At 56.3% G+C, this 57671-nt stretch carries 53 protein-coding genes and 1 tRNA gene (2 of these 54 only partly in view); 26 read left to right on the plus strand and 28 right to left on the minus strand.

Annotation, left to right across the window (positions count from 1 at the left end):
* Window positions 1-144 carry the 5' end (the start) of a 2-oxoglutarate and iron-dependent oxygenase domain-containing protein gene (locus R8G34_03295; protein ID MDW3221902.1) on the minus strand. The gene continues 762 nt to the left of window position 1, outside the view, so 144 of the gene's 906 nt are visible here — the first part of the coding sequence; its start codon is at window positions 142-144; the stop codon falls past the left edge of the window.
* A gap of 125 nt (window positions 145-269) precedes the next feature.
* Between R8G34_03295 and tpiA the strand changes: the two genes are divergently transcribed.
* Complete coding sequence (gene tpiA / locus R8G34_03300; GenBank protein MDW3221903.1) at window positions 270-1022, plus strand: triose-phosphate isomerase; 753 nt, start codon at window positions 270-272, stop codon at window positions 1020-1022.
* A gap of 69 nt (window positions 1023-1091) precedes the next feature.
* On the opposite strand, the gene R8G34_03305 is transcribed toward tpiA, so the two are convergent.
* The 5 genes from R8G34_03305 to R8G34_03325 all read right to left on the minus strand — a co-directional run bounded on the left by R8G34_03305 (window position 1092) and on the right by R8G34_03325 (window position 7454).
* On the minus strand, window positions 1092-2471 hold the full coding sequence (locus R8G34_03305) for a TRAP transporter large permease (protein MDW3221904.1): 1380 nt from the start codon (window positions 2469-2471) through the stop codon (window positions 1092-1094).
* 3 nt (window positions 2472-2474) lie between these two features.
* On the minus strand, window positions 2475-3155 hold the full coding sequence (locus R8G34_03310) for a TRAP transporter small permease (protein ID MDW3221905.1): 681 nt from the start codon (window positions 3153-3155) through the stop codon (window positions 2475-2477).
* 69 nt (window positions 3156-3224) lie between these two features.
* Window positions 3225-4226, minus strand: coding sequence for a DctP family TRAP transporter solute-binding subunit (locus R8G34_03315; protein ID MDW3221906.1), 1002 nt, complete (start codon window positions 4224-4226; stop codon window positions 3225-3227).
* Between the two features lie 250 nt (window positions 4227-4476).
* Window positions 4477-5709, minus strand: a complete 1233-nt coding sequence (locus R8G34_03320; protein ID MDW3221907.1) for a sigma-54 dependent transcriptional regulator — start codon at window positions 5707-5709, stop codon at window positions 4477-4479.
* Complete coding sequence (locus R8G34_03325) at window positions 5706-7454, minus strand: ATP-binding protein (GenBank protein ID MDW3221908.1); 1749 nt, start codon at window positions 7452-7454, stop codon at window positions 5706-5708. The genes R8G34_03320 and R8G34_03325 overlap by 4 nt, the downstream gene beginning before the upstream one ends.
* A gap of 60 nt (window positions 7455-7514) precedes the next feature.
* Here R8G34_03325 and R8G34_03330 point away from each other — a divergent pair, with 60 nt between their 5' ends.
* Entirely contained in the window at window positions 7515-8696 is a 1182-nt protein-coding gene (locus tag R8G34_03330) for a cytochrome P450 (GenBank protein MDW3221909.1), read from the plus strand.
* Here R8G34_03330 and R8G34_03335 read toward each other — a convergent pair.
* Complete coding sequence (locus R8G34_03335; protein ID MDW3221910.1) at window positions 8691-9152, minus strand: Lrp/AsnC family transcriptional regulator; 462 nt, start codon at window positions 9150-9152, stop codon at window positions 8691-8693. The two genes, R8G34_03330 and R8G34_03335, sit on opposite strands and share 6 nt — an antisense overlap.
* A 140-nt stretch (window positions 9153-9292) precedes the next feature.
* Here R8G34_03335 and cysG point away from each other — a divergent pair, with 140 nt between their 5' ends.
* From cysG to R8G34_03365, 6 genes are all read left to right on the plus strand, one after another.
* Entirely contained in the window at window positions 9293-10711 is a 1419-nt protein-coding gene (gene cysG, locus R8G34_03340) for a siroheme synthase CysG (protein MDW3221911.1), read from the plus strand.
* Window positions 10711-11016 (plus strand): DUF2849 domain-containing protein, encoded by a 306-nt coding sequence (locus R8G34_03345; protein MDW3221912.1) that lies wholly within the window; start codon window positions 10711-10713, stop codon window positions 11014-11016. The genes cysG and R8G34_03345 overlap by 1 nt, the downstream gene beginning before the upstream one ends.
* Window positions 11009-12673 (plus strand): nitrite/sulfite reductase, encoded by a 1665-nt coding sequence (locus R8G34_03350; GenBank protein ID MDW3221913.1) that lies wholly within the window; start codon window positions 11009-11011, stop codon window positions 12671-12673. Before R8G34_03345 ends, R8G34_03350 begins: the two co-directional genes overlap by 8 nt.
* Window positions 12663-13400: a phosphoadenylyl-sulfate reductase gene (locus tag R8G34_03355; GenBank protein ID MDW3221914.1), complete on the plus strand. Its 738-nt coding sequence runs from the start codon at window positions 12663-12665 to the stop codon at window positions 13398-13400. The genes R8G34_03350 and R8G34_03355 overlap by 11 nt, the downstream gene beginning before the upstream one ends.
* A complete protein-coding gene (locus R8G34_03360; GenBank protein ID MDW3221915.1) occupies window positions 13397-13798 on the plus strand; it encodes a DUF934 domain-containing protein in 402 nt (133 codons plus the stop codon). The genes R8G34_03355 and R8G34_03360 overlap by 4 nt, the downstream gene beginning before the upstream one ends.
* Window positions 13799-13869: 71 nt before the next feature.
* On the plus strand, window positions 13870-14718 hold the full coding sequence (locus R8G34_03365; GenBank protein MDW3221916.1) for a ferredoxin--NADP reductase: 849 nt from the start codon (window positions 13870-13872) through the stop codon (window positions 14716-14718).
* Between the two features lie 56 nt (window positions 14719-14774).
* Here the strand turns inward: R8G34_03365 and R8G34_03370 are convergent, their stop codons facing one another.
* Window positions 14775-15560 carry a translation initiation factor 3 gene (locus tag R8G34_03370; protein MDW3221917.1) on the minus strand — a complete coding sequence of 262 codons (786 nt, stop codon included), beginning with the start codon at window positions 15558-15560 and terminating at the stop codon, window positions 14775-14777.
* A gap of 292 nt (window positions 15561-15852) precedes the next feature.
* Between R8G34_03370 and infC the strand changes: the two genes are divergently transcribed.
* The 6 genes from infC to R8G34_03400 all read left to right on the plus strand — a co-directional run bounded on the left by infC (window position 15853) and on the right by R8G34_03400 (window position 21148).
* Window positions 15853-16311 carry a translation initiation factor IF-3 gene (gene infC / locus R8G34_03375; GenBank protein ID MDW3221918.1) on the plus strand — a complete coding sequence of 153 codons (459 nt, stop codon included), beginning with the start codon at window positions 15853-15855 and terminating at the stop codon, window positions 16309-16311.
* Between the two features lie 131 nt (window positions 16312-16442).
* Window positions 16443-17321, plus strand: coding sequence for a LysR family transcriptional regulator (locus R8G34_03380; protein MDW3221919.1), 879 nt, complete (start codon window positions 16443-16445; stop codon window positions 17319-17321).
* Window positions 17322-17415: 94 nt separating this feature from the next.
* The gene (locus R8G34_03385) at window positions 17416-18240 is read left to right on the plus strand and encodes a putative hydro-lyase (protein ID MDW3221920.1); all 825 of its coding nucleotides are present in this window, start codon (window positions 17416-17418) and stop codon (window positions 18238-18240) included.
* Between the two features lie 19 nt (window positions 18241-18259).
* Window positions 18260-19291, plus strand: a complete 1032-nt coding sequence (locus tag R8G34_03390; GenBank protein MDW3221921.1) for a TRAP transporter substrate-binding protein — start codon at window positions 18260-18262, stop codon at window positions 19289-19291.
* Window positions 19292-19319: 28 nt separating this feature from the next.
* The gene (locus R8G34_03395) at window positions 19320-19868 is read left to right on the plus strand and encodes a TRAP transporter small permease (GenBank protein ID MDW3221922.1); all 549 of its coding nucleotides are present in this window, start codon (window positions 19320-19322) and stop codon (window positions 19866-19868) included.
* Window positions 19865-21148 carry a TRAP transporter large permease gene (locus tag R8G34_03400; protein MDW3221923.1) on the plus strand — a complete coding sequence of 428 codons (1284 nt, stop codon included), beginning with the start codon at window positions 19865-19867 and terminating at the stop codon, window positions 21146-21148. Before R8G34_03395 ends, R8G34_03400 begins: the two co-directional genes overlap by 4 nt.
* 56 nt (window positions 21149-21204) lie before the next feature.
* On the opposite strand, the gene R8G34_03405 is transcribed toward R8G34_03400, so the two are convergent.
* The 5 genes from R8G34_03405 to R8G34_03425 all read right to left on the minus strand — a co-directional run bounded on the left by R8G34_03405 (window position 21205) and on the right by R8G34_03425 (window position 27130).
* Window positions 21205-21996: a xanthine dehydrogenase family protein subunit M gene (locus R8G34_03405; protein ID MDW3221924.1), complete on the minus strand. Its 792-nt coding sequence runs from the start codon at window positions 21994-21996 to the stop codon at window positions 21205-21207.
* A 99-nt stretch (window positions 21997-22095) separates the two neighbouring features.
* Window positions 22096-24456, minus strand: a complete 2361-nt coding sequence (locus R8G34_03410; GenBank protein MDW3221925.1) for a xanthine dehydrogenase family protein molybdopterin-binding subunit — start codon at window positions 24454-24456, stop codon at window positions 22096-22098.
* Between the two features lie 94 nt (window positions 24457-24550).
* A complete protein-coding gene (locus tag R8G34_03415) occupies window positions 24551-25036 on the minus strand; it encodes a (2Fe-2S)-binding protein (protein MDW3221926.1) in 486 nt (161 codons plus the stop codon).
* A 115-nt stretch (window positions 25037-25151) separates the two neighbouring features.
* Window positions 25152-26165 carry a molybdopterin-binding protein gene (locus tag R8G34_03420; GenBank protein ID MDW3221927.1) on the minus strand — a complete coding sequence of 338 codons (1014 nt, stop codon included), beginning with the start codon at window positions 26163-26165 and terminating at the stop codon, window positions 25152-25154.
* A complete protein-coding gene (locus R8G34_03425; protein ID MDW3221928.1) occupies window positions 26162-27130 on the minus strand; it encodes an XdhC family protein in 969 nt (322 codons plus the stop codon). Before R8G34_03425 ends, R8G34_03420 begins: the two co-directional genes overlap by 4 nt.
* A 165-nt stretch (window positions 27131-27295) precedes the next feature.
* On the opposite strand from R8G34_03425, the gene R8G34_03430 reads away from it, so the two are divergent.
* Window positions 27296-27532, plus strand: a complete 237-nt coding sequence (locus R8G34_03430) for a BolA/IbaG family iron-sulfur metabolism protein (protein MDW3221929.1) — start codon at window positions 27296-27298, stop codon at window positions 27530-27532.
* Between the two features lie 58 nt (window positions 27533-27590).
* Window positions 27591-27953: a Grx4 family monothiol glutaredoxin gene (gene grxD, locus R8G34_03435; GenBank protein ID MDW3221930.1), complete on the plus strand. Its 363-nt coding sequence runs from the start codon at window positions 27591-27593 to the stop codon at window positions 27951-27953.
* Window positions 27954-28020: 67 nt separating this feature from the next.
* Here the strand turns inward: grxD and R8G34_03440 are convergent, their stop codons facing one another.
* Genes R8G34_03440 through R8G34_03450 form a run of 3 tightly spaced genes read right to left on the minus strand, consistent with a single transcriptional unit; the run spans window position 28021 to window position 29245 of the window.
* A complete protein-coding gene (locus R8G34_03440; GenBank protein MDW3221931.1) occupies window positions 28021-28368 on the minus strand; it encodes an MliC family protein in 348 nt (115 codons plus the stop codon).
* A complete protein-coding gene (locus tag R8G34_03445) occupies window positions 28368-28760 on the minus strand; it encodes a cell division protein ZapA (protein ID MDW3221932.1) in 393 nt (130 codons plus the stop codon). Before R8G34_03445 ends, R8G34_03440 begins: the two co-directional genes overlap by 1 nt.
* A complete protein-coding gene (locus R8G34_03450) occupies window positions 28760-29245 on the minus strand; it encodes a hypothetical protein (GenBank protein MDW3221933.1) in 486 nt (161 codons plus the stop codon). The genes R8G34_03445 and R8G34_03450 overlap by 1 nt, the downstream gene beginning before the upstream one ends.
* Window positions 29246-29536: 291 nt before the next feature.
* Here R8G34_03450 and tkt point away from each other — a divergent pair, with 291 nt between their 5' ends.
* Both tkt and R8G34_03460 read left to right on the plus strand, forming a co-directional pair.
* Entirely contained in the window at window positions 29537-31555 is a 2019-nt protein-coding gene (gene tkt, locus R8G34_03455) for a transketolase (protein MDW3221934.1), read from the plus strand.
* A gap of 183 nt (window positions 31556-31738) precedes the next feature.
* Window positions 31739-32026: a hypothetical protein gene (locus R8G34_03460; protein ID MDW3221935.1), complete on the plus strand. Its 288-nt coding sequence runs from the start codon at window positions 31739-31741 to the stop codon at window positions 32024-32026.
* 5 nt (window positions 32027-32031) lie between these two features.
* On the opposite strand, the gene R8G34_03465 is transcribed toward R8G34_03460, so the two are convergent.
* The gene (locus tag R8G34_03465) at window positions 32032-32997 is read right to left on the minus strand and encodes a DUF808 domain-containing protein (GenBank protein MDW3221936.1); all 966 of its coding nucleotides are present in this window, start codon (window positions 32995-32997) and stop codon (window positions 32032-32034) included.
* A 213-nt stretch (window positions 32998-33210) separates the two neighbouring features.
* Between R8G34_03465 and gap the strand changes: the two genes are divergently transcribed.
* Window positions 33211-34212, plus strand: a complete 1002-nt coding sequence (gene gap, locus R8G34_03470; protein ID MDW3221937.1) for a type I glyceraldehyde-3-phosphate dehydrogenase — start codon at window positions 33211-33213, stop codon at window positions 34210-34212.
* A 102-nt stretch (window positions 34213-34314) separates the two neighbouring features.
* Here the strand turns inward: gap and coaD are convergent, their stop codons facing one another.
* From coaD to R8G34_03485, 3 genes are all read right to left on the minus strand, one after another.
* A complete protein-coding gene (gene coaD / locus R8G34_03475; GenBank protein MDW3221938.1) occupies window positions 34315-34812 on the minus strand; it encodes a pantetheine-phosphate adenylyltransferase in 498 nt (165 codons plus the stop codon).
* Window positions 34813-34908: 96 nt separating this feature from the next.
* Window positions 34909-35343, minus strand: coding sequence for a CBS domain-containing protein (locus R8G34_03480; GenBank protein MDW3221939.1), 435 nt, complete (start codon window positions 35341-35343; stop codon window positions 34909-34911).
* A gap of 60 nt (window positions 35344-35403) precedes the next feature.
* Complete coding sequence (locus R8G34_03485) at window positions 35404-36300, minus strand: LysR family transcriptional regulator (GenBank protein ID MDW3221940.1); 897 nt, start codon at window positions 36298-36300, stop codon at window positions 35404-35406.
* Window positions 36301-36524: 224 nt separating this feature from the next.
* Between R8G34_03485 and R8G34_03490 the strand changes: the two genes are divergently transcribed.
* The 3 genes from R8G34_03490 (at window position 36525) to R8G34_03500 (ending at window position 42015) form a co-directional block, all read left to right on the plus strand.
* Window positions 36525-38024 carry a CoA-acylating methylmalonate-semialdehyde dehydrogenase gene (locus R8G34_03490; GenBank protein MDW3221941.1) on the plus strand — a complete coding sequence of 500 codons (1500 nt, stop codon included), beginning with the start codon at window positions 36525-36527 and terminating at the stop codon, window positions 38022-38024.
* Window positions 38025-38680: 656 nt separating this feature from the next.
* Entirely contained in the window at window positions 38681-40606 is a 1926-nt protein-coding gene (gene mmsB, locus R8G34_03495) for a 3-hydroxyisobutyrate dehydrogenase (GenBank protein ID MDW3221942.1), read from the plus strand.
* 65 nt (window positions 40607-40671) lie between these two features.
* Window positions 40672-42015, plus strand: coding sequence for an MmgE/PrpD family protein (locus R8G34_03500; GenBank protein MDW3221943.1), 1344 nt, complete (start codon window positions 40672-40674; stop codon window positions 42013-42015).
* 25 nt (window positions 42016-42040) lie between these two features.
* Here R8G34_03500 and uvrA read toward each other — a convergent pair whose 3' ends face one another.
* The 8 genes from uvrA to R8G34_03540 form a co-directional block, all read right to left on the minus strand.
* Window positions 42041-44902, minus strand: a complete 2862-nt coding sequence (gene uvrA, locus R8G34_03505) for an excinuclease ABC subunit UvrA (GenBank protein ID MDW3221944.1) — start codon at window positions 44900-44902, stop codon at window positions 42041-42043.
* Between the two features lie 80 nt (window positions 44903-44982).
* Window positions 44983-46146 (minus strand): MFS transporter, encoded by a 1164-nt coding sequence (locus R8G34_03510; protein MDW3221945.1) that lies wholly within the window; start codon window positions 46144-46146, stop codon window positions 44983-44985.
* Window positions 46136-46438 carry a hypothetical protein gene (locus R8G34_03515; protein MDW3221946.1) on the minus strand — a complete coding sequence of 101 codons (303 nt, stop codon included), beginning with the start codon at window positions 46436-46438 and terminating at the stop codon, window positions 46136-46138. Before R8G34_03515 ends, R8G34_03510 begins: the two co-directional genes overlap by 11 nt.
* Before the next feature lie 70 nt (window positions 46439-46508).
* Window positions 46509-47918, minus strand: coding sequence for a dihydrolipoyl dehydrogenase (gene lpdA / locus R8G34_03520; protein MDW3221947.1), 1410 nt, complete (start codon window positions 47916-47918; stop codon window positions 46509-46511).
* A gap of 134 nt (window positions 47919-48052) precedes the next feature.
* Window positions 48053-48637: a DUF924 family protein gene (locus tag R8G34_03525; GenBank protein MDW3221948.1), complete on the minus strand. Its 585-nt coding sequence runs from the start codon at window positions 48635-48637 to the stop codon at window positions 48053-48055.
* Window positions 48638-48729: 92 nt separating this feature from the next.
* Window positions 48730-49989, minus strand: coding sequence for an MFS transporter (locus R8G34_03530; protein ID MDW3221949.1), 1260 nt, complete (start codon window positions 49987-49989; stop codon window positions 48730-48732).
* 110 nt (window positions 49990-50099) lie between these two features.
* Entirely contained in the window at window positions 50100-51149 is a 1050-nt protein-coding gene (queA, locus tag R8G34_03535; GenBank protein ID MDW3221950.1) for a tRNA preQ1(34) S-adenosylmethionine ribosyltransferase-isomerase QueA, read from the minus strand.
* A 9-nt stretch (window positions 51150-51158) separates the two neighbouring features.
* The gene (locus R8G34_03540) at window positions 51159-54497 is read right to left on the minus strand and encodes an AsmA-like C-terminal region-containing protein (GenBank protein ID MDW3221951.1); all 3339 of its coding nucleotides are present in this window, start codon (window positions 54495-54497) and stop codon (window positions 51159-51161) included.
* A 123-nt stretch (window positions 54498-54620) separates the two neighbouring features.
* Here R8G34_03540 and R8G34_03545 point away from each other — a divergent pair, with 123 nt between their 5' ends.
* The 4 genes from R8G34_03545 to R8G34_03560 all read left to right on the plus strand — a co-directional run.
* On the plus strand, window positions 54621-55082 hold the full coding sequence (locus R8G34_03545; protein ID MDW3221952.1) for a peroxiredoxin: 462 nt from the start codon (window positions 54621-54623) through the stop codon (window positions 55080-55082).
* A gap of 822 nt (window positions 55083-55904) precedes the next feature.
* Window positions 55905-55994 (plus strand) — tRNA-Ser (locus R8G34_03550).
* 179 nt (window positions 55995-56173) lie between these two features.
* On the plus strand, window positions 56174-57322 hold the full coding sequence (locus R8G34_03555) for a tyrosine-type recombinase/integrase (protein MDW3221953.1): 1149 nt from the start codon (window positions 56174-56176) through the stop codon (window positions 57320-57322).
* Window positions 57315-57671 carry the 5' portion of a hypothetical protein gene (locus tag R8G34_03560; protein MDW3221954.1) on the plus strand. 348 nt of this gene lie beyond the right edge of the window, so the window shows 357 of its 705 coding nt (coding positions 1-357); the start codon lies at window positions 57315-57317; the stop codon falls past the right edge of the window. The genes R8G34_03555 and R8G34_03560 overlap by 8 nt, the downstream gene beginning before the upstream one ends.

Raw genomic sequence — 57671 nt, forward strand, 5'->3', positions numbered from 1 at the left:
CGCCAAGACGTCCTGCATGCGGGCGGGCGTCAAAGCGGTATTGAACACTGTGAAAAATCCGATGCCAGTGGCAGCCTCACGCAATTGCGCAAGTGTTTGCGCATCACCCGCAGCCAGTAGTGCCGCATCTAATCTGGGGATCATAGCTGTCTCCAACGTCCTCGTTTGTGCCAGTGCCATAGCGCGCCAGCCTGTGCAAGCGATGCGCGCTGATTGCCGCCAGCCAGTCTGGCTGTTACCACAGGGGCAAATCAACACAGGAGCGTTTCATGCGGCGGAAAATGGCAGCGGGCAATTGGAAAATGAACGGTACTCAGGATAGCCTTGGCGTGCTGGATAGCCTTAGCACGGCGCATGGTGATCACCCCTGTGACATCGTGATCTGCCCCCCGCATCCGCTGCTGATTCCTGCCGCGACACGCTGCAGCGATGGGCCCGTTTCAATTGGGGCGCAAGATTGCCACGCAGCAGCCAAAGGTGCGTTCACAGGCGATATCAGCGCCGGAATGATTGCTGATACCGGCGCGGGCCATGTGATTGTGGGGCATTCCGAACGGCGTGAGGCCTACGGCGACACCGACGCACAGGTGCGATCCAAGGCCGAAGCAATACAAGCAGCTGGTTTGATCGCGATTGTCTGCATCGGGGAAAGCCTGGCACAACGCGAGGCCGGCGCGGCACTGCCCGTGCTCAAGGCACAACTCGCAGGCTCCGTGCCCGCAGGCAGCAAGGGTGCCAATCTGGTGGTGGCCTATGAGCCGATCTGGGCCATTGGCACCGGCAAGATCCCGACGCTTGAGCAGATCGGCGAGGTTCATGGCGTCTTGCGCGCTGAACTCGTCGCACGCTTTGGAGCGCAAGGTGATGCGATCCGCTTGCTTTATGGCGGGTCGGTCAAACCTGGCAATGCAGCCGAGATATTTGGTACCCCGAATGTGGATGGTGCCCTGGTTGGTGGCGCCAGCCTCAAAGCAGAGGATTTCTCACCAATCATCGACGCGCTGGCTCAAAGCCAAGAGTAAGTTCTTTTGGCCGCAAATACTCCGGGGGAGGCCGCACGGCCGGGGGCAGCGCCCCCAACCACGCGATGCTTACTTGATGATGATTTCAGGCCCCATCACCAGCGTTGGCAACCATGTCGAAATGATCGGGATGTAGGTCACCATGATCAGGAACACAAAAAGCACCGCCGTAAACGGCAGCGCCGCCTTGACCACTGACATCATTGGCATGTTGGCCACACCCGAGGTCACAAAGAGGTTCAGACCCACAGGCGGTGTGATCATCCCGATCTCCATGTTTACCACCATGATGATACCAAGGTGAATGGGATCAATGCCCAGTTCAATGGCAATCGGGAACACCAACGGCGCGACAATCACCAGCAGGCCCGAGGGCTCCATAAACTGGCCGCCAATCAACAGGATGACGTTGACGATCACCAAAAAGATGATCGGCCCGAACCCTGCATCCAGCATCGCGGAGGCAATCTGCTGGGGGATCTGCTCATCGGTCAGCACGTGTTTCAGGATCAGCGCATTGGCGATGATGAACATCAGTGTCACAGTCAGTTTGCCCGCTTCAAACAGGGTGTTCTTGGTATCACGGTGAAAGAAGGCGGTGATCAATGCGATGGGCTTGCGCATCAACGTGAGATTTTGCTCCGCGTCGCCTTTGACATGCAAGGGTCCCATATCCCGGTAAACGAAACTCGCAATGAAGAAGGCATAGACCGCAGCCACAGCGGCGGCCTCCGTCGGCGTGAAAATACCGCCATAAATACCGCCCAGAATGATCACGATCAGAAACAGGCCCCAACCAGCCTCGCGCCCCGCCTCAAAGACTTCGCCCCAGCCGCGCCACTCACCCTTGGGCAGATCACGAACACGGGCGATGATGTAAATAGTGATCATCAGCATGGAGCCTGCCATGACGCCCGGAATGACCCCGGCCAGAAACATGCGCCCCACTGAGACATCTGTGGCAGACGCGTAGACCACCATGACAATGGAGGGCGGGATCAGGATGCCGAGCGTCCCTGCATTGGCGATCACGCCTGCTGCAAAATCCTTGGTATATCCGACCTGACGCATGCCTGCGATCACGATGGAACCGATCGCAACCACCGTGGCAGGTGACGACCCCGACAGTGCAGCAAAAAGCATACAGGCAAAGACACCTGCGATCGCCAGGCCACCGGGAAAATGCCCCACCAAAGCGATGGAAAATCGGATGATGCGCCGGGCCACACCGCCCGTTGACATAAAGCTGGAGGCGAGGATGAAAAACGGAATGGCGAGCAGGGTATAATGCCCCGCCATCGCCTGAAACAAGGTCTGAGCAATGGAGGCCAAGGATGTATCACTGAGCACCAGAAGGAACACGATCGAGGACATGCCAAGGCTGATCGCGATTGGCACGCCAACCAGCATCAGGCCCACTACCATGGAAAAAAGGACTGCTACTTCCATGGGTTAATTCCCTTTGTTCATGTGTTTGACCGCTTCCACTTCGTCTTCGGCTTCATGGCTGACGATCAGGCTTGTGGTCTCGCCCCGTGCAAGCCGAAGAGTGGCCTGAATGAAGCGAAAGAGCAGCAGGGCAATGCCGAAAGGCAACATCGCATAGGGGATAAACCGTGGAATTTTTTCATAGGCTTCGCCTTGATTGAAGATCGGCTCGATCCAGCGCAGCCACTCCGGTATGGGGATGTCGACGACTTCATACCAGGCTTGATCCCGGCTGTTTTCAAACCCCGTGGGGAACCAGCGTCCGGAGGTTGCATCAAGCCCCGCAAAAGGCGCCCAGTAATCCCAGGCGCCCTTCAGCACAAGTGCTGCGTAGCACAGGCAGATGGATGCCGCAAAAAGCGCCAGAATGCGTCGGGTGGGCGCTGAGAAGAGGTTGATCACCGCATCCACACCCAGATGGGCAGTGACCTTGACGCAATAACTGACACCAAACAGTACCAGCCAGGCAAATAGAAACGTCACCGCTTCCAAACCCCAGATAATGCCGGTGTTGAAGCCATAGCGCAGAACCACATTGATGAATGTGAGAAGGGTCATTAATCCGAGGATCAGTGCAATTGCCGTCTCCTCAATCTCGTTCACGATCCGACCCAGAACCGTTTCCGCCTCATAGGAATGCGCCATGCGCCCCCCTCCCCCTATATGGTCCCGCCGGCCCACGGAATGCGGGCCGGCGGGCATATCGCTTGTACTTTAGAAGCCGGCGTTGATCGCCTGAGCCGCGTCGATGTTCTCCTGACCGACGTCGTCCTTGAACTGCTCCCAGACCGGCTTCATGGTCGCGACCCATTCGGCGCGCCCAGCATCGTCCAATTGACGTACCACACCGCCCGCCGCGATGATTTCGGCCTTTGCCTGATCATTCACAGCAGTGGATTCAGCGTTTCGCACTTCGGTCACTTCGGTAATGATCGTTGCGAGCTGGTCGCGGACATCAGCATCCAGCGCATCCCACCAATCGGTGGATGTCACGACCATATAGTCAATGATCCCGTGGTTGGTTTCGGTGATCCCGTCCTGAACTTCAAAGAACTTCTGACCATAGATGTTGGACCACGTGTTCTCCTGCCCGTCCACAACGCCGGTTTGCAGCGCACCGTAGACTTCGGAAAACGCCATCGGCTGGGGTGAACCACCTAGTGCCGCCATCTGCGCCTTCAGCACGTCAGAGTTTTGGACACGGAATTTCAGACCATTGGCATCGGACGGGCTGTTGAGCGGCACATTTGCCGACATCTGTTTCATGCCGTTGTGCCAGAATGCCAATCCCAAAAGACCACGACGGGTCATGGATTCCTTCATCGCCTGACCAGTTTCAGAGACCTGAAACGCGTCAACCGCCTCGATGTTCTTGAACATGAAAGGCAGATCAAAGATGCGGAACACTTTGGTAAATTGTTCAAATTTGGACAGTGAGGGCGCCGCCAGTTGCACGTCGCCCTGAAGCAAGGCCTCGAGCACCTGATCATCATTGTACAGTGTTGAATTCGGGAAGACTTCGAGACAAGCCTTGCCATTCATTTCTTCATTCACCCGCGTTTGTAAAAGAGACGCGGCAATGCCCTTGGGGTGGCGGTCAGTGTTGGTCACATGGCTGAACTTGATAACGATCTCTCCATCGTCGCAGGCTGCAGCCACAGCTGAGGCGCTGACAGTCAGGGTCAACGCCGTAAGGGCAGCGGTCATAATCTTCATGAGGTTTCCTCCCAGAAACGTTTATTTTTGATCTTTCACCGGGCACCGCAAGAAACGATGCGCTGCCTTGTATAAAATAGCCGTAACCTCCCAAGCGCAAGGCTTATGAAAATTCAGGCCAAAAAAACCACTTTCTTGTTATTAATCATTACTATATCGGAATTTCTTTATGTATTTTTTTTCGTCAAAAATCCCGACCATGTGCGATCGACCACACGAAGGATGTGAACTTTGTGCGAAAATCCGCACATTAATCATTGCGATAAGATTCAGCTCGAATCCCATATCGCGTCAACTTGTCATAGAATGTCTTGCGGGGCAGTTTGAGCGCTTCTGCGGCAATCACAGCCCGACCCTGCGCCCGCCGCAGGGCTTGTTCCAGCAGACTTTGTTCGACCTGTGCCATCTGCTCGGACAAGCCCAAACTTGCATCTGGCCCCGCTTGTTCGATCAGGCCAAGGGCGAACCTCATCGCCTCTGACATCAGCGCCCGCGCATTGCCAGGCCAGTCGCGCGCCATCAGCCCTGCGACCACCTGAGGTGTGATTTCGGGCGCACTCAAACCGGCCTGCTCGCTGGCCTGTTCGACATAATGGCGAAACAGGATCGGAATATCTTCGGGACGCTCAGAAAGCGACGGGATGCGCACGGGCGTTACTTCAAGCCGGTAGTAGAGTTCAGAGTTAAGTTCGCCCATTGCGACACTGGCCTCCAAATCACGGTTGGATCCGGCAATGACGCGAGTCTGCAATCCCGTTTCCAGTGCTTCCAGCAGGCTCAATTGGGCTTGCGGTGGCATCTGGGTGATTTCATCAATGAACAGACTTCCGGTTTTGGCACCAAACAGGGCCTCGGATAAATCTGAGACCTCCAACGCGGCAGCAGCCCGTTTGACAAAAGGGGCTTTGGACCGCGGCGAACACAAATGGATGACTTCTGCGACCTTGGAGATCCCAGTACCAGGGGCACCTGTCACCAGCACTTCAGTGTCGGCCCCGGCCACCCGTCGGACGCGGGTTCGCAATCCTTCAGCAAGCTGTGACGCCCCAAACAGCATCCGCGCTGCCGGGTCGCCCGCCGCAATCATGGCTCGTAATGAACGATTGTCCAAAACCAGACGACGGGTTTTCAATGCACGTTCCAATACGGCCAGCAAATCCGCCGGGGCGCAGGGTTTTTCAAGAAAATCGAACGCGCCCTGCCCGACCGCTTTCATTGCCGTCGGGATATCACCCTCCCCGGTCAACAAAATTACCGGAAGATCCGCATCCTGCTCGCGCGCGTAAGACAGCAAATGAAACCCATCCCGTCCGGGCATCCGTAAATCCGATAGAATGACGCCATCAAAATCCGCTGTGATCAATTCCTTTGCCGCCACAAAAGACGCTGCCGGGGTCGGCTCCAGATCCGCCAATTCCAGCGTTTGGGCGAGTGCGTCGCGCACGGCCGCATCATCATCAACCAGAAGTACTTTTTTGCTCATGCCGCTTCCTGTGCCGCCCACGGCTGAATTTCAACGCTGAAGAGTGCGCCAGGATCACAATTACGTACTCGAATTTCGCCGCCAAAACTCTGCATGATGCCGTAAGAAATCGACAGTCCAAGCCCCATGCCTTCGGATGCGCCGACCTCTTTGGTCGAATAAAAAGGGTCAAATACTTTCTCGGGATCGCTTACCCCCGGCCCTGTGTCGCGGATATGAATACAAACAGGCGCGCCTGGTGCAATCATGATCGACAGTTCGCGCGTCTCGCTTTGCCCCATCGCATCAAGTGCATTGGTCATCAGGTTTCCAAATACCTGACCAAGCCTGACTTCGCCGCCGCGCACCCAGATCGGCGCATCCGCGGGCTCATACAACAAACGCACCTGCATCTCGGCGGCGCGCGCGCTGATCATATCGACCGCGCTGTCCAAGATGGCGATCAGATCAACGCGCGCGACCGGTTCGCTTTGTTGGGTGGAAAAGGCGCGCAGGTTTTTGATGATGCGCCCCATGCGGCGGGCCATGTCCGAAATCCGGGAAAGGTTCTGTGTCGCGCGCTCCGGCTGGTCACGCTCTAAAAATTGCCCCGCGTTTTCGGCAAAGGACCGGATCGCCATCAAAGGTTGGTTCAATTCGTGACTGATGCCTGCGCTCATCTTGCCCAGAGCGCTGAGTTTGCTGGCTTGCAGCAAATCGGCCTGCGCGCGTGCAAGCGCGGTTTCCGCCTCCTGCCTTTCGGCGACTTCCTGACGCAGTGCTGTATTGATTTCGGACAGCGCGGCAGTACGTCTGGCCACACGATCCTCCAATTGTGCATTTGCACGCGCGAGAGTGCGCCGTCGTTCAGTCGCCAGAAACAGCATCGCGCCGAACGCCAGACACAGGGCCGCGACAACCGTGGCCTGCAATTTGGCCAATTGCCGTGCCGGCGTCACATCCAGCAACACCTCGCCAGTCAACCCGATCACCGGGAGATGGCGCACCAGATGCAACGCATTGGTGGGCAGGTATGGTCCCCACCCGAGTTGCCAGATCTCATGCCCGCCGGTTTCGTAACTGGCAAATGAAGGTGCCTCTCCATTCGTCGGCCGCAATCCCGGCCCCTCAGTGGCGCGTTGCCACAGGATCAACTCCGAACGGTTGGTCACGAACACCCGTCCACGTTCATCGGTAAAGAAAACGGCCCGCAAACCACCACGCCATGCATCTTCGATCCCATCCATGCCTACCGCGACAGTAACAACGCCCTGCACCTTTCCATCGCCCCCAAAAGCCGGAGCGGCATAGTAAAAGGCGCGTGGGGCAAGCGGCAGTGACACGCCATGCCCCCACCCTAACGCCCCGCTGCGCGCACGCCTGAAGTAATCCGTCTGGTTCAAATTCGGGATCGTCTGTTCCCGCGCGGACGCCAGAACTTGCCCCTTTAAGTCAACGAACATCACGTCTAGCGCATCTGCCTTGTCAGCGGCTTCCAAAAACAGCGTCTGTGCATCTTCAACCCCGCGCCCCTCCGCCAGGGCGGAGATGTAGGGATGATCCGCCAGAAAAACTGCCAACTCGCGAAAACGTTGTAATTGCCCGATGAGCCGGTCACTCGCCAAGGCGAGATCGCTTTGTCCTTGCTGTTTCAATTGGTCGAGCGCTTGCAAGTAGGCATAGCGCCAAACACCCACGGACATCACCGTCACAGCGCTCAGAAAAACGCAGATCACAAGGGCACGGTGCAAAAATCCTTTGGACATGAAAAATAGTCTATGCCCGGCCCCTTGCCTTGACCAGTGGTTCGCGTCTTAAAGAGCGCCATGAGAACGCTCAATCAGTCGCCGCTCGATCCGGATTTTGTGCAAAACCCCTATGCGCTCTACGCGCAGGTTTTGGCCCAGGACCCTGTGCAGTTTTGGCAAGACTACGACATGATGGCCGTTTTTGACGCAGCAACCGTGCACCGACTGTTGCGGGATCGCCGTCTGGGACGCACTGCGCCACGAGATCAGCAAACCAGCGTGCCAGATCACTTGCGGGACTTTGACGCGGTGGAACGTCACTCGATGTTGGATATGGAGCCGCCCACGCATACCCGCTTGCGCGGTTTGGTATTGCGTGCGTTTACCTCGCGGCGGGTCAAAGCGTTGGCCCCTGACATCGACGACATATGCGATGACCTTCTGGCAGCATTCCCGTGTGGTTCCTTTGACCTGATCCCGGCATTTTGTACCGCCTTGCCCGTCCGGGTAATCGCGCGACTGTTGGGGGTACCCGAGGAGATGGGTGACCAACTGTTGCGCTGGTCCAATGCGATGGTGGCGATGTATCAGGCCAGCCGTACGCATGACACCGAAGTCGCCGCCAATACCGCTGCTCGCGCATTTGCCGCGTTCCTGTCGGGTTACATCGAAGAACGGCGCGCGGACCCGCGCGATGATCTGATCACGCAGTTGATTGCCGCAGAAGAAGACGGCGAAAAGCTCAGCAAAGAAGAAATGATCGGCAACTGCGTGTTGCTCTTGAACGCCGGGCATGAGGCGACGGTGCATACCATGGGCAATGCGGTGATGGCTCTGCTGGAAAACCAAACGCCCCGCTCCGCTCTTGAACCAGGCGCAATTGCGGCCACCGTCGAGGAGGTGCTGCGGTATGATCCGCCGCTGCATATGTTCACACGCTTCGCTTACGCCGACATCGAGGTGGGCGGATATGTCCTGAAAAAGGGCGAACAGGTCGCCTTGATGTTGGGGGCCGTAGGGCGCGATCCTTCACGTTTTGATCACCCCGACCGGTTTGATCCGTTTCGCGCACCTGCCCAGCATGCCGCATTTGGCGGTGGTTTGCATTTCTGCGTGGGCGCGCCGCTGGCCCGGCTTGAACTACAGATCGGCTTGCAACGATTGTTTGCCCACGCGCCCCGCCTCAGTTTGGTCGAGGCCCCTCAGTTTACAAATACCTATCATTTCCATGGCTTGGGTCAGTTGATTGTGACGCTATAGCGGGAGCATGGTGGTTGATTTGATCTCCTCCATGGACAAAAGCGCTGTCACATTATGCACGCGCACTTCGGAAATCAGCGCCTGATAGAAAGCGTCATAAGCGCGCGCATTCTTCACCCGCACTTTAAGAATATAATCGATATCTCCGGCCAATCGATGGGCTTCCTGCACTTCGGGCCTGTCGCGCAGCGCCTTGAGAAAGGCCGCTTGCCATTCAGCTTCATGGGCGGAGGTACGGATCAGAACGAAGAAACATGCCTCAAACCCCAAGGCCTCCGCATCAAGTAAAACTGTTTGCTGCCGGATCACACCCGCATCACGCAATTTTCGAATCCGGTTCCACACAGGCGTCTTGGAAGAGCCGATCCGCGCGGCAATTTCATCCAAAGACTGGCTGGCATCACGTTGCAACTCGCCAAGAATTTTCCTGTCTACATCGTCGATACGAACGCTCATCCTGCTTTGTCCCTATATGTGGTCCATTATTCCATTTTTCACCCTAATTAGAACAAGTGTCCTTATCAACACATGTACCTAGCAAATAACTGGGAATATTTCCTATATTAAGGACAGGTATTTCTGAAAGGCCGAGACCCATGGACCATTTCCCGATCTTCCTGCGCGTACATGGTCGCCGTATCGTGGTCTCTGGTGGTGGTGAGGCCGCACTGGCCAAATTGCGCCTGCTGATGAAGAGCACGGGACATATCACCGTGTTTAGCACCGATGCTGCGCAAGAAATCATGCAGTGGGCGGATCAAGGCAAATTGACTTTGGTACAACGGGCAATGGCACCGGGTGATACCGTTTGTGCCGCCCTGTTTTACGCCGCTGATGAGGACGCCCAGGAAGATGCCCGCACCTCCATGATTGCGCGGGCCGACGGCGCACTGGTGAATATTGTCGACAATCTTCAGGACAGTCAGTTCATCACACCGGCGATTGTGGACCGTGATCCCGTCACCATTGCGATCGGAACCGAAGGCGCGGCGCCGGTGCTGGCCCGCGCGATCAAAGCCGATCTGGAAACCCGCCTGCCCGCCGCGCTCGGACCGCTGGCGCGTATCGGCAAGACGTTTCGCAAAGCCGCTAATGCGCTGCCCTTTGGCCGTGCGCGCCGCGATTTCTGGCGTGAGTATTACTTCAAAGCTGGCCCCGCAGCGATCACCGGCGGCGAGGATGGCGTGAACGAAGCGCTGGATCATTTGCTGAGCGATCATCTGGATCGCAAGTCGCGTCCCGGCCATGTGCACTTCGTCGGCGGCGGTCCCGGTGATCCGGATCTGTTGACCATGAAGGCCCGCCGCGTGCTCGATGAAGCTGATGTGGTGATCTATGACCGTTTGATCAGCAAGCCCATTCTTGAATTAGCCCGTCGCGAGGCGGTGATGATTGATGCGGGCAAGGAGGGGTTTGGCCCCTCGATGAAGCAGGAAGACATAAACGCCCTGATCGTGGAACACGGGTTGGCAGGTGCGCAGGTCGTACGGTTGAAATCTGGCGATGCGACGGTTTTCGGACGTCTGGATGAAGAAATCGATGCCGTAGATGCCCATAACATCGGCTGGAGTATCGTCCCCGGCATCACGTCGGCGTCGGCTGCTGTTGCCGAGATCGGGCAGAGCCTGACCAAACGTGGGCGCAATGCGTCTGTCAGGTTCCTGACCGGACATGACACAAAGGGGTTTGCGGATCACGACTGGGCCACACTCGCACAACCCGGACAGGTGGCTGCCATCTACATGGGCAAGAAATCAGCGCGATTCATCCAAGGACGTCTGATCATGCACGGCGCGGACCGCCACACCCCGGTCACCGTGATCGAAAATGCCTCGCGCCCTGAACAGCGCATTCTGGACACCACGCTGGATGCGCTGCCCGCCGCCCTGTCCGCCGCCGACATGTCTGGCCCCGCGCTGACGTTTTATGGCCTCGCACCGCGCGAAGCCGCTGCAGCACGTTTGCACGAAGCCGATCCCTATTCTCCCCCCATGCACTCACAGGAGGCGCTCTGATGCCCCGCGCATTTACCCCCAAAGTCGTGACCGCCAACGCCTTGCTTGAAGGCGACGTCATCTATCAGACCGTCTCTGGTTGGAGCCGTAATCTGGAGGAGGCGGAAGTCCTGACCGATGAGGCAGATGCAGACCTGCGTCTGATCGATGCCTCCCAGCAACAGGAATTGGTGGTCGGCGTGTACCTGGCTGATGTCGACATCAGCGGCGCAGCCCCCAAACCCACACATTTTCGCGAAGACTTCCGCGCACGCGGCCCGTCCAACTACGCCCATGGCAAACAAGAGGTGAAAGCACATGTATAATTACACCGACTTTGACACCGCCTTTATCAAAGAGCGCAATGCACAGTTCCGCTCGCAAGTTGAACGTCGTATTGACGGATCACTCACCGAGGATGAATTCAAGCCGCTGCGCCTGATGAATGGTCTGTATCTGCAATTGCACGCCTACATGCTGCGCGTCGCGATTCCCTATGGCACGCTGAACAGCCGCCAGATGCATGTGCTCGCAGATATCGCGGACAAGTGGGACAAGGGTTATGGCCATTTCACCACGCGCCAGAATATTCAATACAACTGGCCCGAGCTGCGCGATGTGCCTGACATGCTCGATGCATTAGGTGAGGTGCAGATGCATGCGATCCAGACCTCGGGCAACACCATTCGCAACGTGACGGCGGACCATTTCGCCGGGGCTGCCGCCGACGAAATCGCCGATCCGCGCCCGGTTGCGGAATTGATCCGACAATGGTCCACGGATCATCCAGAATTCCAGTTTCTGCCACGGAAATTCAAGGTGGCTGTGACCGGATCGCAAAATGATCGTGCTGTGACAAAGGCGCATGATATCGGCCTGCGCATGGTGGAACGCGACGGTGCTACAGGTTTCGAGGTCATTGTCGGTGGGGGTCTTGGCCGCACGCCAATGATCGGCAAAGTGTTGCGGGATTTCCTGCCGCGCGAAGACCTGTTGCCCTATCTTGAGGCCATCGTCAGCGTCTACAACCTGCTGGGCCGGCGCGACAATAAATACAAAGCGCGGATCAAAATCACCGTGCATGAGAATGGCCTGGAAGACTTTGGTGCGCGCGTCGAGGAGCGTTTTGCCCTGATCCGTCCGCAATTCGGCGGTGTCGATCAGCAGATGCTGGCCGGTATCGAATCCGATTTCGCCGCGCCTGAATTTCGCAGTGCAGCGACACAGGACTACGAAGATGCGCGCCAACACTATCCGGCGTTTCGCAGTTGGGCGGATACAAACCTGTCCGAGCACCGCGCCCCGGGTTATGCCATCGTCACCATCAGCCTCAAGGCACATGGCGCAACGCCGGGGGATGCCACATCAGCTCAGATGCGCCTGATGGCCGATCTGGCGAAACGTTATGGGCATGATGAGTTACGCATCAGCCACGAACAGAACGTGATTTTGCCGCATGTTCACAAGAACGACCTGCCCTCAATCTACTCGGCGCTGCGTGCAGCGGGTCTGGGCACGGCGAACATTGGTCTGATTTCGGACATCATCGCCTGCCCGGGCATGGATTACTGCGCGCTGGCGACCGCCCGGTCGATCCCGATTGCACAGGAAATTGCGACACGCTTTGATGAGCTGAAGATTGAGCATGACGTTGGCCCGCTGAAGATCAAGATTTCGGGTTGTATCAATGCCTGCGGCCACCACCATGTGGGTCATATTGGTATTCTCGGTTTGGACCGTGCGGGTGTCGAAAGCTATCAGATCACTCTGGGCGGTGACGGCACAGAAAACGCCGCGATCGGGGAACGTGCTGGTCCCGGTTTTTCCGCAGATGACATCATCCCGGCGATCGAACGTCTGGTCATGGCCTATCTGGATCTGCGTTCTGAACCTGCGGAGACATTTCTGGACACCTACCGCCGGTTGGGTCTGGCCCCCTTCAAGGCCGCGCTGTATCCAGAGGCCCGGGCCAATGCCGCTTGATCGCGCACCCCAATCGCATCTGAGCACACAGGTGGCGCAGCTGAATGATCAGCTCCGCCATCACAGTGCGACGGATGTGCTGCGCGTGGCCTTGAGCGAAGTGCCCGATCTGGCGCTGGTGTCGAGCTTTGGCGCGGAATCGGTCGCTTTGTTGCACCTGACAGCCATGGTGGACCGCGATGTGCCTGTGTTGTTTATCGACACGGAAATGCTGTTCACGCAAACACTTGTCTATCAGCAGGAGGTTGCTGAACGCCTCGGCTTGCGCAATCTGCGCATTCTGCGAAATGAGAACAATGCCTCCCGTGATCCGCATGGCACGCTGCACCAGAGGTATGCAGACGCCTGTTGTGCCCTGCGCAAAACGCAGCCTTTGCAAAACGCACTGGCCTCCCATGGCGGTTGGATCACCGGGCGCAAACGGTTCCAGTCGGGCAAAAGGGCTGAATTGGAATTCTTTGAGGTCGAGGCAGGCACCGACCGCATCAAGGTCAATCCGCTTGCCTATTGGCAACCCGGCGATGTGGCCGATTACATCGCTGAAAACCGCCTGCCGCGTCATCCGATGGTCGCTCAAGGCTACCCCTCCATTGGCTGTGCGCCCTGCACCTCCCCTGTCGCTGCGGGCGAAGACACGCGCGCAGGCCGCTGGCGCAACACAGAAAAAGACGAATGTGGCATCCACTTCGTCAATGGTAAAATGATCCGCACAGGAGCCTCCGTATGAGCATTCTCGTCAAAGACACCGGTTTCACTCAAGACGACTGGGTTGAGCCTTTCATCACGCTGGAGGCGGCCAATGATGCAACCGCTTTGGACGTACCCTCAGATACAGACCCGGCCGATATCCCGCTGTGCGAAGGGCTGCATATGATCCGCGTCGATTTCCCATCCTCCGCCGATGGGCGCGGCTTTACGATTGCGCAACAATTGCGGCTGCGCGGGTTTACGGGCCGGTTGCGCGCACGCGGCCATGTCCTGGCAGATCAATACGCCATGGCGCGCAGGTCTGGCTTTGATGAGGTCGAAATCTCGGAGGAACTCGCCGCGCGCCAACCCCAGGATCAATGGCAATTCCGTTCCAACTGGAAGGATCACAACTATCAGTCCCGCTTACGCGGCTGATTGACACCTTTCCCCCATCCATATTTCTTTCTAAAAGGGAAACGCAGGTGTAAGCCTGCGTTGACATATTCATGACTGAGCAAACACCTGTGACCCAAGCCGCCGCCGTAAAAGTGCCAACCCTGCCCGACGCGCAGACCGTGACTTCCGTTCAGCACTGGACGGACCGGCTGTTTTCATTTCGCGTGACGCGGCCTGCGTCGTTGCGGTTTCGGTCCGGGGAATTCGTGATGATCGGGCTGATGGGTGATCCGCATCCAGAAACCGGCAAGCAAAAACCACTGCTGCGCGCCTATTCCATCGCCTCCCCGTCCTGGGATGAGGAATTGGAATTTTATTCGATCAAGGTTCAGGACGGTCCGCTAACCTCAAAGCTGCAACATATCCAACCCGGTGATGAGATCATCCTGCGCCCCAAGCCCGTGGGCACATTGGTGCATGACGCCTTGTTGCCGGGCAAACGGTTGTGGTTTTTTGCAACCGGCACCGGGTTTGCGCCTTTTGCGTCCTTGCTTCGGGATCCCCAAACCTTTGAGGATTACGATCAGGTCATCATCGCGCATACCTGCCGGGATGTGGCGGAACTTGAATACGGTCGTCAGTTGATCGACAACCTGCGCACTGATGAGATGATGGGCGAGCTTCTGGGTGAGGAAAACCTGAAGAAGCTGACCTATTATCCAACCACGACGCGCGAAACGTCACCCAAGATGGGGCGTATCACCACATTACTGAAAGACGGTACGGTTTTTGCGGATTTGGGCATCGACGGCATTTCAGCTGAAACGGATCGCGCGATGGTCTGCGGGTCGATGGGATTGAACACCGACCTCAAGGAAATTCTGGAAGGGTTCGGGCTTGAAGAAGGCGCAAACTCCGATCCCAAACATTATGTCGTGGAAAAAGCCTTCGTGGGTTAGGCCACGGCCTCAAGAAAAAGAAGGGCATGACACAAAGCCACGCCCTTCTGCTGTTCTTATTGAACGCCTAAAGCGCTGCGCAATTGCGTCAGAGCCGCTTGCAACAGTTCAGGATTGTCCTGAGCCTGTTTGACAGCATTAGTCAGCACCAGTTTCTGCGACGTCGCCAAGTCGGAGTTGTCGATCATATCGCTGACCTTCGCAAAATCAAAGCCTTCGACCGTCAGAGCATCCGCCTGTTTTGCCGCATCAAGGGCTGCAACACCCTCTTCTGACGCCACTTCGAGCGTTTCTGCGCTTTGCGTCACGGCCTCCTCTGCCCCGGTGGCTGCTTCTTCTGTGATGCTATCCACACTAGTCTCCACGGCCGCCGTGTCTTCGGTCGTCGACGTTGCCTCATCGATCAAACTGTTCACGCTTTCCTGCGCGTCAGTTGCTGCCTCCGTCGCGACGTCGCTCGCCGCTTCTGCGGTTTCAGTGATCGCCTCAACGCTTTCTGTGGCTGCGTCCGAGACAGCTGTACCCACTTCTTCTGCGGCTGTTGTGGCACTTTCAACGGCTTCATTCACCGCGTCCTCGGTCGCAGTGGCCACATCACCCGCCGCGCTGGCCGCGGCTTCGCCCGCCTCAGCCGCTGTTTCTTCGATTGCGGTCGCGGCTTCACTTGCCGCCTCAGCGGTTGCTTCGGACGCGTCTTCGACGGCCTCGACCGCGTCACCTGCAGCCACTGGCGCGCTTTCTTCAACTTCTTGCGCAACCTCACTAAGCTGTTGACCAGTGATCAAGAAATAGCCGCCAACAGCGATAACGCCTGCGACCAAGATCCATATCAGATTTTTCATTTTGATTGCTTCCTTTTGTAGCCACCCGCAGATTTCACAGGCGCATGATTGAGCATGGTATCGCCTAGTGCTCCTGTGGGATAAAACCAATAACGGGGAAATCTGTTCCATTCGGCTCATTCCAGCCTAAATTCCGGCTTGAAGTGGCGCTTTCCCGCGGTTACTTTAACGATCTATAAACATGAACTAGGCAAGGACGACAATCATCGCTCGCAGACCGCATAACGCGCCGCCCCAACGTGAAACAGGCCCCCGCGTCAACGAAAAAATCCGTAACTCAGAAATCCGCCTGATTGGTGCTGATGGCGAAAATGTTGGCGTTGTATCGCCAGACCGGGCCATGGAAATGGCTGATGACGCCGGATTGGACCTGGTGGAAATATCGCCAAATGCCAATCCGCCGGTATGCAAAATCATGGATTTTGGCAAGTTCAAGTATGAGACACAAAAGCGCGAAGCTGAAGCGCGCAAAAAGCAGAAGATCATCGAGATCAAGGAAGTCAAATTCCGTCCGAATACGGACACCAATGATTATGATGTGAAGATGCGCAATGTTTTCAAGTTCATTGAAAACGGCGACAAGGTGAAAATCACTCTGCGCTTCCGGGGTCGCGAAATGGCGCACCAGAATCTGGGTCGCGAGTTGTTGGAGCGGGTCGCAGAAGACACCAAAGACGTCGGACGGGTCGAAAACTTTCCAAAGATGGAAGGCCGTCAGATGGTCATGTTGATCGGACCTTTGCCCAAATAGGCGACTGAAATTGCTGTGATGCATAAACGCCTCGGCTTTGCGGTCGGGGCGTTTTCCATGACGCGCAGGCATTGCTTGAACGCAAAAAATTTATCACTTCAATGGCCATCCAATTCATAATATGGATAGGCATGACATTTGATCAGATCCGCACTTTTCTCTGGGTCTCCCGGTTGGGCGGGTTTCGCAAGGCAGCTGAACGGTTGCATTTGTCCCAACCCGCTGTTTCAACACGTATTTCCAACCTCGAAGACGAATTACGCGTGCCCTTGTTCGAACGCGGGCATGGGTCTTTGGTTCTGACCAAGCACGGCACCTTGCTGTTATCTTATGCCGAGCAGATGTTGTTTGTCGAAGAAGAAATCAAACAGCGCGTGGCCAATCCGTCAGAAGCCGAAGGTCTGTTTCGTGTCGGGGCTTCGGAAACCATCGCTCAGGCGTGGCTGCCGGAATTTCTGAAGGCCTTCAGCCAACGTTATCCACGGGTCAATGTCGATCTGACCGTGGATATATCGATCAACCTGCGCGCCGCATTGCTTGAACGGCGGCTTGATCTGGCCTTTCTCATGGGACCGATATCGGAATTTTCCGTGGAGAATTTCCCCCTGCCCGCCTTTGATCTGCATTGGTACCGCTCGACCCGGAACGAACAGACCGATCTCAGCGTCATCCCGGTCATTTCCTACTCCAGCCAAACGCGCCCCTACCGCGAATTGCTGTCTGAATTATCCCGCACCGTCGGCCCAAAGGCGCGTGTTTTTACCTCTGCCTCCCTTTCGGCCAGCTTGAAAATGATTGCCGCCGGTGTGGCCGTGGGCCCTTATCCACGCGCTTTGGCCAATGATTTTTTGACCTCTGGACAGATCGTCGAATTTGATCCCGGTGTGCGTGCGCAGCCCTTGCAGTTCACGGCGTCCTATTTGTCAGAACCCCGCAGTTTTCTGGTTGAGGACAGCGCTGAAATTGCCCGTGACATTGCGCAGGCCTGGGATGACGCCCACCCGCGCTGATCTAAATTATCTATCACAATAGATACAAAATGATAATTTGTATGAAATATCTTTAATATGTGAAGATTGACGGGCGTTTGCAAAGGCCGCCCATATGACCCTCACACCCATGTCACACTCCCGACTGCGCGCCGCATCTGCGGTGGATGTCCGTCATGCCATTCGCACAGGCTCCTATACGGGTCACACGGCCGGGCTGGCACCGGGCAAACTCCAGTGCAACCTCGCCATTCTGCCCGAACATTACGCGCTCGACTTTCTAAGGTTCTGCCAACGCAATCCCAAACCCTGTCCACTGGTGGGCGTTGGTGACAGCGGTGATCCCTATTTGCCGACCCTTGGTCATGATATCGACATCCGCAGTGATGTTTCCAAATATCGCGTGTTCCGAAATGGCGAGTTGAGTGAGGAAGTCACGGATATCTCGGACATCTGGACTTACGATCTGGTGACGGTGGCTTTGGGATGCTCCTTTACCTTTGAAAATGCGCTAATGCGTGACGATATCCCCGTGCGTCACATCGAGACGGGCAAGAACGTCCCGATGTTCCGTTCTAACATTGATCTCACGCCTGCCGGTCCATTTGCGGGAAAAATGGTCGTTACCATGCGCCCGATCCCAAAAGCACTGGTCGATCAGGCCCGCCAGATCAGCGCGCGATTTCCGCAAGCGCATGGCGCGCCGATTGCCGTAGGCGACCCCGGACAGATCGGAATTGCCGATCTCTCCAAACCCGATTGGGGCGACGCGGTGGAGATCAAACCGGGTGAAATCCCGGTCTACTGGGCCTGCGGCGTGACCCCTCAAAACGTTCTTCTGGACGCGAAACTGCCCATTTGCATCACCCATTCGCCCGGTCACATGTTGATCGCGGATGTGGCTGAGGACGCCGAAACAACAATTCTAAAAATAAACTGATACGACAAGGAGATCTACTATGAAACGCACTCTAACCCTTTTGATCGCCACCACGGCGCTTGCCGCTCCCAGCTTTGCCGAGGACCTGTCCGTGGTCGGCAGCTGGTCCAGCCTTCCCCTGCACAATCAATATGAAGCACCCTTCTGGAGTACCACCCTGCCAGAAGCCTCCGGCGGCAGCCTCAATGTGGAACTGACCACGCACAACCAAATGAGTTTGGGATTGGGTGATATTTACCCTCTGCTGGGACAGGGCGTTTATGATGTGGCCATGACGGTTGCGGATTACGCCGTGGCCGATGCGCCCGAACTTGAAGGACTTGATGTACCGCTTCTGGCACTGTCAGCGGACGAGGCCCGCGCCATGGTCGATGCCGCCCGTCCAATGGTGTCGGATATTTACCGTGACCGGTTCAACTCGCATGTTCTGGCCATCGCGCCTTACCCGCCGCAGGTGGTATTCTGCAATCACGACATCTCGCAACTGTCTGACCTTGAAGGGTTAAAGGTGCGGGCCTCTGGCCGTATGACAGCGAAACTGCTGGAGGCGCTTGGCGCTGAAGGCGTGAACGTATCCTTCTCGGAAGTTCCCGGCGCCTTGCAAAACGGTGTGGTTGATTGCGCGGTCACCGGAGCGGGATCGGGATATAGCGCGGGATGGTGGGAAGTGTCTACGCATCTGCTGCCGATCCCACTGGGTGGTTGGGACTCGGTCGTGACCGCGATCAACATGGACAAGTGGAACAGCCTTGATGCTGATGCGCAAAGCCTGATTACAGAGCAAGTCAAATCCGGCTTTGAGGACCTTGCATGGGCCAGCGCGCAAGACGCACTGGTCAATGACATTGCCTGTCTGACCGGCAATGGCGACTGCCCTGCTGGCGATGCGCGCGGTATGACGCTAGTGGATGTGAGCGATGCGGATTTCGAGCGTGCCCGCGACATTCTGACCAGCGAAGTGCTGCCAGAGTGGGCTGAACGTGCCGGTGGCGATTGGGCGGCGCGTTGGAATGACAGCGTCGGTAAAGTGGTCGGCGTCACCATCAACTAAGCGACAAATCCAAAGGGGCATGCCGATTATGGAACTGAAGATGATAGAGAGCCTGCGCAGGATCAACAAAGGGGTTGCCCTGTTGGTTGGTTTTGGCCTTCTGCTCTGTGCGGCATTCGTGCTGACGGATATCATCATGCGCCAGATCGGCACGTCGCTTGGGGGCACCGAGGAGATCGCGGGATATGCCATGGCGCTCGCGACCTCTTGGGGCATGTCCTACACCTTGCTGGAACTGGGACATGTGCGCATTGACCTGCTGCGCACCCGGGCGCATAGCTTCGGGCGTTGCTTGTTTGATGTGTTTTCCATGATCGTGATGTCAGGCGTGGTGATCACCATCGCGATCAAAGCATGGCCGGTGGTGGAACGCTCCCTTACCAATGGATCACGCGCCAATACACCGCTCGAAACACCGCTGATCCTTGTGCAACTGCCCTGGTTTGCCGGTTGGGTCTGGTTTGCTGTGATGTCCAGCCTGACAACCCTCGCAGCCCTCAGCCTTTTGCTCAAACGCCGCTTTGATGAGACCGAACAATTTGTCGGCGCCTTTGCCGAACAGGATACGTTGCAATGATCACCTATGTTTCCATTGGCCTGCTTGGCCTGCTGGCCCTGTCCATCCCGGTGGGCATCGTCTTATTTCTGTTGGGCTTTGGCATCGATGTATTCTTCTCCAGCTTCCCGCTCACGCGCGGCCTCGGCAATATGGTGTGGTCGTCCTCCAATTCCGCGACCTTGATCGCCATTCCGTTTTTTGTGCTTCTGGGCGAGATTCTGGTGCGCAGCGGCGTGGCGACTCGCACCTATGCCGCTCTGGATCGTTGGGTCTCATGGTTGCCCGGCGGGCTGGTGCACGCCAACATCGCCACGGCTACGATGTTTTCTGCCACCTCTGGGTCCTCCGTGGCGACCGCGGCAACTGTGGCGACCGTCGCCATGCCACAGGCCGAAAAGCTGGGCTATGATCCTAAACTCTTTTCCGGGGCGATCGCGGCCGGTGGCACCCTCGGCATCATGATCCCACCTTCAATCAACCTGATCGTCTATGGGTTCCTGACCCAATCCTCGATCCCACAGCTATTCCTCGCCGGGTTGATCCCGGGCATCGCACTGGCGCTGGCCTTCATGGCGATCACGGCACTTATCTGTGTGATCCGGCCTGATCTGGGCGGTCTGCGCCGCACTTTCCCATTTCCACAAATGTTGCGTGCGCTCATCGACCTCATTCCGATCCTGATCCTCTTTGGTTTGATCGTCGGCTCGATCTATCTCGGGTGGGCCACACCCACCGAAGCCGCCGCTGTCGGGGTCGCCGGGGCGCTGGTCATCGCGCTGGCCTTTGGCGGTGTTTCCTGGTCCATGCTCACGCAAAGCCTCACGGGCACAGTCAAAATCACCTCAATGATCATGCTGATTGTGATTGGAGCCTCCTTTTTGAACTTTACGCTGGCGTCGGCCGGTCTGGGACGCGAGTTGACCGACTTCATGACCGGACTTGGTCTTACGCCCCTCAAGACGATCCTCGTGGTTGTCGTGCTCTACATAGTGCTGGGCTTTTTCATCGAAACCCTGTCGCTGATGGTCGTGACCATTCCGATCATCGTGCCGCTTGTGATTGCCCAAGGTTATGATGTGATCTGGTTCGGCATCCTAATGATCGTATTGATCGAAATGGCGCTGATCACGCCGCCCGTAGGCCTGAACCTTTATGTGGTTCAGGGTGCGCGCAAATCCGGAAGCCTCAATGAGGTGATGCTGGGCGCGCTGCCCTATTGCCTGACCATGCTGGCCATGGCGTTCCTGCTGATCGCCTTTCCCAGCATTGCTTTATTCTTGCCCAACGCCTTGCAGTAGGCATAAAAAAACGACCGGAGATTTCGCCCCGGTCGTTCTGATTTCGTTCATTTAAATCAAGCTGCGGCGGCAACGGCCCGCTTGGTCATAACGCCGACCAGATGAGCGCGATAGGCACCGGTGCCATGCAGATCGTTGATCATAGTGTCCCCCGATAGCGTCAACCCATCAATGGCCCCGGCAGAGAAATCTGACGATAACGCTGCTTCGGCCTCGCCCCAGCGGAACACACCCTCCTCGGACGCGCCTGTCACGGCAACCCGCACACCATCTGCAAACTTCGCGACAAAAACGCCAACAAGTGCGAAGCGTGAGGCGGGTTGCAGGAATTTCTGGTAGTTGGAGGCTTGCGGGATGGGAAAACGCACTTCGGTGATGATTTCACCCTCTTCCAGAGCGGTTGTGAACATGCCCTGAAAATAGTCATCCGCAGTAATCGAGCGGGAATTCGTAACAATTGTTGCACCCGATCCGAGTGCCGCGGACGGATAGCACGCCGAGGGGTCATTGTTGGCAAGGCTGCCGCCAATGGTGCCGCGATTGCGCACGGCCGGATCCCCGATATGGCTGGCAAGATCTGCAAGCCCTGGGTATTTGGCAGCCGCATCCTTGGCCACCGTCGCATGGGTTGTGGCCCCCCCGATGCACAGCTGTCCATCATCGCCCGTGCACACGCCTTTCATTTCGGTAATGCCCGAAAGGCTCACAAGAACCGAGGGGCTGGCAAGGCGCTGTTTCAACGTCGGGATCAGCGTCTGCCCGCCACCCAAAGCCTGGGCGTCTTCGCGCCCCAGGGCAGAAACGGCATCCGCCACGGAGCCCGGCATTTCTACATCAAAATAATACATCGTTCGTCCTTTCCTTTGACCACATAAACGCGCCGCGTTTTGCAGTCAGAAATATCGCGGCAGGTCCAGGCCATCATGTCCCGGTCCTGCCTTTTCAGATCACTGCATTGCTGCCCAGACACGCGAAGGCGTCAGTGGCATATCGATATGCGTCACGTCCTTGCCGCCTGATTGCAGCGCATCCACCACAGCGTTCACAACCGATGGAGGTGAGCCAATCGCCCCCGCCTCACCACAGCCTTTCACGCCCAAGGGGTTGTGCGTACAAGGTGTCTGACAGGAGTGATCCACCGCATAGAACGGCACGTCATCGGCGCGCGGCATCGCGTAATCCATATAGGATGCGCTCAGCAACTGGCCGTTTTCGTCATACGAACAGTTTTCCAACAACGCCTGTCCGATGCCTTGGGCCAGCCCCCCATGGACCTGACCGGTCACGATCATCGGGTTCACCACATTGCCGAAATCATCGACAGCGGTGAAGCGTTCAATGCTCACCTTACCGGTATCCGGGTCCACTTCGACCTCACAAGCATAAGCGCCTGAGGGATAGGTGAAGTTGCTCGGATCATAGAATGCGGTTTCTTCCAAACCCGGTTCGATGTCATCAAGCGGGTAGTTATGTGGCACATAAGCGGCCAGTGTCACATCCCCCCAGGCGACGGATTTATCCGTCCCTGCAACGCTGAACGCACCGTCCTTGAGCTCGATGTCATCTTCCGAGGCTTCCAGCAAGTGGCTGGCGATCTTCTTGGCCTTGGCGATGATTTTTTCTGTGGCGCGCACCATTGCAGAACCACCTACCGCGAGCGAACGGGAACCATAGGTGCCCATTCCCATAGGCGCATTGGCGGTATCACCGTGCACAATTTCGATCATGTTTTCGTCTATCCCGATCATCTCTGCGATGACCTGTGGAAAGGCGGTTTCATGACCCTGCCCGTGACTGTGGCTGCCGGTCATGACAACCAGACCGCCGGTGGCATTGACCCGTACTGTCGCAGATTCGTATAGGCCTGCGCGCGCACCGAGTTGCCCCACAAGGTTGGACGGCGCAATGCCGCAAGCCTCGATGTAGCAATTGATGCCCAAACCACGCCATTTGCCTTTGGCCTCAGAGGCTTTACGGCGCGCATCGAAGCCGGACAGATCGCCCAATTCCTCAAGCTTGTCCATCGTGGCAGGATAATCGCCCGTGTCATACTCAACGGCCACCGGAGTGGCATAGGGGAACTGGGTAATGAAATTCTGACGGCGCAGCGCAATCGGGTCCACACCCAGTTCACGCGCCGCCTTGTCGATCACCCGTTCCAGTTGGAACGTCGCTTCGGGACGACCGGCTCCGCGATAAGCATCGACAGGTACAGTGTTGGTAAACACCGCTTTGACGTTCACATAGATGAGCGGCGTTCTGTAATTGCCCGCCATCAAGGTACCGTGAAGCCACGTTGGCACCGAAGGTGCAAAGGTGCTGAGATACGCGCCCATGTTCGCATAGGTATCCGTGCGCAGGGCCGTGAAGTTGTTCTCTGCATCCAGCGCCAGTTCGATCTTGGTCACATGGTCGCGACCGTGCGCGTCAGACATGAAGGCCTCAGAGCGACTGGACGTCCACTTCACCGGGCGGTTGCAGGCTTTGGCCGCGAAGGTCACAAAAGCCTCTTCTTGATAATGGAATATCTTGGTGCCGAAGCCGCCGCCCACGTCCGGGGCGACAACACGCAACTTGTGCTCGGGGATGCCCAACACAAACGCGCCCATCAAGAGGCGGATGACATGCGGGTTTTGCGACGTGGTATAAAGCGTGTGATCGTCGGTGCCGCGGGCATAATCGCCGACCGCTACACGCGGTTCCATCGGATTGGCGACAAGACGGTTGTTGACCAGTTCAAGCGTCGTGACATGGGCCGCTTTGGTAAAGGCCTCATCCGTCGCGGCCTTGTTTTCCTCAACAAAACCCCAATCGTAACAAAGGTTTGACGTCAGATCATCATGCACTTTTGGTGCATCACTTGCGACCGCCGACTTCATATCAACCACCGCCGGCAGTTCGTCGATGTCAACGGTGATCGCTTCTGCGGCGTCGCGCGCCTGCTCCAATGTCTCCGCAACAACGGCGGCGATGGGTTCGCCAACATGGCGCACCTTGCCATGTGCCAGAATGGGGTGGCGCGGCTCCTGCATCGGCTCGCCATGTTTGTCCGTCACCTGCCAGCCGCATGGCATCCCACCAACGGCTTCAAAATCGGCACCTGTGAAAACCTTCACAACGCCTGCCATGGCTTCGGCTGAAGATGTATCGATTGACGAAATCGTACCGTGCGCAATATCGGAGCGCAGGAAAAACACATGCGCCTGCCCTCGAATGTTGATGTCGTCTGTATAATTTCCCTCACCGGTCAAAAACCGGATGTCCTCGCGGCGCTTTGAGCTGGCGCCGATGCCTCCATCTTTTGGCATTTTATTCCTCCCTGAAAAGCGGTGGCCTGAAAGCCCACCTTACGGTGCGATCCTCTGTAGGGTGGGCTTTCAGGCCACCCTGGATCATCAGTTTTTATTCTGCAGCGATTGTTGTTACATCCTGACCCGAAGCGGCCATGATCGCCTTGACGATATTATGATACCCTGTGCAGCGGCAAATATTGCCCTCCAGGTATTCTCGAATTTCCGTCTCGGTCGGGTTTGCATTTTCTTTCAAAAGCGCTGCGGCGCTCATCACCATGCCCGGCGTACAGAAACCGCACTGCAACCCATGATGATCCTGAAACGCTTGCTGGATGACACTCAACGAACCATCCGCATTCGACATGGCTTCGATGGTTGTGACCTCAGAACCTGCGGCTTCAGCGGCAAGCATGGTGCACGCTTTGACCGCCTCGCCATCCACATGCACAACACATGCGCCGCATTGGCTGGTATCGCATCCTACATGGGTGCCTGTCAGTTCCAGCGTATCGCGCAGGAATGACGACAAAAGCGTGCGCCCCTCCACATCGCCAGACGCGGCCTTACCGTTAACGGTCATCGAGACCTGAGCCATATTCTTCTCCCTAAGTTTTTTTGTTGAGTTGAGTTAAGCATGCCCCTTACCGGTTGAGAACCTATTATTTCGTCGCATGGGTCAAGATGCGTTATAATGCCTCTTCCGGACTGGTTCATTTGGTGGGTTCAGGTCGCTTTCCAGCGCGCGGTTGCGGGCGTGTGGGGATTTCCTTCAACAACCCACCGACTCCCATGGCCGCCACATCATCATCGCTGACGTCTATACCGCACATCACCCGTGACAAAACCCAATCCGCCCCGTTTAAGGCTGGCGCGCGGGCGCACCCCGGCAGACCAATCACCGATTGCTTTGCGAGGTTTCCCAAAAACAATAGGTTACCGGGGTCCACAGGCATGCCAAACCGTGTCACTTGTCCGCCAGCGTTTCTGAGGGCAGCAGGTGCGACGTCATTTATGTCTGATGTCGCAGAACCGTTGAGGATCAATATTAGCTCATCCTGACATTCACCAATCGCATGGGACAAGGCATCGACCTCATGGTGCACAACAATCGGTTTGGAAAGTGTTACGCCGAATGCCGCAACCCGGTCGGCAATGGCCTTTTGCCCTTTGGAGCCCGCGCCCCCTTCGATCTCGGATATGATCAAACCAACTGTTTTAATTTTGGGCGGTGCCAAACGAATGGCAGACTTTGCCAGTTTGCAAGCTTCCATCAAAGCGGCCTCAGGCACAGCGTAGGAAATAATCTTGATCGTCCCAACCATCCCGCCGGGTGACATTTGTTGAAACGGCGGAACAGTTGCCAGCGTAATCATCGGATGCACTCGGTTCAGCGCCTCAAGAGCCGCGACATCCATGACGGCAACGCCCGGCCCTTCGGCCAGCAAATTGACGCGCCCGGTAAAAGCGTCCGTCACCTTAAGACACTGGTCAGACGCATTTGGGACAAGTGCCTTCGCAAGCAATTGCGCCGCGTCGTTTTCGAAAACGTCACCAGCCTCCAACCGCGCGACAGTCACCTCGGTGATGCCAGCATGGGTCAAAGAACCAATATCGCTTGCGTCCAGAATACGCCCTTTGCGCAATCGCCTGCGATCGCCCAGCGATACGGAATGGGCCAATACGCCGCCTTCAGCATCCCCAACGGCGACCTGTCCAAACTTCATGCGCCGCGCCTCAACACCCGAGTCATTTCGCCAAGAATAGCAACTGCAATTTCGGGCGGACCGGCCGCCCCGATGTTCAACCCCACCGGTCCATGAACGCGGCCGATCTGATGCGGTTCGAATCCTGCATCAGCAAGACGTCCTGCGCGCGAGGCCTGCGTGCGCGTGGATCCAAGCGCCCCGATGTAGAAAGCACGAGACCGCAGTGCAATATGCAACGCCGGATCATCCAGTTTGGGATCATGGGTCAACAGCACAACGGCGGTGCGACTGTCCACACCAATGGTTTCAAGCGCTTCATCCGGCCAGTCTTGCAAGATCCGCTCTCCCGGAAAGCGCGCTTCAGAACCAAAAGCGGCACGCGGATCCACAATAAAGGGGTCATACCCGGCAATCCGCGCCATCGGTACCAAGGCCTGTGCAATATGCACCGCGCCCACAACCACCAAACGCAATGGCGGATTGTGGATCGCAACAAAAACATCCCCGTCTTGTTCGAAGCCCGATTTGTCCATGGCAAACCGATCCACATACCCCTCGTGAACAAGGCGTCGTGCCCCCGTTTTAAGGCTTGCTTCATACGCGGTGGGGGTACGGGCCGCACGGGCAGCCACGAGGTCACTCAAAACATCGACGGGCAGGACCGTGCCGACGGGTTCCACCAGAATACGAATCGTGCCGCCGCAAGCCAGACCGACGGCAAAGGCATCACCATCGCTGACGCCGTATTCAAGCAAGCGCTGCTCGCCCTTTTCCAATGCATCTGCCGCCTCCAAAACGACAGCGCCCTCGACGCAGCCGCCCGATACGGACCCTTGCATCTCACCATCGCCAGCAATCACCAATTGCGCTCCGACGCGCCGGGGTGCTGACCCCCAGGTTTCCACCACCGTGGCCAACACCGCCCCGCGTCCCGCGTCATGCCAGGCCAGCGCCTGTTCCGGTGCGTTTTCAAAAACATCCATACCGACTCTCCCTGAACCGAACTATCTAACATGTGGCACGGCTTGTCTGCCCCAAACGCGAGAATCCCTTTCCGTCTGAGCTATCCTGTGGAATTCAATTTGGCACCTTGTCCCCACCTGCCCCGACCACTACATTTGCAGACAGACCACAACGGAGCCGAGCCCATGCCCATGCAAGCCAGCGAAATCGAAGATCTGCTGCGTGCCAGCTTTCCTGATGCAACAATAACTGTAGAGGGCAACGACGGCGTTCACATGGCAGCCATGGTTGTTGATGAGAGCTTTCGCGGCAAGAATCGCGTGCAACAGCAGCGCGCAGTCTACGCGGCCCTGAAGGGCAAAATGGACGGCTCCAACGGAGAGCTGCACGCTTTGGCGCTGACAACAAGAATCCCTGATTGAGACACTTGAATTTTCGGCATTGAACCTCTTAAACGCCGAGCGATCCGAAGGAATTGAAATGACAGACACAACAACACAAATTCAAGAAACCATTTCCGGATCGGACGTGGTTTTGTTCATGAAGGGCACCAAAGAGATGCCGCAATGTGGTTTTTCCAGCCGCGTGGCTGGCGTTTTGAACTACATGGGCGTCGACTTTTCGGATGTGAATGTCCTGTCCGACGAGGCACTGCGTCAGGGCATCAAGGACTTTTCCGACTGGCCCACGGTTCCGCAGCTCTATGTCAAAGGTGAGTTCGTCGGCGGGTGCGACATCATCACCGAAATGACCCTGTCAGGTGAACTAGATACGCTGTTCGCCGAAAACGGTGTGACGTTTGACAAGGATGCTGCGGATAAGATTCGCGAAGCCAACGGTTAAGCGTCGCCGCTTTCATCCAGCCAGAAAGAAAGCGAGCTCCGCTTTCCTTTGTTAGTAGACCCGCTCATCAGCCATCGGATTGCGTGCATTGCGCGTAAACCGGTGTCTCTTGGCCTGTTGTTGCATCAAACCAAGTCAGCATTGCCGCGTCGCCCTTTGTCCACCACACGTATCCAGACAGATTGCGCGGCCCTGCATAGCGCGCGCCAGAGGCTGAAGGTGTGGTTTCAAGATGGATCATTTCGCCTTCAACCAACAGAACAGCAACGCCAATCGAGTCCTTCCCTTCAACAAAAACCACCGGAAGCTCGACGGAACGTTCACACAGGTAGAGAGCCGCCACCGAACCCGCATTTGCGGTCATGGCGGCGCCCGTCCAGATCATGAAACCAGCCATGATCTGAAACTGTCCCATTACGCTTTCGACTTTTCTTCGACGGAAGCTGCAACTGCCTCGGCGCGGGCGGCAAGTTCAGCAAGCGTGTCTGTCACCGACTGCGGTACGACAGGGACTTCGACCCGCTCCGGCTCAACGACGGTATCGCGCAGATTTGCCAGTTCAGCGTCACGTGCGGTCAGCTTGGCTTGCAATTCAGCAACCTGATCTTCCACATTTGCCGTCTTGTCCGCGAGCATCAGACCCGCCATCAGCAACATGCGCGCTTCGGGCATGCGACCGGCCTGATCGGCCAGAACCTGCGCTTCGTCATCGAGCATCTTTGCTGCCGTGTGCAGAAAATGCTCCTCGCCGACCTGACAGGCGACTTCAAATTGACGGCTTCCGATGGAAATTGTGACTTCCGGCATCAGACAGTCTCCTCATTTTGGGGTGCGCCGGCTTCCAGCAGAGGCGTCAAGGCGGCGATAATCTCATCCGCCTGCGTGACCTCGGCGGTCCGTGCTGCGCGCAGAGATTCAAGTTCGGCCATCATTGCAGCGTTGATCAGATCCGGCTCACCAACCCCTTCGGCATTGGCGGTCCTGAGCGCTTCGCATGCTTCACCAAGCTGCGCGTTTGCGCGACGCAACCGTTGCAGGTCCTGATCAAACTGACTGATCCGCGCGGCGGTTTCTGTCGCCCGGTTTTCCAGTTCTTCCAAGGCCTTGGACTGACGTTCTCCCAAGGCACGCACCCGTTCATTTAACTGCGCGTTCACGGTTTTCTCATCTTCGAGCGCCAGTTTGAGTGCCTCCATGCTTTCAGATGCACCGCTTCCAATAACGTCGACACCTTTGGCAACCCGGTCCAAGGCGGACATAATCCGGCTTTGAAGATCTTCGATTTCGCTCATGCCCACCTCATCATCTCTCTATAAAACGCGCCGCGATTGCGGCTGCCTCATTCTGCGAGAGACGAATCGCTCCCGTGCAGGCTCAGATTAACTCTATTCCACCAACCTCACAAACACGCCTTTCTTTGTGATCAATTGCTTGCCGGACGCTGTTGAAGTCAATGGTTTGCCAAAGGCAAGCCCCCGCCCTTGATCTTTGCGAGGCGACTGTTATGCAGCGCTCAAACTTTGGCTATCTCGCCTGAAACCCCGCTTTTGGGGCCGCTTCGAACCGACAAAGGATTCTACCACGTGGATTTAAAAGCCCTCGCTGCCGCCAACCCTGATCACTGGTCCAAGGCCACGGCGATTCGTGCGCTCACACTGGATGCCGTCGCTGCTGCCAATTCGGGGCATTCCGGCATGCCGATGGGCATGGCCGACGTCGCGACCGTGCTCTTTGAAAAGCACCTCAAGTTCGATCCTACGCAACCCACCTGGCCAGATCGCGACCGGTTTATTCTCTCGGCGGGCCATGGTTCCATGTTGCTTTATTCGCTGCTGCATCTGACGGGGTACGCCGATATGACGCTGGAGGAGATCAAGAATTTCCGCCAGTGGGGATCGCGCACGGCAGGTCACCCGGAATATGGTCATGCCTCTGGCATTGAAACCACGACCGGGCCGCTTGGTCAGGGCATCGCCAATTCCATCGGTTTTGCCATGGCGGAGGAAATCCAGCGTGCGCATTATGGGAAAAAAGTTGTGGATCACTATACCTATGTGATCGCCGGTGACGGATGCCTGATGGAGGGCGTGAGCCAAGAGGCCATTACACTGGCCGGACGCCAAAACCTGAGCAAGTTGATCGTGCTATGGGACAATAACGACATCACCATTGACGGGCCTGTGTCGCTGTCGGATCGCACCGATCAGGTGGGCCGTTTCAAGTCCGCGGGCTGGGATGTTCTGGAAATTGACGGACATGATCCGGCGGCCATTGACGGCGCACTGACGCAGGCCAAGAAGGGCAGCAAACCGACGATGATTGCTTGCAAGACCCACATTGCCTTGGGCCATGCAGCACAGGATACTTCCAAAGGCCACGGCGCGCTGACGGATGCCGCCCAATTGACCGCCGCCAAAGAAGCCTATGGTTGGAAAACCGGACCCTTTGAGGTGCCCGCAGATGTGAAATCTGCCTGGGAAGCCATCGGCGCGCGCGGTGCAGAGACCCGCCGCGCCTGGGAAGAGCGGTTTGACACCCTCCCCCGCGCCAAGCGTGAAACCTTCAATCGGGCTTTTGCGCTGGAAGCACCCAAAAAGCTGAGCGCGGTGATCAAAGCGTTCAAAAAGCAGATGTCAGAAGCCGCGCCCAAGCTCGCGACCCGCGCGAGTTCCGAAAAGGTTTTGGAGATCGTCAACCCGGTCATGCCTGAAACAGTGGGTGGGTCTGCAGATCTGACCGGCTCCAACAATACCAAAACCGGTGATCTGGGTGTTTTTGACGTCGACAGTCGCGGTGGACGTTATGTCTATTGGGGCATTCGTGAACACGGCATGGCGGCGGCGATGAACGGCATGGCGCTGCACGGCGGTCTGCGCCCCTACGGTGGGACGTTCATGTGTTTCACCGATTATGCACGCCCCGCGATGCGTTTGGCGGCCCTGATGAAAATCCCAACCGTTTTTGTGATGACCCATGACAGCATCGGTCTGGGCGAAGACGGCCCAACGCACCAACCGGTGGAGCATCTTGCAATCAGCCGCGCGACACCGAACACCTATGTGTTCCGCCCCGCCGATACGATTGAGACGGCAGAGGCCTGGGAATTGGCGTTGACGTCCAAGGAAACACCATCTGTGTTGTCTCTGACGCGTCAGGGTTTGAAAACAGTGCGAACAGAGCACAAGACCAAGAACCTGACCGCACAGGGCGGCTATGTTTTGGCGGATGCGGATGGAAAACGGCAGGCCATCCTGCTGGCCACCGGTTCCGAAGTCGAGATCGCACTGGCCGCCCGCGACATTCTCCAGGCGGAAGGGATCGGTACTCGGGTTGTGTCCCTGCCGTGCTGGGAATTGTTTGAGGAACAGGATGAGGCCTACCGCAAGCGTGTCTTGCCCGGTGGTCCGGTGCGGGTTGCAGTCGAGGCCGGCATTCGCTTTGGCTGGGATCGCTGGCTCTTTGGGGAGCGTGGCAAGCGCGAGAAATCCGGGTTCGTTGGGATGCATGATTTCGGAGCATCTGCCCCTGCTGGCACGCTTTATGAAGAGTTTGGCATCACCGCACAGGCCGTTGCGGATAAAGCGAAATCCCTCATCAAATAGCGAGCATCGCTTCAAAAACAAAAACATTGAAATGCGCCTACGTTTAGGGCGCATTTTTTATTGGATCCAGCGCGATGCATTAATTTCGCAAAAGCAAATTCGTTAACCAACCCGCGCAATCCATCTAGCGCGTTAACCTCGCCTTAACACCTTATTCACAAAGTGGGCGCAGGAGGTCTTCAAATGGCAATCGGATTTGTACTTGTTGGCGGCGTTTCAGGCTTCATTGCAGCGGTTGTGACACTGTTGATGGGCCAAGGGCTTTGGCAGGCATTGCTGAACTACTGGAAGGTCGGAACGATAGCGCTGGTTGCGCTGGTTATAGTGCATCTGGTTGCGTCAAGCATTCGAAGCATTGGCACGAAACTTGATGCTGAAGCAGCGCGCCGTGCCAAAGCGGACGGCTATGGGTTTGGCGGGCTGAAGCCATCAACCGTCGAACAAACAGCATTCAAACCGTCCCAGCACTGAAACTGTTAACCGATCGTCTTGCGCAGCAGAGGCGTGACCACCTTTTCGCCCACGGGGATCAAGGCAAGCCCAAGCGCGATGCCGACAATGCCATCCATAAAGGCTTTTGCGGCCCATTCTCCCACCCCAATCACCGGTTCGGGCAAAGCATGGCCGATTGCGTAGGCCCAATCATGAATGTGATGTCCAAGCCAAGGCGCGCCCAGAACTTCCAGCCCATGCACGATGATACTGCCGCCGACCCACAACATGGCCGCCGTACCAATAACGGTTAATCCCCACATCACCTTGGGCATTGCCTTCACAATACCCCGTCCCAATGCGCGGGTCGCCCCGAGCCTTGCATTGGCGGCCATGGCCAACCCGGCGTCATCGGCTTTTACAATTAAAGCAACCGATCCATAAACCGCCACTGTGATCATGACGGCAACAGCCGCAAGGGTCGCTGCCTCCATCCAGAAATTGCTCGGTGGTATCGCCGCCAGAGAGATCGTCATGATTTCTGCCGATAATATGAAATCGGTCTTGATTGCGCCTGCGGCTTTTTGTTCCTCAAGATGGGCCGGGTCCTGCGCTTCGGTATCCGCTGCCGGGTAATCCACATGCCCGTGCCCGCCGATACCCAGAGCGTGAGCAATCTTTTCAGCGCCTTCAAAGCATAAATAGGCGCCGCCCAGCATGAGCAAAGGCGTGATCAGCCAGGGCGCGAAGTTCGACAACAGCAGGCCAATCGGCAAAAGATACACCAGTTTGTTAACGAATGATCCTTTTGCGATCCGCCAAATAATCGGCAATTCGCGATCCGCAGAAAAACCCTGAACGTATTTTGGGGTTACGGCAGCATCATCAATGACGGCCCCCGCAGCTTTGGCGCCCGCTTTTGCCGCCTGCCCAATAACGTCATCCACGGAGGCAGCGGCAACCTTTGCGATTCCCGCAACGTCATCCAGTAATGCCAGCAATCCGCTCATTTGTTGGTTTCCTTACTCTCGCCCTGTCTCGCTCAAAGACCTAGAGCGCCCTGCGCCTCTTGGCAATCATGGTTAAAATGCACGCAAAACGTGCGGGCAACAGACTGTTGCCGAGGTTTAACGCTAACATTTTGAAAACACGCCGTTTTAACCATTCCGCCAAATCAGGTTACCGGGTATAGAGCGCACAAATGGGCATTGTGGAGTAAAGATATGACGATCAGAGTTGGTATCAATGGGTTTGGGCGCATCGGGCGCTGCACACTGTCCTACATCGCAACTTCAGGACGCAACGATATCGATGTTGTCGCGATCAATGCAACCGGTCCGCTGGAAACCTCCGCCCATCTGATGAAATACGACTCGGTTCATGGCCGCTTCCCCGGTGATGTGATCGTCGGTGCGAACTCGCTTGATCTGGGACGTGGACCGATCCGAATGATGTCGACCTATGATATGAATGAACTTGACTGGACCGATGTTGACGTCGTGTTGGAATGCACAGGCAAATTCAATGACGGTGACAAGGCCAAAACCCATATCGATCGCGGTGCGAAACGCGTGCTGATTTCCGCCCCGGCAAAGAATGTGGACCGAACCATCGTATATGGTGTGAACCACCGCGATCTTCTGCCGTCTGACGCTGTCATTTCCAACGGGTCCTGCACCACAAACTGCCTTGCCCCGCTCGCCAAGGTCATGGATGACGCGATTGGGATCGAGCGCGGGATCATGACGACCATTCACTCTTATACAGGCGATCAACCGACACTGGACCGGCGCCACGATGATCTTTACCGGGCCCGCGCCGCCGCCATGGCGATCATCCCGACCTCCACCGGTGCGGCCAAGGCATTGGGCGAAGTATTGCCACAGATGGCCGGTAAACTCGACGGCACCGCGATGCGCGTGCCAACGCCGAATGTTTCTGCTGTTGATCTGACCTTTGAAGCGCCGCGAGATGTAACAGTAGAGGAAGTCAACGCGGCCCTGGAAGCCGCAGCGCTTGGCCCGATGTCGCGAGTCATGGCCTATGACGCCGAAGCAAAGGTATCGATTGATTTCAACCACACCGAACAAAGCTGCATCGTCGCGCCGGATCAGACCAAGGTCGTTGGGGGCCGCACCGTGCGCGTTCTGGCATGGTATGACAACGAATGGGGCTTCTCCGCGCGTATGGCGGATGTTGCCGTCAGCATGGGTCATCTGGGTTAAAACATCGGATCATTGATCCCGGGGTCATTTGCGCGGGCGCATAAATCGGAAAACACCACCCAGCTGCGGGCCGAGCACCCCGGCAACATATCATGGCGCGCCCTACTTTTTCCCGAGCCGTGTCATGAGTGCGGATTTAACACGTGGTGTGACGAATTTACTGACGTCTCCATCGAGACGGGCAATTTCCTTGACCAGTTTGCTTGCGATCGCCTGATGTTGTGCCTCGGCCATCAGAAAAACGGTCTCAATGCCATCATCCAACTGTCGGTTCATCCCAACCATCTGGTATTCATACTCAAAGTCCGCCACAGCGCGAAGGCCGCGCACGATGACCTGGGCCCCGACGTCGCGCGCGCAATCTATCAGAAGATTTTCAAATGGGTGCACGAGGATTTCGATCTCGGCCTGCCCCGCCAATTTGGCGCATTCGGCTTCCACCATCGCCACCCGTTCTTCCAGACAAAAAAGCGGCCCCTTGTCGCGGTTAATCGCAACCCCGATCACCAATCGGTCCAACAGGATACTGGCGCGGCGAATGATATCAATATGGCCCAATGTGATCGGATCAAAGGTGCCGGGATAGAGGCCAACGCGCATGTGGTCTCTCCTGTCGTGAGAATTTCGGGTAAACGACCACTTCGGACTTGGGATTGCAAGTCCTTTACCTGAGGCCTCTGTGAACGATACCGCCCGTCAGTGCCCCATGATCATGCCTTCAAGGGCATCTTTTTCCATCGCGAGTTCCAACAGCTTGGCTTTAACCACGTCCCCCAATGAAATCACGCCGATCAAAGTGCCCGCATTGAGAACGGGCATGTGGCGAAATCGACCGTCTGTCATTTGTTGCAGCACGGAATCTGCGGCATCTTCCTGCCCACAGGTCACCAATTTCGTTGTCATCAGGGTTTCGACAGTATGTGTCAGGCATCCGGCACCGCGCGCACCGATTTCGCGCACGATGTCACGTTCTGACAGGATGCCGTCCGCTGTATTGCCATCGCGCGAAACGACCACTGTGCCGATGCGTTTTTCTGATAGAATTCTCGCAGCTTCTGCGATGGACAATGTGGGGGAAACCGTAACAACGTCTTGCTGTAATTTGGTTTTCAGGATCTGGGACACCAACATGCCGGACCTCCTTGCAACGTGTTGACAACATCCCTAGCGTCACCGCAAAGCGCAACCAAGTCAAGCCAGCGCTTCCAAGCGTACAACTTCTGCGCGCAAGCCGCTGCTGAGCGCGTCGGCAAAACGGCTCAACCGCGAGTTACGCTGGTCATCTCCGTGACGGATCAGGTAAAATGCGCGCGTCAGGCTGATTTGATCGGTCAATATCCGTCGGACCCCTGTCATGGCTGGAATTGAGAAATCATGGGCCACCCCGACACCGCCGCCCTGACGGATCCAGTTAATCTGAACCGAGACCGAATTGGACGCAAGCGGAACGCGGGTCATCCCCAGATCGCTGAGGTAATCCAATTCCCGGTCAAAGATCATGTCGGGAATATATCCCACAAGCCTGTGATGTTTGAGATCTGACGCCGTATGGATCACCGGGTTTTGCGCCAGGTAGGTCTCAGAGGCGGCGAGATGAAGCTGATAATCGGTGATCTTCTGCACCACCAAACGCCCTGCCGTGGGGGCGCTGACTGCGATGGCCATGTCGGCTTCGCGACGCGATAGATTGAACACCCTTGGCAAGGCCACAATCTGTATATCAAGGTCCGGATTATCATCACCAATGGTGGCGCATACTTGCGGTAATAGATAGTTGGCAGCCCCATCTGGCGCCCCGATACGGATTTGACCCGTAAGGCGATCAGATTGCACTGGGAGATCAGCAACCACGCTGCGCATCGCTCTTTCCGCGGTTTCGGCACGTACCAGCAAAGATGCCCCGGCATCTGTCAGAATGTAACCTTGCGGCGACTTGGTAAAAAGGGTGGCTTGCAAGGCGCGCTCCAAACGCTGCATCCTGCGCCCGACTGTCGCCGGATCAAGCCGCAATAGCTTTCCGGCACCCGAGAGGGTCTCTTCGCGCGCAACAGTCAAAAACAGGCGCAGATCATCCCAATTGGTTTGCAATTTCCTTAACCCTTCTGAAATGAAACAACCCGATGTGGCAGTAGCACGTGCCTCCGGTGTTTTGCAAAAACGCAAAATAACTTTGCCAACTTGCCCCTTTCGCAGGGGTTTTTGCAAGACTATGCTGTCAAAACAGAGCGACGATGTCATAATACCGCAAAGCCACACGACAGTCGCGCAGGCAGTGCCACGCAATACACCGCCCCACAACTTTGGAGAGCAACATGCAAGAATTAACCCACTATATGAACGGCGCACATGTCAAAGGCACGTCAGGGCGTTTTGCCGACGTCATGAACCCGGCCACCGGTGAGGTTCAGTCAAAATGCCCCCTCGCCTCCAAGGCAGAAGTTGAGCAAGCCGTGGCAATCGCGGCGGCGGCACAACCCGCATGGGCTGCTGTAAACCCGCAACGGCGTGCGCGTGTTATGATGAAATTTGTCGACCTTTTGAACCGCGACATGGACAAACTGGCCGAAGCGCTGAGCCGTGAGCATGGGAAGACGCTGCCTGATGCGGCGGGCGATGTGCAGCGTGGTCTGGAAGTGGTGGAATACTGCATCGGCGCGCCGCAGTTGCTGAAAGGTGAATACACCGACAGTGCCGGTCCTGGAATTGATATGTATTCCATGCGTCAGGCGCTTGGCGTGACCGCAGGGATCACCCCGTTCAATTTCCCGGCAATGATCCCGATGTGGATGTTTGCGCCCGCCATTGCCTGCGGCAATGCTTTCATCCTCAAGCCATCCGAACGCGATCCTTCGGTGCCTTTGATGTTGGCTGAATTGATGGAAGAAGCCGGACTTCCCAAAGGCATCTTGCAAGTCGTGAATGGCGACAAGGAAGCGGTGGATGCATTGCTGCACGATGAAATCGTTCAGTCCATCGGTTTTGTCGGTTCGACCCCGATTGCTGAGTACATCTATGGAACCGGCTGCGCGAACGGCAAACGGGTGCAGTGTTTTGGCGGTGCCAAGAACCACATGATCATCATGCCGGACGCCGATATGGATCAGGCGGCGGATGCGCTGATTGGGGCCGGGTATGGTGCCGCAGGCGAGCGCTGCATGGCAATTTCGGTCGCGGTCCCAGTGGGTGATGAAACCGCAGACAGGCTGGTTGAAAAGCTGGTTCCCCGGATCGAAAAGCTCAAAGTTGGTCCCTACACCGCCGGCGCGGATGTTGATTATGGTCCCGTGGTCACGGCGGCAGCAAAAAGCAATATCGAAAGACTGGTGCAAACCGGCATTGATCAAGGCGCAAAACTGGTCGTTGATGGCCGTAACTTCAACTTGCAGGGTTATGAAGACGGCTTCTTTGTCGGACCACATTTGTTTGACCACGTCACCAAGGACATGGACATTTACAAGCACGAGATTTTTGGTCCCGTCCTGTCTACCGTGCGGGCGCAAAGCTACGAGGAGGCGCTGGGGCTTGCGATGGATCACGAATATGGGAACGGCACGGCGATCTTCACCCGCGATGGTGACGCAGCGCGTGATTTTGCCAACCGTGTCAATGTCGGCATGATCGGGGTCAACGTACCGATCCCCGTGCCTTTGGCGTATCACACCTTTGGCGGGTGGAAAAAATCAGTATTTGGGGATTTGAACCAGCACGGACCGGACGCATTCAAGTTTTACACCCGCACAAAAACGATCACCTCGCGGTGGCCATCGGGCATCAAAGAAGGCGGCGAGTTCAACTTCAAACCAATGGAATAAAAGAATTGGGGCGGCTCATTGAGCCGCCCCGTACCGTTTAAAATACGTCGCCTTTTGAAATTAATAGACACCTTTCAGTGCCCGACCCCCGTATTATTGCGGGCCGAATCCAGCCAATGGCCGGAAAACGTAAAGCTGCTTGTTTTGTCTAAGGAAGCGAGGCTCCAATTGCCCGGCATCACAGGAAGACGACAGCTTAATCTTGCAAAAGTGTGTCTGTGTAGAACAAAAAGACCCACCCAATCTCTCTAGTCAGCGAAAACTTACCACAAGCGGACTTCCGCCGCAAAGAAATAATAGCAAAAAATGGTAACCGTGATATTGAGGGGAATTGCACGAAAGTATAAATTTTTAACTAAATAATACAGATGCTTAATAGGTAACGGCATTTGATTTGCTAAAGTCAACTCATGATTGAACGTACTACCCTTTAAGTTGCTTTTTTGATTTCGGCCCCAAAGACTCTCAGATTCATCGCAACTTTCCCGTATTACGATAATTTTTATTGACGAAATGATTCTTTGTTTTGAGTTCATTTCCCGAAGCCGGTCAGAGAATCAATCGAAGCTCCAAAGTCGGGCTGGAATGCGATGGGTCTTGAATGGCGCGCACAGCCAAGCAATACATCATCAAACAGTTTTGAAAGCCACCACTCCATGAACGATATTTTCATTCGCGTTGTCGGAGCGACCGGACGCATTACGCTTGCACGGCCCGCGGCATTAAATGCACTGACCTATAAAATGTGTCTTGATATTGAAACCGCCCTGGACAGTTGGCGCACCGATGCCAAGGTCGCGCAGGTTATCTTTGACGCTGAAGGAGACCGCGCATTTTGTTCGGGCGGGGATATCGCTGAGTTGTACGCCACCGGCACCCGCAATGATTATGCTTACGGGCAAAAATTCTGGGCTGATGAATACAGGTTGAACGCGAAGATCTTTGAGTACCCAAAACCGGTCATTTCGTTTCTTCAGGGTTTTACGATGGGTGGCGGCGTCGGGATCGGGTGTCACGGATCGCACCGTATTGTCGGTGAAACCAGTCAGATCGCAATGCCAGAATGCGGAATCGGACTGGTTCCTGATGTCGGTGGATCGCTGATGCTCGCACTGGCCCCAGGACGCATAGGGGAATATCTGGCCATTACGGCGACGCGGATGACCGCCGCTGATGCCATTCTGGCCGGTTTCGCGGATTATTTCATCCCGGAACAGCAGTGGCCTGATCTGATTGCGCAGCTTGAAGCTGGTGCAACACCTGATGTTCTGGATGCGGCGGCAGAAACCGCGCCTGAGGGCGCGTTATCCCGAATGAGGCCCGACATCGACCGTCACTTTGGCGGTGAAACCCTGAGCGACATTCTCAGCAGCTTGAAAGGCGAACAAACTGACTTTGCCGCGCAAGCGCGCGAGAAGCTCAGCCGTAACAGCCCGCTTTCCATGGCTTGCGCGATAGAGATGATCCACAGGCTGCGCGGACCTTCGATCAACATCGCAAAGGCATTGGACCTTGAACATCGCTTTACTTTCCGCGCCATGGAGCATGGTGATTTTCTCGAAGGCATACGCGCCGCGATTATCGACAAGGATCGCAAACCGAACTGGCAGTTTGCAGATCAGAAGGTCCCGGCGGCAGCGGTCAGCAAAATGCTCATGCCGCTGGGGAAAAGCGCATTGAAACTGGAGGAAAAGCACATGGATACGATCAAGGTGGGATTCATAGGGTTGGGCAATATGGGCGCGCCAATGGCGGCCAACCTCGCTGCGGCCGGATGTCAGGTGACGGGCTTTGACACCGCCAACACCACGGCGGAAGGGGTTGCAGTGGTGTCAAACCCCGCCGAGGCCGCCAAGGGTGCCGATGTTCTCATCACGATGTTGCCAAATGGCGATATCCTCAGACAGGTCGCGGCCGACGTGTTACCGGCTCTGCCAAAAGGTGCGTTGCTCCTCGATTGTTCCACCGTTGATGTGGAAAGCGCACGGGATGTTGCCTCGCAGGCAGCGTTCATGGGCTTGCAGTTCGTTGACGCCCCCGTCTCTGGTGGCATTGGGGGGGCCGCTGCGGGGACATTGACCTTCATGGCAGGGGGCACGAAGGCAGCTTTTGCCAAGGCCAGCCCTCTTTTTGACATCATGGGGCAAAAGGCGGTGCATTGCGGCGAGGCCGGTGCAGGGCAAGCAGCGAAGATCTGCAACAACATGATCCTGGGTGCGACTATGGTTGCGACCTGCGAAGCCTTTGCCTTGGCCGATAAACTGGGACTGGATCGACAGAAAATGTTCGATGTGGTCAGCACCTCGTCCGGTTACAGCTGGTCGATGAATGCTTACTGTCCTGCCCCCGGTATCGGCCCGCAAAGCCCTGCGGATAATGACTACACGCCGGGTTTCGCCGCCGAACTGATGGTAAAGGACCTTGGCCTGTCCCAACAGGCCGCGATGGGCGTGGATGCAGACACGCCCATGGGCGCACTGGCGCTCGCGCTCTACAAGAAGTTTGTTGAGGAAGAGGACGGCCTTGGTAAGGATTTCTCGGCAATGCTGCCGCGTTTTTCAGGGCGTGGCAGGTCACGCTAGGTCGCAAACAGACCGTCCAAGGGATGTGATGCCATTAAGGTCATAGAAAACCAAGGTGCCCTCATATGAGCCCGACTTTTGAAGATTTCGCCGCGCGCCTGACCTATGCAGACCTGCCGCACCCGGTCTTGCGCGTTTTGAGGCGGTCTTTTCTGGACACGATGGGCGTGGCGGCAGTCGCGTCAACCACATCCATGGCCGCGATCGCGCGAGATGCTTCAGAGGCACTGTTCGGGATCGGAACCGCGGGCGGGAGCCGTATCCTGATGCATGGCGGTCGCGTCAGCCCGGCAGGTGCCGCGATGGCCGGCGCCTTTACCGTTGACAGCGTGGATGCTCACGATGGGACATCGCCCTGCAAAGGCCATGCCGGTTCCGCTGTATTCCCGGCTTTGCTGGCAATGGCGGACGCAAAACAGGATTTTGCAGGGCGCGACTTTGCGGTTCTTCTCGCCATTGCCTATGAGGTCAGTTATCGCGCCGGTCTTGCCCAGCACGACAGCTGTTCGGACTACCACACATCCGGTGCCTGGACGGCTGTTGGTGTCGCCACCGCCTGCGCGCGCGCGCTTGACTGTTCTCCAGACCAGATCCGACATGCGGCGGGCATAGGCGAATATCATGGTCCCCGCAGCCAGATGATGCGTTGCATCGATCATCCGACGATGCTGCGTGATGGAGTGGGCTGGGGCGCTCCGTCTGGTGTCACGGCGGCCTATCTAGCGCAAAAAGGGTTCACCGGCGCCCCTGCCCTCACCTGCGAAGCGGCGGCTGACTTTTGGGATGATCTGGGTGAGGTGTGGCGACTTGTTGAAGATACCCATTACAAACCTTACCCCTGCTGCCGTTGGGCGCACCCGGCAATGGATGCCGCCCAAGATTTAATGCGCGAACACAAGTTGTACCACGCGCAAATCGACCAAATCGAAATCCGCACCTTCCATAACGCAACGCGGCTGGCAGGCCACCGCCCTGCAACGCCCGATGAGTTTGCCTATTCAATTGCGTTTCCCGTGGCGACAATGATTGTACGCGGACAGGTTGGTGTGTCAGAGCTTGCAGAGTCGACCCTGCGCGACGCCGATATTTTGCGCCTGAGCACAGCCACGCAACTGGTCGATGATCCGCATTTCACCAAGATCAGCGATGGTAAGAGATGGGCGCAGGTTACACTGTCCTTGAAAGACGGCCGCAGGGTGACCTCCGCGCCACGTACCCCCAGAGGGGACACGGATCTGCCGCTTTCGGATCTTGAGATTTCGGAAAAATTTCACCTCTTTGCCGACCCAGTTTTGGGAGCGACGCGCGCCAATGAAATCGAAACACTGACGAACGCCTTTGATACCCTGGAGCCGGACGGGTTCAGACGGCTGATGGATCTGTGTCTGAGCGCGCCAGACAGTGCCTGACGGTTCGCCTTCAAAAAGCTTTGTGCTATTCTGCCGCGACCCGTTTGGTATGATTGAGCATCGGCTTCAGATATTTTCCGGTATAGCTGTCGCCCGCCTCGGCTACCTTTTCAGGCGTCCCAGTGGCCACAATACGCCCCCCACCATCGCCACCTTCGGGACCAATATCAATGATGTGATCGGCTGTTTTCACCACATCGAGATTGTGTTCGATGACGATGACTGAATTTCCCTGATCCACCAGCTCATGCAGCACTTCGAGCAGCTTGCGCACGTCCTCAAAATGCAGACCCGTGGTGGGTTCATCAAGGATATATAGCGTGCGCCCGGTTGAACGTTTGCTGAGTTCCTTTGAAAGCTTGACCCGCTGCGCCTCACCACCCGACAGTGTGGTCGCCTGCTGCCCGACCTTGATGTAGCCCAGACCAACCCGCATCAGCGCGTCCATTTTTTCGCGGATCGACGGCACCGCCTGAAAGAACGTCTGTGCGTCTTCAACTGTCATATCAAGAATATCGGCTATGCTCTTGCCTTTAAAGGTAACTTCCAGAGTTTCGCGGTTATAACGCTTGCCTTTGCAGGTTTCACATTCAACGTAGACGTCGGGCAGGAAATGCATCTCGATCTTGATGACACCGTCGCCCTGACAGGCCTCACATCGCCCGCCTTTGACGTTGAACGAGAACCGTCCAGGCTTATACCCGCGCGCCTTCGCCTCGGGCAATCCAGCAAACCAGTCGCGGATCGGGGTAAAAGCACCGGTGTAGGTGGCCGGGTTGGAGCGCGGCGTGCGCCCGATGGGGCGCTGGTCAATATCGATCACCTTGTCCAAATGCTCCAGCCCTTTGATGGTCTCACAGGGGGCTGGCGTCTGGCGCGCGCCGTTCAATTGCATCGACGCAGTTTTGAACAGAGTCTCAATGGTTAAGGTGGATTTACCGCCCCCAGAAACCCCGGTCACGCAGACAAATTTCCCCAGCGGATAGTCGACGGTCACATTTTGCAGATTGTTTCCAGTGGCTTTGACCACCTGCAGTTTCTTTTTGTTCCCCTTCCGACGCGTCGCGGGGATCGCAATTTCGCGCTTGCCTGTCAGATATTGCCCCGTGATCGACGTGGGATCATGCGCCACCACGTCCGGCGCACCGTGGCTGACAACCTGTCCGCCGTGGATACCCGCCCCCGGCCCGATGTCGAAGACATAGTCCGCCTCGCGAATGGCCTCCTCGTCGTGCTCAACCACGATTACGGTATTGCCTTGATCACGCAGGTTTTTAAGCGTCAGCAACAAACGGTCATTGTCCCGCTGGTGCAACCCGATGGAGGGCTCATCGAGCACATAAAGGACGCCCGTCAAACCGGATCCAATTTGGCTCGCCAACCGGATACGCTGGCTTTCGCCGCCCGAAAGCGTGCCGGAATTGCGGCTGAGAGTCAGGTATTCGAGGCCCACGTTGTTGAGAAACCCGAGCCGCTCGCGAATTTCCTTGAGGATGGCGCGCGCAATTTCATTTTTCTGGTTGGTGAGGTTTTCAGGTACAGTTTGGCACCAATCGTACGCCTCTCGGATCGACATCTGTACGACTTCGCCCACATGCAGGCCCGCGATCTTGACCGCCAGTGCCTCTTGCCGCAGCCTGAACCCGCCGCAGGTGCCGCAGGATCTGTTGTTCTGATAGCGCTCGAATTCCTCGCGGATCCAATTGCTGTCTGTCTCGCGGTAGCGGCGTTCCATATTGGGGATTACGCCCTCGAAAACGCGGGTCACCTGATAGACCCGACCACCTTCATCATAGCGAAACGGAATCTCTTCCTTGCCGGACCCGTATAAAAAAACCTTCTGTACATTCTCAGGCAGGTCTTTCCACTTGTCGGTCTGCTTGAACTTGTAGTGCTTCGCAATTGCTTCAATGGTTTGCAGGAAATACGGACTTTTCCCTTTGCGCCAAGGCGCCAACGCCCCGTCATAGATTTTGAGGTTCTGATCGGGCACCACAAGACGTTCATCAAAGAACAGCTCGACGCCAAGCCCATCGCATTCCGGGCAGGCTCCGAAAGGCGCATTGAACGAAAACAGCCGTGGTTCAATTTCGGGTATGGTGAAACCGCTCACCGGGCAGGCGAATTTTTCCGAGAATGTCGTGCGTTCCGGCTCGCCCTCACTTGGGGCCGTTTCAAGCACCGCAATGCCATCCGCCAGATCAAGAGCTGTGCGCAGACTGTCCGCCAACCGCGTTTCTAATCCCTCGCGCACGACGATGCGGTCAACCACCACATCGATGTCATGGCGAAATTTCTTGTCCAGCGTAGGCGGTTCGTCCAATTCGTAAAATTGCCCGTCGACTTTGACGCGCTGGAAGCCCTGTTTGCGCAGTTCCAGAAATTCTTTACGGTATTCGCCTTTACGATCCCGGATGATCGGGGCCAGCAAATAGGCGCGGGTCCCCTCCTCCATTTTCATCACGCGGTCGACCATATCCTGTACTTGCTGTGCCTCGATGGGTTTACCAGTGGCCGGGGAATAAGGCGTCCCCACGCGGGCAAACAGCAAACGCATGTAGTCGTAAATCTCGGTGACCGTGCCGACAGTGGAGCGCGGATTTTTCGACGTGGTCTTTTGCTCAATCGAAATCGCCGGGGACAGACCGGAAATATGATCCACGTCCGGTTTCTGCATCATATCGAGGAACTGGCGTGCATAGGCGGAAAGCGATTCGACATAGCGACGCTGGCCTTCGGCATAAATGGTGTCAAAGGCGAGAGAGGATTTGCCGGACCCGGAAAGCCCCGTAATCACAACGAGTTGGTCACGCGGAATATCCACATCGATATTCTTGAGATTGTGTTCGCGCGCGCCGCGCACTTCGATATGTTTTAACTCGGCCATTAGGCACCCCCGTGTGACGCTTTAGACATAGGGGGATTGGCCGGAAACTCCAATGGAAAAGTGAGAACAAAAGGTAAACTTCAAGCGCGAACGCGCCGTCGTGCCAGCGCCAGATGCGCGCAGCCGCCCAAAATAAATGCAAACCCCGCCAAAACAGGCAAAGCGGCATAGCCCATGGCACCAACCGCCACCGCCATCACAGGGGTTCCCATTGTGTTTCCAACATTGCCCATTTGCGCCATCGCCCCATTGGCCTGCGCCTGGGTCGCCGGGGTTTTATTGAGCTGTGGGACGGCAGCAAAACTTGCCCCCTGAATGAGGCCCATGGCAGCGGCGAGGCTGAGACAGCCCACAGGATCACCAGGTACACTCCATAACCAGAAAATACTGAGGGCGCTGCCCGCAAAACCCATCAGAATCACGGTGACTGCCGACACCCTTTTCAACAGAGCCACGCCTAACGTCATTGAGGAGGCAATGCTCATCAGCGGCATGGCCCCCATCACCAGCGCCCGCAATTCGGGATCAAGAAATGGCGGCAGAACAGTCAGGATCGAGACAAAACAAAAGGTATAAAACAGCCATCCGACCGCCGGCGCGGAAATGGAAGGTGAGCGATAGATCACCAGATGGTCGCGCAGGATCTTGGCCATCGACAGCGGCGGCACCGGGTTGTCGATGCGCAAGGTCTTCAAGCGGGCCCCGAGGTAAAGCGCGAATCCGGCCATGTAAATCGCATGTGCCATCAGCAGAGCGGGCACTCCCTGCCAGGCCACCAGCGGCAATCCAGCCCAGGCAAGGATGGTGAAGGCCACGCCAAAGAATGTGCCCCAGAGCGTGAGCGCAAGGCCCCGGTCTTTGGGCGCGCAAAGTTGCGCGATCAGGGTTGGCGCTGCCACAACGATGGCCAGATGCGACAGGCCTTCAAGCGCCCGGCTGGCCAGCATCAATGGGAGCGGCGGCAAAAATGCTTGAAACACGGATATGGCTGCCCCGATCCAGAGCGCCAGCAGCAAGGCGCGGCGATATCGCACGCGCGCCACCAACAGACCCGCCGCGACGCCAAAAATAATTCCGAGCATGCCAACAATTGACACCACCAAGCCCAAAGAGGCACCCGCATCAGGGTAAATTGCGGGTAATTGATCAAAAATAGCGCTGAACTTGCCGTATTGCGCCGCAGCGCCGAGGCCCGCCCCCCAGAGCGCGACAATTAAAAACCAGTCTGATTTTTCACGGTTCATCAGCAATCTGCTGCTTCTTTGTATTGTTGGTACGGAGGCTGCGGACAAACACAGCCGTCGGGCGGGGCGGCACCAGGATCGCCAGCGTAAGGAAGATCCAGATCACCTGATAGAACTTGGACCACGGGCGCGAGACCCAGTGGGTGTTTTCGAGCAATGCGCTGGTTTCCGCCGCGTATGATCTTGGCACGGCGATGATAACCCCGCCCACAGCGACGGTATGTTGCGGATAAAGTCCGGTGAAATATTCACCATTGGCGAAAACCGGTATGCGCCGCCAAGCCGTAGACATAAGCAACGTCGACAAGGCTGGACCGGTCGGAAGACGTCAAGAGGACCGGGCCTCTTGATCGGTTGACGGGCTACATATGAATGACGCGGTCATAGGCATCCAACACACTTTCATGCATCATTTCCGATAGCGTGGGGTGCGGGAAAACCGTGTTCATCAGGTCTTCTTCGGTGGTTTCCAACTGGCGGCCGACCACATAGCCCTGGATCAGTTCGGTCACCTCAGCGCCCACCATATGAGCGCCCAGCAATTCGCCGGTTTTGGCGTCAAAGATGGTTTTGATCATGCCCTCGGGTTCGCCCAATGCGATGGCCTTGCCATTGCCGATGAAAGGGAAGCGCCCGACTTTGATCTCATAGCCCAATTCCTTGGCCTTGGCTTCGGAGTAACCGACCGAGGCGACCTGCGGATGACAATAAGTACAGCCCGCGATGGTTTCGGGTTTCACCGGATGGGCGTGTTTGCCAGCGATCAGATCCGCGACCATTACGCCCTCATGGCTTGCCTTATGCGCCAACCACGGCGCGCCTGCGATATCGCCAATGGCATACAACCCGTCCACGCCGGTGCGACAGTATTCATCTGTCACAACATGTGTGCGGTCCACCTTGACGCCCAGGGCCTCAAGCCCCAGCCCTTCGGTATTGCCAACGATCCCGACGGCGGAAATCACCGTATCAAAATCGTGTTTTTCGACTTTGCCGCCCACTTCAATATGTGCGGTGACCTTGCCGCCACCGCCTTTTTTCGGATCACGATCAAGCTGTTTGACCATGGCTTTTTGCATGATCTTCATGCCCTGCTTTTCGAAGGCTTTCTTGGCAAAGGCTGAAATCTCGGCGTCTTCAACTGGCAGGACGCGATCCATGACCTCGACCACAGTCGTATCCGCGCCCAGTGTATTGTAGAAGCTGGCAAACTCGATCCCAATCGCCCCGGATCCAATCACAAGCAGCTTTTTCGGCATATGCTTGGGCTCAAGAGCGTGTTTGTAGGTCCAGACAAGGTCGCCATCTGCCTCGAGGCCAGGCAGTGTACGCGCCCGCGCGCCTGTCGCCAGCACGATGTTCTTGGCTGTCAGATCCTCAGATCCCTTGTCGGTTTTCACTGCGACTTTGCCCTTGGCGGGAATCGACGCCTCGCCCATGAAAACGGTCACCTTGTTTTTCTTCATCAGATGACCGATGCCGCCGGAAAGCTGTCCCGCGACTTTGCGCGAGCGTTTGACCACAGCATCAAGATCGTACCCGATATTGTCAGCTTTTAGCCCGAACTCCTTGGCCCGGTGCATCAGATGAAACACTTCAGACGACCGCAGCATGGCCTTCGTGGGAATACAGCCCCAGTTCAGACAAATCCCGCCCAGATGTTCGCGTTCAATGATGGCTACGGACATCCCTAACTGCGCACCACGTATGGCGGCGACATATCCGCCGGGACCTGCCCCAATCACAATAAGATCAAAGGATTTCGCAGCCATTACATGTCCTCGCTGATGGGAATTCCACAATATAGTTCACCGTTAAACTATATTTCAGCGCGCAGCAACCGCAGGGATCACGCGACAAATGGCCACTCAATCAGGTGAAACATGCTCCACGCACAGGAGCGGTTTTATGCAGCCTTATCCGCCTGCAAGCTGCGGATCATGTCACCATATCCACCGCGCGCGACGAACTCGGCCTCCGGACCTGTCAACGTGCGGCCCATGGCATCATTGCGGAACGGAAACCGGCCATATTCCCGGATCACAGCGCGATGTGCCCGTGCATGCAACAGGTTCTCAGCCCCATGCACCGGCATACGCTCGCACATCAGGCGCACACAGCGTTCCTGATCACAGAGATTTTCCGAATGCATAAGCGGAAGATAGAAAAACTGGCGCGCCGGTTCGTCAATGCGCATATCCCATCGCTTGTCGATGGCAGATTTTGCAGCCGCCAAAGCCACTTTGTCGCTGGAAAATGCCTGTGACGTGCCACGGAACATATTGCGCGGAAACTGGTCCATCAAAATGATGTAGGCCAAAGCACCGGTGGGATATGTCAGCCAGAGCGAAAACTTGCCCTGAAGCGCGCCCTGCCATGTGGGCTCGAACCGTTTGCGCATCGCGCTGTCGGTTGCGTCAACTTGTTTGTACCATCCGTCCGGACCGATATCATCCAGCCAAAAGCTCAGGATTTCTGCGGGGCCAACCATTAAACCGTCTCCAATTAATCATACTACTATGCAGTAGCGTACGTTCTGTTTCAGTCAATTTCATAGTCACATTTTGCATCATTACGACACATTCAACTGCTACTTGTGCTGTTTTCGTCGCTTAATTCACTCTCAATGGCGTATTCTTGCGCATATTCTAAAACAATGGGTGTCGAGGACGGCGTAACGGCCACGTAAGCCCCGGTTTCTTCCACGGTTCTGCCGACGGTCGAACGATACCCCGCATAAGCAACCAGCATCGCGAACAGCACCCCGGTGAACAGGTAAAATCCACCCGGACCAACCGAGTCCATCATATAGCCGGTAATGATCGGCCCCATGATGGCCCCCAAACCATTAATGAAGATCAACCCACCAGACGCCGCAGCCATGTCTTCATGTTCCAGAAAATCATTGGTGTGCGCGATCAACAGCGAATAAAGCGGGTTTGACATGCCCCCGACCAAAAAAGCAGAGGCCAGCAACATGCTGAATTGCGCGCCCAACACCATCCCCAAGACAGAACCTGCCACCCCCACCGCTGAAACGACCAGAATGAGGAAACGGCGGTCCATTCGGTCCGAAATCCATCCAATGGGGTATTGCAAAACGACTGCGCCGACAAAAAACGTCGCCACAAAGGTCGAAATCTGAGCAACCGACAATCCGGCCTTGGCTCCATAAACTGGCGCCATCCCGAATTGCGCCGAAAAGACCCCGCCCAAAAGAAACATGCCAACACACCCAAGTGGCGAAAAGCCTGCGAGTTGCCTCAGACTCATCGGCTTTGTGCTATCAAATGCAGGTGTCGGGCTGATGGACAGCAATATTGGCGTAACAGCGATGGAGACCAGCACCGAAGGAATGACAAACAAAACATAGCCCGAAGGGTCCGCTGTCAGCAGCAACGCCTGACTGAGAACAATGCCTGCGGTTTGAACGATCATGTATAGCGACAGCGCCTGCCCCCGGTTTTCGTTTGTCGCAGAATTATTGAGCCAGCTTTCTGCCGTGACATAGACCGCCGAGAAACAGAAGCCGATCAAAACGCGGCCCAATGTCCATACCCAGACCTCTGCAAAGGTCGGATAGAGGATCATCACGGCCGAGATCAAAGAGGCCAAGGCGGCAAAGACACGAACATGGCCCACCCGGCGGATCATGCCCGGCGCCATGCGCGAGCCCCCCAGAAAACCAGCGAAATAGGCCGACATGACAATCGACATCTCTAACGTGGAGAACCCTTCGATTTCACCGCGAATACCGAGCAATGTGCCCTGCATCCCATTGCCGACCATCAGGAGCGACATCCCCAGCAATAGCGCCCAAGCGCTAGATAATACCTGCAGCATTTGGATCTCCGTCTCATCGTATCAGAGGCTGTCCTCCTTTCCATGCAGGAAGCGAAAAGGCAGGTCAGTCTCATGTGCGACTTTGCAGGTCGCTTTGCGCCCTCAGCGTGTCATTTCGGGAAAAGAAGCGATGCGTCTCCATAGGAAAAGAAACGGTACGCGTCATTGATGGCGTGTTCGTAAATGTCGCGCACGGTGTCCTGCCCCATCAATGCGGACACCAGCATCATCAACGTCGATTTGGGCAGATGAAAGTTTGTCATCAAGGCATCCGTGACCTGAAATGCGAAGCCCGGGTAGATAAAGATATCGGTATCCCCTTCCCAGCTTTTGATCTGCCCGCTGCGTGCAGCCGTTTCAATCAGGCGCAAAGCTGTTGTTCCAACCGGGATGATCCGCCCGCCTGCGCGTTTCGTGTCGGTGATCTCGGCGGCGGTTTGTGCGCTGACCTGCCCCCACTCTGAGTGCATTTTATGCGCTCTCACATCATCCACCTTCACCGGGAGAAACGTCCCCGCACCGACATGCAATGTGACGTAACTGAATTCCACGCCCAGATCTGCCAATGCCGCAAGCAGCGCAGCATCAAAGTGAAGTGAGGCAGTTGGGGCAGCAACAGCGCCTTTGTTACGGGCGAAAACCGTCTGATAATCCTCTTTATCTTGCGCATCCGCCGGGCGTTTGGCCGCGATATAGGGCGGCAGCGGCATGGCCCCTGCCGCATTCAGCGCGGCATCAAAGTCATCCCCTGTGAGATTGAACTCAAGATGTCCCTGCCCGTCTTCGACACCGCGTAATGTGGCGCTCAGATCATCACTGAAAATCACCTCTTCGCCCGGCTTCAATTTTTTCAGCGGCTTGATCAATGCTGCCCATGTGCCATCACTGCGAGGTTGCAAGAGCGTGACTTCGATGCGGGCTTGTGTGTCACCCTGAGCGCTGTGCCGGCGGCGCACCCCGCTCAGACGTGCTGGTATGACTTTGGTATCATTCAGGATCAAGCGATCACCCGCGTTCAGAAAACGGGCCAGATCTGATACCACCGTGTCCGTGATCAGGTTCCCTTGCGCAACCAGCAGGCGCGCTGAAGTGCGCGGCACGGCAGGTCGCGTTGCAATCAGGTTTTCGGGCAGGTCAAAATCAAAGTCGCTGAGTTTCATGGCGGCGCTCTAGCGATCTTCCCCGCGGGTTACAACGGGTCGTTTGCGTTCAATGACAGGCGGCGGCGTTTCGCCTTCTTCAAGCGGCACACCGGGCTTGGGCGCGCGAAACAAATCGCGGATGCCGCCCGGCGTCAGCGCGGTTAACGGGTTCACGAAAACTTCCGGATTCTGTGCCGTTCCCGTGAGGGAATAGTTGAACGCAAACAACCCTTCGCCTTTGCGGGTAAAAACGCTGCCGATGCTGTTGAGAATATAGACGGGCGTGATGACCCCCTGCATCTGCAGTTGCCCCGTGTCCAGCCCATATACGCCATCCATCGAAATCCCCATGGAAGGACCAACAGCACTTGCCTCTCGCAGTGTGATCCGCGCAGGTGCGAGGCGGAAATCAGCGTTCACTTCGGAGAAATAGAGGCTGCTGCCACCTTCGGCATTGAAAAGACCAACGATGCTGACGGCATTCAGCAAAGCCGCAGTGGCTGGAGCATCCACTACACTGGTTTCCAAAACGCGTAACTTGCCATCAAAGGCACCGTCGCGTCCTACGGGCAAGAGTACGAGTTCAAACTTGCCACCTCTCACCTGTTGCAGCAGTTTTGCCGATGAAAACACAGCACCAGCATCATTGGCCGTCAACCGGATCGCGCTCCGCCCCCCTTGTGGCACCATGCGCCCATTCACCACAGCCCCGCCGTTGATCTTGCCAGTGAAAGTGCCGTCCAATCCGGCTCCGGTGGTGAATTCGCCACGGATGTCCTGGATCGCAATCGTATCGGACACCTGCAACCGGTCCAGCGCGACAGTGAGCGGTGTCTGATCCCCTGACGTGGCATTTTCGGGGATATCTGCACGGCGTAAATCCAGCGTGCCGCCCCGCAACACGACGCCGACAGGCGCACCCGGGCCGCGCCCCACAAGATCGACGGTTGCATCCAGCCAATCCGACACCCGCACCTTGGACAGACGCACGCGGTCAAGCTGTCCCGCCCCTGACAGAACAATATCTCCACGCGCTGTCAGGCCGGGGGCGTCCAGAGACAGGCTCTGCACGGTTGGCACATCACTGAGTGTTGCAGACAGTCTGAAATCTGCTGCTGTGTCTGCACGCTTGGACCAGCCAATGGGTGGTATCGACAAGGTGACGCCCATCAAATCAGACGTCAGGTCAAGTTCGGGTGGCTCATCCTTGGCGAGAGCCACGACCACATCCGCCTTGCCAAGTCCGCGCACGTATTCCGGCGGCAATCCGATCTTGAGGGTTTCAAGGGCTTCGGGTGAGATATCGATCTGCCCCGTCACGGTGCCCGGTATGCCCGGTGTTCCAAGCGGCTGTTCCCACATCACGTCAAATGGCACGCCATCCAGATCGCCTGCCCCCTCCAGCGTAACAACCTCATCCGAGGCGATCAAAGACAATAGCGGCGCGCTCAGCACGCGATCCTTGATCAGACTTGTGCTGCGCACCGATGAGACCTGACCTGTGACGTGGAAATCGACTTCTTCCACCTGCGCTTTTTTCTTGAGAGGCAAAGCAAGTGTTCCAACAATTTTCGCATCCCCCTGCGCGATGGAGACCGGCTGCCCTGCTTTGCGCATCACCTCAAGCGGCGGTTGATCCAGCAGAGACAAGGCCGCTGTCACAGAAGACTGCGTCAGCAGCCTCACGACAGCGGGTGTGTCTTCCTTGGCTTTGGTGTCCGGGATAATGAACGAAGTTCCAGCCAGATCAACGTAGCCCCCCTCGGGCGCGTCGACCCCGCCCTGATCAACGCTCAGAACGAAACGGTTCTTGAGGATCGAAGCATGTCCCCGCGCGCCTCGGATCCATGGCATGCCCTTGAGAAATTGAACATCTGCACCTGAGAAATCAAATCCGAGGAAGGTTTCAGGTTCAGATCCTGCACGCCATCTGAGGGCTGCGCTGACATCGTGAAGGGATCCGGCAAAGAGGTTCTCGCTCAGCCAGTTACGCGTTTTTGGCTTCACCGCGACGGGCCAAAGCTCCATCAAGCGTGGTAACTCAAATCGATCTGCCTGCGCATCCACGGCGATGTCCCAGCCATTACTATCCGCCTTGACGGTGCCGTTGGCAGCCAACCGCCGGCCCTGGTCGATGATTTGCAAACGACCCAATTGCAGACGAAAGGGCCGCGGTGTCAGGCGAAAATCAAGCTCTGCTTCAGCCACTGACACCGGCGTTTCATAGTAATCCAATGGGTTGATTCTAAGATCGGTCAGCCGCAATTGCCCCACCAAATCCTCAATTCGCCCCGCGCCGTCATCTGCCAGAGACGCATGGCCCTCCAAGCTTCCGCTGACCCATTTGCTGTCCACGGAAAGTTCATCAAAACGCAGGTTCCGCGTACTTGGAACATAACTGAAATAGCTGCGCGCGCTGTTTATCGGGATCGCGGTTGTTTCCGGGGTTGGTTGAATTACACCCGAACCAATCCGAAATGTCGCGTTCAGGGGCTCAAAAGTGCCGTTCGCAGTCATCCCGCCACGCAAGGATCCGGAAATGGGTGCCCTCAGTCCGCGCAGCCAGCCAAAAGCAGGCCCCTGCACTGCAACATCGCCTGCATCCACATTGGCAAAGGTCACGCCAAAGTCCGAGGCTGTTTCGCCAATGCGCCCGGCGTAATTGGCGGCAACTGTTGCAACGTCCGCCCCGCCCCCCAAAACCGCGAGATCGACTGCCAGTCGGAGCGTTTCGCCATTTCGAACAAGGCTCAAGTGGCCGCCGTCAATGGTCCAGGCACGGTTGGCGCGCTCATCCTCGTAGCGAAGTGTTAGTGCATATAGATTGGCCTCACGTAGACGGGCCAGCCCCGGGCGCAGCAACAATTCATCTAGATCGGACACCAACTGCACCAGATTGGGTGCTTCACGGCGCGGCGGTGATGCACCGATACCGGACGACAGTGCGATGCCACCCTCCTGACTGCGGCGAAGGTTCAGAAACACGCCACTCAGATCAATTGTCTTCAATTCCAACCGACCTCGGGACAGCCCCTTGAGAGAAAGGCTCGCCCTTACCTCGGAAAAGGTCACGATTTCTCCGCCTTTGGGCGTTGTGGCACGCACATTGCGTACGCTTGCACGCGGTCGCCATGTTTCATCGACGATCAGAACCATATCGCCGTAAGTGATTATGGCTTCTGGAACGGCTGCGGCGAGGCGTGCATCAATCTGCGCGCGGGCCCACGCCGGCACTACTAATTCGCGATCCTTTACCCACAACAGACCAGCACCTGCGCCTATGAGCAACAGACCCAGCAACAGCCAAACCGCAAGAGCCGCTTTTTTGCGGCGCGGCTTGGCGGGATCAGGAGCTGCGGGTTCCAAAACGAGGTACGGCTTCTTGAGTTGTGAAAATCGATTGGCGAAACTTGCGCGCGGGCCTTCCCTATGGCTTGCACGGCTCTACTATGTCATTGCAGCACAAACTTTAAAACCGAAGAGAGTAGCATGCCAGAGATTTCGCACCCCGCACCGGATTTCACCCTGCCCAGCACCGATGGCACCGATGTCACCCTGTCCACGCTTCAGGGAAAACCCGTCGTCTTATTCTTCTATCCCCGCGATAATACACCCGGCTGCACCAAGGAGAGCGTCGGTTTTTCCGAGAACCGGGGAGCTTTCGAGGACGCGGGCGCAATGGTCTTCGGAATATCCAAGGACAGCATGGCGAGCCATGATAAATTTGTCGCCAAACAAAGCCTGACTGTGCCGCTTTTGTCTGACGAGCATGGATCCGTCTGCGAAGACTACGGCGTGTGGAAAGAGAAGAGCATGTATGGCAAGAAATTCATGGGGATCGAGCGCACGACCGTTTTGATCGCAGCAGATGGAACCATTGCCCAGATCTGGCACAAAGTGAAGGTACCGGGCCATGTAGAGGATGTTTTGGAGGCTGTGCGCGCACTTTAAAGACGCTTGTCTGACTGGGATGGCGCTCTTAGCTTGAGGGTGGTCGAGGGGATTTCTACCTCATATCGCTCACATCTAGCGGTTTTTTCGGCGCGTGCGTTTGGCACCGCAACAGTCGAATTGCCGGTGTTCGCGTGACCACACTGAAGGCAATTTCTAACGGCGTGTTAGCGGGGCAAAATTTCCGATCCAACGAAAACCCTCATACACCACCAGATGGTCGTGTGATCGGACCACTTGACGGTAAATGCCGCGCTCAAATGATCTGCTTGGCGCGCCACGCCACATCGAGAAGACCAAGAAAAAAAAATTTGGCATAAGTCAAAACGCGCAAGTGGCATTACGAAAACCAGATCTACTAAGCATCTTTGGCCCACATATTGCAAATCGCAGTTGCGACCGATTTGAAATAGGTTCGGTCAAACCAGAGTGTAACATCAGAACAAATAGGCTCACGTTTTCAAGGCCTTGCATTTCTCTTTTTCTGCGCAGTTTCCACGGGCGTGAAGAGTCAAAGCGCCGCGGTTTCAAACGCACTGATGAAGACAGATCGACTGCAAGATGCCATTCCACCGCGCGATTAAGAAGCTTGCAAACAAACGGGATTCCGAAGGTTTCGCAAAAGCGCGCCCGTAAAGTCGTGACGAACTTCCGAAACGTAACTTTGGAAAACCGGATTCAGGAGCACATTGGTCTCTTTTGCTCTCTAGCCCGACTTTATGACCGAGCAATGACAGAAGGATTCTGTCGGGCGGTCGAAACTTGTCCAAAAATCGGATTTTGCTCTTGTTCCGCCGCAACTTCCAACATAGGAACGTCGTCGGAGACGTGGCCGAGTGGTCGAAGGCGCTCCCCTGCTAAGGGAGTAGGCCCGGAAGGGTCTCGAGGGTTCGAATCCCTTCGTCTCCGCCACCCACCATTTTCATCCAATTTTGTTGGTACTTATTCAACCCCTATGGGACTGTTTTTGTTGGTTTATCTGCATTCGTTATTGCTTTTGATTTCTCTTCGATTAGACTCGTTTCTATTCATTGCGTGGTAGAAATCGTGGTATTTTAATGGCTGCTCTAAGCTGAAAGCTGACGAAAAATCTGGTCCGAACCCTCGGCTCTGGTCGCCATGGTGACGGCAGTGGTCTGTACCTTGTCGTCGATCCATCAGGCGCAAGACGCTGGATTGTGCGTGTCACAGTGAAGGGCCAACGCAACCGCGAAGGCAAGCCCCTGCGTACCGACTTTGGTCTTGGCGGTGCTGATGTTGTGACATTGAACGAAGCACGTGATCGTGCCTTGGAATATCGACGGCTGGCAAAGCGAGGCATCAACCCGCGCTATAACGGGCGGCAAGAAATCCCGTGCTTTGAAGAAATCGCGCGACAGGTCCACATTGAGCGGCTGCCGACGTGGAAGAACCCTAAGCACGGCCAACAGTGGATCAACACTTTGGCTGAATATGCGTTTCCGAAGATAGGCCGATTGCCGGTGTCCGAGGTCGGCCAGCCAGAGGTGCTACAAGTCCTGCTGCCAGTGTGGACCGAGAAACACGAAACGGCCAAGCGCCTTGCACAGCGGATCAAGGCGGTGCTGGATGTGGCGAAGTCGAAGGGTTTTCGAGACGGGGAGAACCCAGTGACAACAATCCGCGACGCCCGTGTGATGCCACAGGTAAAGCAGACGGTGCAGCACCATAAGGCGATGCAATGGAGGGATGTGCCAACCTTCTACGCTGAACTGTCGACGAAAGACGCAATGGCAGCAAAGGCACTCATGTTCACTTGTCTAACGGCCAGTCGCACGAGCGAGGTTTTGCATGCCCGCTGGGAAGAATTTGATTTCGATGAGAAGCTATGGACCGTTCCGGCTGAACGCATGAAGGCAGATCGAGAACATCGTGTCCCGCTGACATCAGAAATGCTTGCGGTCATTGAACCACTCAAAGCGCTTCGCTCGGAAGTGGTGTTTGAAGGACAGAAGAGGCATCGGCCAATGTCAAACATGGCGATGCTGATGTTGCTTCGTCGAATGAAAGTTGAAGGTATCACGGTCCACGGGTTCCGATCAGCGTTCCGGGATTGGGCAGCAGAACAGTCCGGGTTCAGTCGAGAATTGGCGGAAATGAGCCTTGCACATCAGGTCGGCACTGAGGTCGAACGCGCTTATGCGCGATCTGATCTGTTGGAGAAGAGACGATCTCTACTTGAGGCATGGTGCAGCTTCATAGATGTCGGCCGCGATGCCTGAACTTCTGGTGCCATCCGAAGGCTATCCCTATATCTCTTCCGCCGAAGCTCAATGGCTTGCCGTAGAAACGCTTTTTCTTTGCCGGTCGAAGAAGATGAACTTTGACCGAACTTACCTTGGAATGCTTTCGTTCTACTACAAAGCTTGGGCAAGGGCAGATCTCGACGAAGGCAACTTGCTCAACGCGAAGACTCACTACAACGTCTTAGACGAAACTGAAGAGCTGAGGCACGATTTACGCAATCCCAGTGAGTTGGTGCTCAATGTCATTCTAAATGACGTTCAGCCACTCCGGATGGTTTTGGAAGCTGTGTTGCGCGGGGCAAGCAAGGAAGTTGCAAATGCAAAA

This window comes from Paracoccaceae bacterium (assembly GCA_033344815.1).
Lineage (GTDB): Bacteria > Pseudomonadota > Alphaproteobacteria > Rhodobacterales > Rhodobacteraceae > Roseobacter.

Excerpts from the sequence above, each read along its gene's own strand:
- tpiA (MDW3221903.1), top strand. The coding sequence starts at position 270 with ATGCGGCGGAAAATGGCAGCGGGCAATTGGAAAATGAACGGTACTCAG.
- R8G34_03305 (MDW3221904.1), bottom strand. The coding sequence starts at position 2,471 with ATGGAAGTAGCAGTCCTTTTTTCCATGGTAGTGGGCCTGATGCTGGTT.
- R8G34_03310 (MDW3221905.1), bottom strand. The coding sequence starts at position 3,155 with ATGGCGCATTCCTATGAGGCGGAAACGGTTCTGGGTCGGATCGTGAAC.
- R8G34_03315 (MDW3221906.1), bottom strand. The coding sequence starts at position 4,226 with ATGAAGATTATGACCGCTGCCCTTACGGCGTTGACCCTGACTGTCAGC.
- R8G34_03320 (MDW3221907.1), bottom strand. The coding sequence starts at position 5,709 with ATGAGCAAAAAAGTACTTCTGGTTGATGATGATGCGGCCGTGCGCGAC.
- R8G34_03325 (MDW3221908.1), bottom strand. The coding sequence starts at position 7,454 with ATGTCCAAAGGATTTTTGCACCGTGCCCTTGTGATCTGCGTTTTTCTG.
- R8G34_03330 (MDW3221909.1), top strand. The coding sequence starts at position 7,515 with ATGAGAACGCTCAATCAGTCGCCGCTCGATCCGGATTTTGTGCAAAAC.
- R8G34_03335 (MDW3221910.1), bottom strand. The coding sequence starts at position 9,152 with ATGAGCGTTCGTATCGACGATGTAGACAGGAAAATTCTTGGCGAGTTG.
- cysG (MDW3221911.1), top strand. The coding sequence starts at position 9,293 with ATGGACCATTTCCCGATCTTCCTGCGCGTACATGGTCGCCGTATCGTG.
- R8G34_03345 (MDW3221912.1), top strand. The coding sequence starts at position 10,711 with ATGCCCCGCGCATTTACCCCCAAAGTCGTGACCGCCAACGCCTTGCTT.
- R8G34_03350 (MDW3221913.1), top strand. The coding sequence starts at position 11,009 with ATGTATAATTACACCGACTTTGACACCGCCTTTATCAAAGAGCGCAAT.
- R8G34_03355 (MDW3221914.1), top strand. The coding sequence starts at position 12,663 with ATGCCGCTTGATCGCGCACCCCAATCGCATCTGAGCACACAGGTGGCG.
- R8G34_03360 (MDW3221915.1), top strand. The coding sequence starts at position 13,397 with ATGAGCATTCTCGTCAAAGACACCGGTTTCACTCAAGACGACTGGGTT.
- R8G34_03365 (MDW3221916.1), top strand. The coding sequence starts at position 13,870 with ATGACTGAGCAAACACCTGTGACCCAAGCCGCCGCCGTAAAAGTGCCA.
- R8G34_03370 (MDW3221917.1), bottom strand. The coding sequence starts at position 15,560 with ATGAAAAATCTGATATGGATCTTGGTCGCAGGCGTTATCGCTGTTGGC.
- R8G34_03380 (MDW3221919.1), top strand. The coding sequence starts at position 16,443 with ATGACATTTGATCAGATCCGCACTTTTCTCTGGGTCTCCCGGTTGGGC.
- R8G34_03385 (MDW3221920.1), top strand. The coding sequence starts at position 17,416 with ATGACCCTCACACCCATGTCACACTCCCGACTGCGCGCCGCATCTGCG.
- R8G34_03390 (MDW3221921.1), top strand. The coding sequence starts at position 18,260 with ATGAAACGCACTCTAACCCTTTTGATCGCCACCACGGCGCTTGCCGCT.
- R8G34_03395 (MDW3221922.1), top strand. The coding sequence starts at position 19,320 with ATGGAACTGAAGATGATAGAGAGCCTGCGCAGGATCAACAAAGGGGTT.
- R8G34_03400 (MDW3221923.1), top strand. The coding sequence starts at position 19,865 with ATGATCACCTATGTTTCCATTGGCCTGCTTGGCCTGCTGGCCCTGTCC.
- R8G34_03405 (MDW3221924.1), bottom strand. The coding sequence starts at position 21,996 with ATGTATTATTTTGATGTAGAAATGCCGGGCTCCGTGGCGGATGCCGTT.
- R8G34_03410 (MDW3221925.1), bottom strand. The coding sequence starts at position 24,456 with ATGCCAAAAGATGGAGGCATCGGCGCCAGCTCAAAGCGCCGCGAGGAC.
- R8G34_03415 (MDW3221926.1), bottom strand. The coding sequence starts at position 25,036 with ATGGCTCAGGTCTCGATGACCGTTAACGGTAAGGCCGCGTCTGGCGAT.
- R8G34_03420 (MDW3221927.1), bottom strand. The coding sequence starts at position 26,165 with ATGAAGTTTGGACAGGTCGCCGTTGGGGATGCTGAAGGCGGCGTATTG.
- R8G34_03425 (MDW3221928.1), bottom strand. The coding sequence starts at position 27,130 with ATGGATGTTTTTGAAAACGCACCGGAACAGGCGCTGGCCTGGCATGAC.
- R8G34_03430 (MDW3221929.1), top strand. The coding sequence starts at position 27,296 with ATGCCCATGCAAGCCAGCGAAATCGAAGATCTGCTGCGTGCCAGCTTT.
- grxD (MDW3221930.1), top strand. The coding sequence starts at position 27,591 with ATGACAGACACAACAACACAAATTCAAGAAACCATTTCCGGATCGGAC.
- R8G34_03440 (MDW3221931.1), bottom strand. The coding sequence starts at position 28,368 with ATGGGACAGTTTCAGATCATGGCTGGTTTCATGATCTGGACGGGCGCC.
- R8G34_03445 (MDW3221932.1), bottom strand. The coding sequence starts at position 28,760 with ATGCCGGAAGTCACAATTTCCATCGGAAGCCGTCAATTTGAAGTCGCC.
- R8G34_03450 (MDW3221933.1), bottom strand. The coding sequence starts at position 29,245 with ATGAGCGAAATCGAAGATCTTCAAAGCCGGATTATGTCCGCCTTGGAC.
- R8G34_03460 (MDW3221935.1), top strand. The coding sequence starts at position 31,739 with ATGGCAATCGGATTTGTACTTGTTGGCGGCGTTTCAGGCTTCATTGCA.
- R8G34_03465 (MDW3221936.1), bottom strand. The coding sequence starts at position 32,997 with ATGAGCGGATTGCTGGCATTACTGGATGACGTTGCGGGAATCGCAAAG.
- gap (MDW3221937.1), top strand. The coding sequence starts at position 33,211 with ATGACGATCAGAGTTGGTATCAATGGGTTTGGGCGCATCGGGCGCTGC.
- coaD (MDW3221938.1), bottom strand. The coding sequence starts at position 34,812 with ATGCGCGTTGGCCTCTATCCCGGCACCTTTGATCCGATCACATTGGGC.
- R8G34_03480 (MDW3221939.1), bottom strand. The coding sequence starts at position 35,343 with ATGTTGGTGTCCCAGATCCTGAAAACCAAATTACAGCAAGACGTTGTT.
- R8G34_03490 (MDW3221941.1), top strand. The coding sequence starts at position 36,525 with ATGCAAGAATTAACCCACTATATGAACGGCGCACATGTCAAAGGCACG.
- mmsB (MDW3221942.1), top strand. The coding sequence starts at position 38,681 with ATGAACGATATTTTCATTCGCGTTGTCGGAGCGACCGGACGCATTACG.
- R8G34_03500 (MDW3221943.1), top strand. The coding sequence starts at position 40,672 with ATGAGCCCGACTTTTGAAGATTTCGCCGCGCGCCTGACCTATGCAGAC.
- uvrA (MDW3221944.1), bottom strand. The coding sequence starts at position 44,902 with ATGGCCGAGTTAAAACATATCGAAGTGCGCGGCGCGCGCGAACACAAT.
- R8G34_03510 (MDW3221945.1), bottom strand. The coding sequence starts at position 46,146 with ATGAACCGTGAAAAATCAGACTGGTTTTTAATTGTCGCGCTCTGGGGG.
- R8G34_03515 (MDW3221946.1), bottom strand. The coding sequence starts at position 46,438 with ATGTCTACGGCTTGGCGGCGCATACCGGTTTTCGCCAATGGTGAATAT.
- lpdA (MDW3221947.1), bottom strand. The coding sequence starts at position 47,918 with ATGGCTGCGAAATCCTTTGATCTTATTGTGATTGGGGCAGGTCCCGGC.
- R8G34_03525 (MDW3221948.1), bottom strand. The coding sequence starts at position 48,637 with ATGGTTGGCCCCGCAGAAATCCTGAGCTTTTGGCTGGATGATATCGGT.
- R8G34_03530 (MDW3221949.1), bottom strand. The coding sequence starts at position 49,989 with ATGCTGCAGGTATTATCTAGCGCTTGGGCGCTATTGCTGGGGATGTCG.
- queA (MDW3221950.1), bottom strand. The coding sequence starts at position 51,149 with ATGAAACTCAGCGACTTTGATTTTGACCTGCCCGAAAACCTGATTGCA.
- R8G34_03545 (MDW3221952.1), top strand. The coding sequence starts at position 54,621 with ATGCCAGAGATTTCGCACCCCGCACCGGATTTCACCCTGCCCAGCACC.